Consider the following 46,734-nt stretch of genomic DNA (forward strand, 5'->3'; position numbering starts at 1 on the left):
GGGGGGGGAGGAGGAGCCGCGGCTTCCCGACGACCTTGAGGCCGCAGGGATCATCATCCTCACCGAGGAGATACGCCCCGACGCCGCCGAGACCCTCGCCTACTTCCGCCAGCAGGGCGTCGACGCCAAGGTCATCTCTGGTGACAGCCCCGAGACCGTGGCCGCGGTCGCCCGCCAGGCCGGAGTCACCGCTTCTGACGGCGGCGAGCTCGTCGCCCTGGACGCACGTACCCTGCCTGCCGGGGCGGGCAGCGGGCAGGAGACGGAGGAGGACCTGGAGCGCCTGGCCGACGCCGTTGAGGGCGCCAGCGTCCTGGGACGGGTCACTCCCGAGCAGAAACGGGCACTGGTGCGGGCACTGAAGTCCCGAGGGCACGTCGTCGCGATGACCGGGGACGGCGTCAATGACGCCCTGGCGCTCAAGGACGCCGACCTCGGCATCGCCATGGGCAATGGAGCGCCGGCCACGAAGGCGGTGGCGCGCCTGGTGCTGCTCAAAGGAGAGTTCTCGGCCCTGCCTGGGGTCGTGGCCCAGGGGCGCCGCGTCATGGCCAACACCGAGCGCATCGCCTCCCTGTTCCTGGCCAAGACCATCTACGCCTCGCTCATCGCCGTCGTCGTGTCAGCCCTGGCGGTCGCCTACCCGTTCCTACCCCGTCAGTTCACGGTCGTCTCCTCTCTGACGATCGGAATCCCCGCCTTCGTCCTGGCCCTGGCCCCCAGTGACCAGCGCTACCGGGAGGGGTTCCTCAGACGAGTGCTCAGTCTGTGCGTACCGGCGGGACTCATGGCGGGCACCGTGACCCTGACCACGTACCTCTGGCTGACACTCACCCACGCCCCGCGCGCCCAGGTGACCACGGCGACAACCCTGGTGCTCATCACCTGCGGTCTGTGGCTGCTTACACTCACCGCCAGACCGTTGACGAGCTGGCGGTTGGGGCTGGTGGTCCTCATGGGGGCGATCGCGGTCCTCGGCGTCGTCGCCCCGCCGGTGCGCGCCTTCTTCCTTCTGGCCTGGCCCACCCCCGGCGTGTGGTGGGTGATCGCGCTCATGGCGGGCCTGGCCGTTGGCGGCATCGAGCTGGTCCACCTGGTGCGACGCCGGATCGTGCGTGACCGTTAGGGACCGCACCCTGAGGCGTGAAGGCACATCGCCGCTGAGCGTGAAGACCGGTGCCTCAGTCCGGGTCAGGCCGGCTCAGGCCAGGACCCCGATGACCGGGTTCCACTCGCGCGCGATACGCTCTGAGATGAAGCCTGCCTGCTGGAAGGGGTCCTCCTCGAGCAGGGCCAGCGCGCCGGCCTCGTCGTCGGCCCGCACGACGATGAGGGCGTCATGGGTGCCCACGTAGGGGCCTGCGGCCAGCAGCCGGCCCTCATCGGCCAGCCGGCCGTTGAAGGCGCGGTGCGAGGGCCGAACAGCGGCCATCTCCTCGTCCTTGTCAGTGACGTAGCGGTACTCGACGGCGTAGATCTTGCTCATGACCTCAGCATAAGGGCGGCAGCGCCAGCCGTGGAGAGAACCCAGGAGCGCAGGCATTCTTCCGCCGTCCCGACCATGAGACACGTCGAACACATGTGCGATGCGCGGGACGCGCAGTCACCCCTTAGACTCGAATCCCGTGAACGACTCTCTCATCATCCGTGGGGCCCGCGAGCACAATCTCAAGGGCGTCGACCTGGACCTGCCGCGCGACACGATGATCGTCTTCACCGGACTGTCGGGCTCGGGCAAGTCCTCCCTCGCCTTCGACACGATCTTCGCCGAGGGGCAGCGCCGCTACGTGGAGTCCCTGTCCTCCTACGCCCGCCAGTTCCTCGGCCAGATGGACAAGCCCGACGTCGAACTCATCGAGGGCCTGAGCCCGGCTGTCTCCATCGACCAGAAGTCCACCTCGCGCAACCCCCGCTCAACAGTGGGCACCGTGACGGAGATCTACGACTACCTGCGTCTGCTCTACTCGCGCGCCGGTATCCAGCACTGCCCGGTCTGCGACGCCGTCATCTCCTCCCAAACCCCGCAGCAGATCGTCGACCAGGTCCGCTCCCTGCCCGAAGGCACACGCTTCCAGGTTCTCGCCCCCGTGGTGCGCGGACGCAAGGGCGAGTACTCCGAGCTCTTCGGCGAGCTGCGCGGACGCGGCTTCAACCGGGTGCGCGTCGACGGTGCCGCCGAGCGCCTCGACAACCCCCCGACCCTCAACAAGCGCCTCAAGCACGACATCGAGGTCATCGTCGACCGGCTCGTCGTCCGCGAGGGTATCCGCCAGCGCCTCACCGACTCGGTGGAGACAGCGCTCGGCCTGGCGGAGGGCCTGGTCATCATCGAGCAGGTCGACCTGCCCGAGGACGACCCTGACCGGGAGCGACGCTACTCCGAGAAGCGCGCCTGCCCCAACGAGCACCCCCTGGCCCTGGACGAGATGGAGCCGCGCACCTTCTCCTTCAACGCCCCCTACGGCGCCTGCCCCGCTTGCACCGGGATCGGCACCCGGCTCGAAGTCGACCCCGAGCTCGTTGTCCCCGACGAGGAGCTCACCCTGGCCGAGGGTGCCGTCGCCCCCTGGTCGAGCCACCAGAAGTACTTCACCCGCCAGCTCGAGGCCCTGGGCAAAGAGCTCTCCTTCGACGTCGACACCCCCTGGCGCGCCCTTCCGGCGCGTGCGCGGGAGGCGATCCTGCGCGGCAAGGACTACGAGGTCAAGGTCACCTACCGCAACCGTTGGGGGCGCGAACGCATCTACTCCACCGGCTTCGAGGGCGTCCTCGACTACGTCATGCGCAAGCATGACGAGACCGAGTCCGACTGGTCCCGGGAGCGTTACCAGGCCTACATGCGTGAGATCCCCTGTCCCGTCTGCGGCGGAGCCCGGCTCAAGCCGGAGGTGCTGGCCGTGCGCGTGGGCGAGCTGTCCATCGCTCAGCTGTGCGAGCTGCCGATCGGTGAGGCCCGAGACTTCCTGGCCGGGCTCAACCTCACCGGCCAGGCCGCCCAGATCGCCGGCAGCGTCCTGACCGAGATCAACGCGCGCCTGGGCTTCCTCGTGGACGTGGGCCTGGACTACCTCAGCCTGGCCCGCGGCGCGGCCACACTCTCCGGGGGTGAGGCCCAACGCATCCGCCTGGCCACCCAGATAGGCTCGGGCCTGGTGGGCGTCCTCTACGTTCTGGACGAGCCCAGTATCGGCCTGCACCAGCGTGACAACTCCCGACTCATCGAGACCCTCCAGCGACTGCGGGACCTGGGTAACACGCTCATCGTCGTCGAGCACGACGAGGACACCATCCGCTCGGCCGACTGGATCGTTGACATCGGGCCGGGAGCCGGCGAGCTGGGCGGTGAGGTCGTCTACTCCGGTGACGTCGCGGGCCTGGCCGGAGCCGAGGGCTCCATCACCGGCGACTACCTGGCCAGGCGGCGTCAGATCAAGATCCCCGCCACTCGACGCAAGCGGGACAAGAACCGTGAGGTCACCGTCGTCGGCGCCCGCGAGAACAACCTCAAGGACGTCACCGTCTCCTTCCCGCTCGGCGTGCTCACCGCCGTCACGGGTGTATCCGGCTCGGGGAAGTCCTCCCTGGTCAACTCCATCCTCTACCAGGTGCTCGCCAACAGGCTCAACCGGGCCCGCGGCGTACCCGGCAGGCACAAGACGGTGCGGGGAGTGGAGCACCTGGACAAGGTGGTCCACGTCGACCAGTCACCGATCGGGCGCACGCCCCGGTCCAACCCCGCCACCTACACCGGCGTGTGGGACCACATCCGCAAGATTTTCGCGGCCGTGCCCGACTCGAAGGTGCGCGGCTACGGACCCGGGCGCTTCTCCTTCAACGTCAAGGGCGGACGCTGCGAGTCCTGCAAGGGTGACGGCACCCTCAAGATCGAGATGAACTTCCTGCCCGACGTCTACGTCCCCTGCGAGGTCTGCCACGGCGCCCGCTACAACCGGGAGACCCTGGAGATCCGCTACAAGGACAAGACGGTCGCCGACGTCCTGGACATGACCATCCACCAGGCGGCCGACTTCTTCTCCGCCTCTTCGGTCATCTCCCGCCACCTCAACACCCTGGTCGAGGTGGGACTGGGGTACGTGCGCCTGGGACAGTCGGCCACCACTCTCTCCGGCGGTGAGGCCCAGCGCGTCAAGCTCGCCACCGAGCTGCAGCGCCGCTCCACCGGCCGGACCATCTACGTCCTGGATGAACCGACCACCGGGCTGCACTTCGAGGACATCCGCAAGCTGCTCGGGGTGCTTCAGGGGCTGGTGGACAAGGGCAACTCCGTGGTCGTCATCGAGCACAACCTCGACGTCATCGCCAACGCCGACTGGGTCATCGACATGGGCCCCGAGGGCGGCAAGGGCGGGGGAACCGTCGTCGTGGCTGGGACCCCGGAGAAGGTCGCCGCCACCGAGGCGTCCTATACCGGCCAGTTCCTGGCCCCGGTGCTTGAGGCCGCCCGCGGCTGACGCCCGTGCCCGCTCCGGTCCGGCTCAGCTGGACGGTTCGACGGCGGATCCTCGCCGCGCTCAGATGCTCCCGGGGCCCATGGGGACCTGGTCGTGCTCGCGACGCTGCTCCTGCGCGAAGCGGTTGTAGAGCAGTGAGAGGACGAAGCAGACGACACCTGCGGCCGCCAGCGAGATGACTCGAATGATCGAGTTCTGCGAGGCCACGTCCATAACGGCGAGCTTGAGCACGGACAGAAGCACCAGGGTCAGTCCGTAGTGGCGCAGGATCGTCAAACGCGCGCCGAAGCCCAAGACGATGCAGGCTCCGCCCGTCAGCAGGACCAGCACCGATATGAGGACCGAGCCCGGTCCCACCTCGGTGGCCACCATGACTGCGAACCACATGAGCAGCGAGTTGCCGATCGCAAGGCTCAGACACACCTCCGCACTCCGCCGCCAGGGAAGCAGGAGCCACGTGGCGCTCGCGCCCAGCCCCAGGGCGACGGCGACCAGTAGCAGCATCCAGACAGACGAGGACGCGGCATCAGCCCACGACAGCGTCGCCAGCGCCAGCATGGCCACCATCCCCGAGACGATCCAGGACGGTGCCGGCGCTCCCGTCTGCCTCCCTGATGGGTCGGGCAGGGCCGCGCCGTGGGGGCCCACCTGGTAACGGGCTCCTCGGCACTGCCCACTGAGCACTCGCAGGGGTGTGGCGCCACCAGAGACCGCACCCAGCGCGATGAGTGCGATCGTCACCAGGCCCGGGACCATGCGCAGGGCCGCCCAGGTGCCCTGGGAGTCCTCCACGAGGCCGGATCCCAGGAACGGAGCGAGGACGGTGAGATTGAAAGCCACTGCCGCCAGAGCCGCCCGCAGGGCCAGCACCCGTGGCTGAGTGCGTGAAGGTGCGGCATACGGAGCCTGGGGTGGGGAGCTGCGTGCGACTCGGTCGCCGAGCCCCTCGGCCACGCACACCATAAGCGCAGAGATCACCACGGAGATGATGAGCGACCACGAGTCGCTGCGGGAGTAAGCAGTGCCCGCAGGCACGAGAATCGGCGCCGTCCCGAGAAGGGCCAGGATCGGGGCCGGCTCCACTCTTGCGTTCATGATGGCCGGGAGAAGGCACAGCATCGCAGCGACGACGACGAAGAGATGGACCCGGGGGGCGTCAATGACCACCATGCCGGCCAGTGCGAGGGGGAAGAACGCGGCCTCGTGCCCGATCGCCATGGCGCGGCGCCAGTGATCGGGGCAGTAGCCCGGGAGAGTCGCGAGCGCCGCCGCGGCCAGCAGGAGAAGCTCGAGGAGATAGGTGATGACGACGACGGTGTGCGCCAGGTGCAGAGTCATCTGCCCCATCAACAGGTTGATGAACCCCACCATGAGCACCGCCGCAGTCAGGCCCCAGTCCCAGCCTGAGGTCTTGACACCAATGCTCCACAGCCGTGTGCTCGCGTGCATCGTCTGAGACACCAGCAGCACGCACAGGATGAGACTGATGCTGGTGCCGCCGACGGTGGAGACGCGCAGCATCGGCTGGATCGGTGCGGCGATGAGGGCTGTCGCCGTCGCCACCATCGATGTCACCGGATACCAGGCGGCCGACCTCATCCGTCCGGTGTTGCGCGACAGGACGGTGCAGGTCAGCGCCAGCACCGTGACATAGATACTGACCATCAGCCACGTGACGAGCGCGGCCTGTGGCTGGCGCGCCACGTGACTGACTGCGAACCCGATGGTCACCAGAGCGCCGATAGTGGAGACGACCGCGGTGAACAGCACCCGTGTCATGTGCGACACGGCCAGAAGCACGATGCCCCAGCAGGCCATGAGGATCAGCGCGGGCTCCGGGCGGAGCATCCCGCCGAGAAGGACGGCTCCCACGACGGCGACAAAACCCAGCCCCCCGCCAGTTCCCGTGATCGTCGCTGCGGCGACACGGTGATGGGGATGACGGAGCCCCAGTCGAGCTCCGGAGGCCGTCATCGTGACCGCGATGAGTGCCAGCCCCAGGATCTTGACGGGGTTGGGAATGGAGCCCCAGACGAGAGCCAGCAGACTGACCCCGGCAGACAGCACGAGCACCGCTGCGGCGCCGGAGAGCAGATAGCGCCCGAGGTTGCCCTCCCGCATCGCTCGCTGGACCCAGCCCGGGACTGCCTCGGCCTCAGCGCCGCCTGCCTGGCCGATCCCGGTCGGTCCCACCTGGTTCGTCCCTTGCGTATGAGGGGCGTTGCCCGCCACGGGGGCAGGCTGCATCGGAGCCGGGCTCGCCTGGGGCGCGAAGGATCGCGCGGGCTCCACGGGGGCGGGAGGCTGGAAGCGTTGGTCCTGCGGCGCCTCAGTCTGGGAGGCTTGGGGACCGTCAGCGGCCGGGGCCGTCGCGGGGCGGGCGTTCCTGTCCTCCGGGAGGGACTCGTTGACCGGGGCCTGAACGGGGGGTTCGTTGGGACGCTGCCAGGAGTGCTCCGAGGCGGCCCTCGTCTGCGGGGGAATCGCAGGCGGAGTCGTCTCCGGATGGGAGGGGCTGTCGCTCCTCGCCGTGGCGGGGGAGTCGCTGCTCTCCTGCGTCGGGGCGGCGGAGGAGTAGGTCAGCCAGGTGACGCGCTCCGCGAGCCAGTCGATCTTCCTCTCGATGAGGTCCAGTCGCTGCAGGACCAGGGCGACATTCGGCCCGACAGTGGGCGGTATGGACATGACGGTTCTCCTCGTCACTCGGTGCTCGGCGGTGAGCACGTGTCACTCAACCGGATCATCTGAGAGTAAAGGGGAGTCGTCGATGTCGTGAAGGGGGTACAAGTGCCCTGTGGATAACTCGAGAACCGGGAGAGGTCCGATCCTTCAAGAACGAACAGAACCGAACAAAGTGACACAAGAACGGTCAGGCTGAGATAGGCTGCGCGTCATGAGCGAGAACGGACTCACTTCAGCCCAGCACAAGATGCGCGACGCCGGCGTCGCAGAGCAGGCCATCACGGTCTTCACCCACTACTACCAGGCCCTGGAGGCCGGAGCCACAGGACTCATCCCCGAGGAGACCATCGAGCCCCTCACTCAGATCGACTCCCTGGCTGACGTCGAGGTCAGCGAGGAGGAGGCCCGCGAGGCGCTGAGCAAGACGGTCCTCATCCGGCTCAATGGGGGCCTGGGCACCTCGATGGGCCTGGATCGCGCCAAGTCCCTTCTGCCGGTGCGTGACGGCAAGACCTTCCTGGACCTGCTGGTCGATCAGGTCCTGGCGGCGCGTCGACGTTACGGCGTGAGCCTGCCGCTGATCCTCATGAACTCCTTCCGCACTCGCGAGGACTCCCTCGAGGTGCTGGCCGGGCACCCCGAGATCCAGATCGACGGCCTGCCCCTGGACTTCCTGCAGAACCGCGAGCCCAAGCTGCGCGCTGACGATCTGACTCCCGTGGAGTGGGAGGCCGACCCCGAGCTCGAGTGGTGTCCTCCGGGCCACGGCGACATCTACACCGCCCTGCTCGCCTCCGGGCTGCTGGACGCCCTCCTGGACAAGGGCTACCGGTACGCCATGACCGCCAACTCCGACAACCTCGGTGCGGCCCCGTCGGCCAGGATTGCCGGCTGGTTCGCGGCCTCCGGTGCGCCCTATGCCCCAGAGATGTGCCGCCGCACTCCGGCCGACGTCAAGGGCGGGCACCTGGCCGTGCGCAAGAGCGACGGGCGCATCATCCTGCGTGACACGGCACAGACCCCCGACGACCAGATGCACTTCTTCACCGACCAGTTCCGCCACCCCTTCTTCCATACGAACAACCTCTGGTTCGATCTCAAGGTGCTGCGCGACACCCTGGTCGAGCGGGGAGGGATCCTCGGGCTTCCGCTCATCAGGAACAGCAAGACGGTGGACCCCGCCGACTCCTCCTCGACGCCAGTCATCCAGCTCGAGACGGCCATGGGAGCCGCTGTGGAGGCCTTCGAGGGGGCGACTGCCATCGAGGTGCCCCGCTCCCGCTTCCTGCCGGTCAAGACCACCAACGATCTGCTGCTGGTGCGCTCGGACGTCTACAAGGTCGACGACGACGGTCTGCTGCAGATGGTTCCGGAGCAGGCCTGCACCGTGAGTCTCGACCCACGCTTCTACAAGAAGATCCAGGACTTCGAGGCCCGGTTCCCCGACGGCGTCCCCTCCATCAAGGAGGCGCAGTCGCTGACCGTGGATGGCGACTGGACCTTTGGCGCCGACGTCGTCGCCACCAGTGAGGCGCACGTGGAGGCGGAGGGCTCGCCCGGAAGGATCGCCGACGGCACCCGGATCTGAGTAAGCCGTTGGTCGCGACCTTGCCGGTCGCTACTGGCCGTTACTGGCCGTTACTGGCCGTTACACGGTGGCGCCGGACTCTCAGTCATGAGGTCCGGCGCCACCGCGCTGAGCAGGAATGAAAAAACGCTTGCCCTCCAAAGAGAGGGCAAGCGTAGGGAAAGTAAAGTGCTGTCCGGTGGGCGATACTGGAATCGAACCAGTGACCTCCTCGGTGTGAACGAGGCGCTCTAACCCCTGAGCCAATCGCCCGGTGCGGCGCTAACCATAGCCAGGCCGGTGCCCCCGGAGCAAACGGCTGCCCGGTGAGGTGAATCACCGCGATGCTGTTTGCCTGTCACTGCGATCGTGATGCTATGGTTTTCCAGCACCGAGCGGTTCGGTCGGACCGTGAGGAGTCATGCGGATGTGGCTCAGTTGGTAGAGCATCACCTTGCCAAGGTGAGGGTCGCGGGTTCGAGTCCCGTCATCCGCTCCGAGGAGCCGGGAGCGCCCAGCCCCAGCATCTCATGGTGGGTTGGCCGAGAGGTTAGGCACCGGCCTGCAAAGCCGTTTACACCGGTTCGAATCCGGTACCCACCTCGGGCGATTGGCGCAGCGGGAGCGCGCTTCCCTGACACGGAAGAGGTCACTGGTTCGATCCCAGTATCGCCCACCACCATGATGAAGGTCCGGTCCATACTGGCTCGGACCCTCCATTATGTCGGATTCCTGTGGGGCCTGGCGGCCGGCTGCAGGGCGGCGTGTCGTGAACGAGGATGATGGGCGTCTACCCTTGCGGGCATGGCCGACCCCTCGACGTACCGTCCTGCCCCGGGCGAGATCCCCACATCCCCGGGGGTCTACCGCTTCCTGGACGGGCAGGGGCGCGTCATCTACGTCGGCAAGGCCAAGAACCTGCGTCAGCGCCTGTCCAGCTACTTCCAGGACCTTGCCGCCCTGCACCCGCGCACCCAGAAGATGGTCACCACCGCATGCGCGGTGGAGTGGACAGTCGTGTCCACCGAGGTGGAGTCCCTGGCCCTGGAGTACTCCTGGATCAAGGAGTTCAACCCCCGTTTCAATGTCATGTACAAGGACGACAAGTCCTACCCCTACCTGGCGGTGACGATGGGGGAGACCTACCCCCGCGTGCAGGTGGTCCGCGGGGCCCGCAAACCGGGAACCCGCTACTTCGGTCCCTTCGTCCAGGCCTGGTCCATCCGCGAGACCGTTGACCAGCTGCTGCGGGTGTTCCCGGTGCGCTCCTGCTCCGCCGGGGTCTTTCGCCGTGCCCAGGCCTCGGGGCGTCCCTGCCTGCTGGGCTACATCGATAAGTGCTCCGCCCCCTGCGTGGGCCGCATCAGCCCACAGGACCATCGGGCGCTGGCCGAGGACTTCTGCGCCTTCATGGCCGGGCGCACCGGTCCCTACCTGCGTCAGGTCGAGGCGGAGATGAAGGCCGCTGCCGCCGCCCTCGACTTCGAGAAGGCCGCCCGCCTGCGTGACGACGCCGCCGCACTGCGCAAGGTCATCGAGGGCAACGCCGTCGTTCTGCCCGACGCCACCGACGCCGACGTCTTCGCCCTGGTCCGCGACGAGCTCGAGGCCGCCGTTCAGGTCTTCCACGTCCGCGGCGGCCGCGTGCGCGGGCAGCGCGGCTGGGTCGTCGACCTCATCGACGATGCCGGGGACGCCGAGCTCATCGAACGCCTCCTGGAGCAGGTCTACGCCTCCCTCATCGATCCGGCTGACGCCGGCGCCGTCCACCACAGCGGCGCCCCCACCTCCTCGGGTACCACCACCTCCGTCGGGGTGGGGGAGCGCGCCCCGTCCAGCCCCCTGCCCCGCAGCGGTCCCAACGGTGACGCCTCCCGGCGCAACGGGGAGTCAGCGGCCACGAGCGTCGACGACGTCGCCCACACGGCCACCACGGCGGTGCCCAAGGAGATCCTGGTCCCCGAGATGCCCAGCAACGCCGCCACCGTACGTGCCTGGTTGGTCGGCCTGCGCGGGGCGAAGGTCGACCTGCGCGTCCCGCAGCGCGGTGACAAGGCCGCCCTCATGGATACGGTGCGCAAGAACGCGGAAGAGGCCCTGCGGCTGCACAAGACCCGGCGGGCGGGAGACCTCACCCAGCGCACCCTCGCCCTCGACGAGCTCGCCGAGGCCCTCGACCTGCCCGAGGCGCCCCTGCGCGTCGAGTGCTACGACATCTCCCACACCCAGGGCACCTACCAGGTCGGCTCCATGGTCGTCTTCGAGGACGGCGCCCCCCGCAAGTCCGACTACCGGCGCTTCACCGTTCGCGGCCAGGACGGCAGCGGCGCCGCCGACGACACCGCCGCCATGCACGAGGTCCTCACTCGGAGGTTCAAGCGGCTCATCGCCGAGCAGGGGCGCGGTGAGGCCGCCGCCCGAGCGGCTGAGGAGATCGAGGACGTCGAGGGCATTGCCGTCGCCTCCGGGCCCATTGATCCGGAGACCGGCAAGGCTCGGCGCTTCTCCTACGCGCCCGGGCTGGTCGTCGTCGACGGCGGGCTGCCGCAGGTCAATGCCGCGCGCACCGTGCTCGACGAGCTCGGCATCGACGTGCCGCTCATCGGCCTGGCCAAGCGTCTGGAGGAGGTGTGGGTGCCGGGGGAGGAGTTCCCAGTCATCCTGCCGCGTACCTCGCCCGCCCTCTACCTGCTCCAGCACCTGCGGGACGAGTCCCACCGCTTCGCCATCACCCACCACCGCAAGAAGCGCTCGGCCGGCATGACCCGCTCCGTCCTGGACGGTGTCCCCGGCCTGGGACCGGCGCGTCAGGCCGCCCTCCTGCGGGAATTCGGCTCGGTCAAACGCATCCGGCAAGCCGACGTGGAGGACATCACCCGAGTCAAGGGCATCGGACCTGGTTTGGCAGGTACTATCTTGGCTCACCTCAACAGTCCGGATACCAAGCGTTAGCGTGATCTCACGGTGTGCTGGACTGGCGTCAACTCGAAAGGAAACCCCGTATGAGGATCTCCGCCCGCAACCAGCTTCCCGGCACCGTCGTCTCCATCGAGAAGGGCGCCGTCAACGGCGTCGTCAAGATCGAGGTCGCCCCCGGTGTCATCATCACCTCCTCCATCACCAACGCGGCCATCGAGGAGCTCGAGCTGGCAGAGGGCAAGAAGGCGGTCGCCGTCGTCAAGGCCTCCTCCGTCATGGTGGGCCTTCAGGACTGAGGCGGTCTCAGCAGCGGCATCAGGGCTGTCTCGGGGCATCCCCCCCGTCTCGTGCTCGTGGCCGCTCGCCCTTCGCCATTCGAGGGTGAGCGGCTCATGGCACAATCGGTTCGTGGAGATACTGCGGGTGCTCAACAACAACGTCGTGCTGGCGCGCGACGAGATTGGGCGTGAGGCGATCCTGACCGGCCGGGGCCTCGGTTTTCAGCGCAAGCGCGGCCAGAGTGTCGACGCCTCCCTCATCTCCCGTCGCTTCATCCCGGCTGACAACGCCCAGTCGGTGGCGGAGGTCATCGCCGGGATCCCGCTGGAGCGCCTGGTGCTCATTGAGCGGGTCTTCCGCAAGGCGGCCAAGGGGCTGAACGCGGATGTTCCGTCCTCGACCCTGATCGCCGTCGTTGACCACATCAACCAGGCCATGGAGCGGGTCCGCCAAGGGCTGGTCATGGACTATCCGCTGCGCGCCGAGGTCGCCCACCTGCATCCCGAGGAACTGCGGCTGGCCGAGGTCATGGTCGAGGAGATCAACGCCGCTCAAGAGGTCAAGCTGCCGGAAGGTGAGGCTGTCGCACTGGCCCTCCACCTCTTCACCGCTGCCATCGGCGCTCCCTCGGCCCAGGCCGCCAGTGAGCAGTCGCGACTCATTGGGCAGGTCATGGGGCTGCTGGGCAAGTCCTTTGGCGAGGCCTTCGATGCGGACTCCGTCGACGCTGCTCGGTTCGCGGTCCACCTGCGCTACTTCCTGGTGCGCGCACGCACCGCGGTACAGATCGAGGACGGCACCGCTTCCCAGGTGGCCCAGGCTCTACGCAGCTCCGCCCCTGACTCCTACCGGGTGGCTCTGCGCATCCGGAACCTGATGGAGATCCGTCTGGGCGTCGCCGTCACCGAGGACGAGACTGCCTACCTCGCCCTGCATGTTGCCCGGCTGAGTTCCTCCTTGCAGCAGACACATGCATAGTGACGTGTAGCACAGACTGACATCTTGTTTGCTGATCAATTTGTTCATATCATTCGCAGTGAATTCCGTTGAGGGATTCACAGGATTGTGACCCGCCAGGGGCAAGACCCGAGACACGTCAGCGTTCCCACGCTGGCATTGTCTCGGGTCTTTTTTGTTCCCCGGAAGCGGTCACTCGCTCAGGAGGACATCAATGGCGAAGGTCGACTACGCGGCGCTGGCGCCGCAGCTGCTGAACAATATCGGAGGCGAGAAGAACGTCTCCTCCATGACCCACTGCGCAACCCGCATGCGATTCGTCCTCAAGGACGAGTCCAAGGCCGCAACCGAGGCCGTCAAGGCACTCGACGGCGTTGTCACCGTGGTGCAGGCCGGAGGTCAGTACCAGGTGGTCATCGGTAACGACGTGCCGTTGCTCTACGAGGAACTGGGCAGGCTCACCGACCTGACTGGTAGCGACGATGAGACGACCGGCAACGGCGGCAGCCTGTTCGACCGGTTCATCAAGATGGTCTCGGCCCTCATCAACCCGGTGGTGTGGACGCTCGCAGGAGCAGGCCTGATCAAGGCCTTCCTCACCCTGACAACCACGCTGGGGTGGTTGAAGGAGGACTCCACCACCCACACGATCCTCAATGCCGCAGGCGATTCGGCCCTGTTCTTCCTGCCGATCCTGCTGGCCATCACCTCAGCGCGTTATTTCAAGGCCAACGAAATGACGGCCGTCGCCCTGGCCGGAGCCCTGGTGTATCCCGATATCGTCGCGCTCAACGATGCCGGCGGAGCGGTCACCTTCTTCGGCATTCCGGTGGTCATGGCGTCCTACACCTCCTCACTCGTTCCGATCATTGTGGCTGTATGGTTCCAGTCCCATCTGCAGCGCTGGCTGACCAAGATCCTTCCCTCATCCATCCGCAACTTCTCAGTTCCGTTGCTCGTGCTGCTCATCATGGTCCCCCTGACCCTCATCACTGTCGGCCCGGTGACGACGGCGGCGTCGAACGGCATCGCCTCATTGATGAACGCGCTTTTCGAACACGCACCCTGGGTGGCGGGAGCCGTCATGGGAGCCTTCTGGCAGGTCTTCGTCATGTTCGGTGTGCACTGGGGCCTGGTACCGGTCATGATCGCCCAGTACAACGACCCGGGCTTCTCCCTCATGGCGGGACCGATCTTCCCTGCCGTTCTGGCCCAGGCAGCCGCGACCCTCGGCGTTATGATCCGCACGCGCAGCAAGAAGATGCGGGAGCTGGCCGGACCAGCATCGCTGTCCGGTTTCCTGGCCGGCATTACCGAGCCCGCGATCTACGGTGTCAATCTGCCTCTCAAACGTCCCTTCCTCTACGGCTGCATCGGCGGTGCTGCGGGTGGCGTCATTGTCGCAGCAGGAAACGGGGCGACCACCTCCTTCGTCTTCCCCTCCTTCATCGGTATTCCCGCGCTGATCAACCACGGAAACCTCGTCCTGGTCTTCATCGGTATGGCCGTCGCCGTCGTCGTCTCCCTGGCCCTCACCCTCGTCGTCGGGTTTAAGGACCCGGCCGAGGAGGAACCCTCCCCGACCGTCGCCGCGCAGGGCGACGCCGAGCCCACCACCGCGCTCACGGCACCGATGAACGGCTCCGCCATGCCGCTGGAGAATGTCGCCGACCCGGTCTTCTCACCCGGGGCCCTGGGCAACGGAGTCGGCATCGTCCCCTCCGACGGTCACGTCGTCGCACCGGCATCTGGGACTGTCGTCACCGCCATGGACTCCGGTCACGCCTACGGCATTAAGACCGACGACGGCGTTGAGGTCCTCATCCATGTCGGCCTGGACACCGTCAATCTCAAGGGCGAGGGATTCACCCCCAAAGTGAGTGCCGGTGAGCGAGTCGTGCGCGGCGAGCCTCTGGTCGACGTGGATCTCAAGGCCGTTCGTGATGCAGGCTACGACCCCACCACGATCCTCGTCGTCACCAACACCGCCTCACTGGGCGCCGTCGTCCCGATCGTTGACGGCGAGGTGACGACCAGCAGCACCGTGGTTGAGATCGACCACTGAACCAATCACCCACCCGAACACCACTCTTTCCCAACGACTACCAGCCGAGCGAACACACAGGAGATCACCCATGACCGCCACGCCCACTACTCCCGAGAGCTCTCTGCGCTTCCCCGATGGCTTCCTGTGGGGCGGTGCCACTGCCGCCAACCAGATCGAGGGTGCCTACAACGAGGACGGCAAGGGCCTGTCCGTCCAGGACGTCATGCCCCGGGGCATCCTGGCCCCGCCCACCCAGGCTCCCACGCCGGACAACCTCAAGCTCGAGGCCATTGACTTCTACCACCGCTACGCCGAGGACATCGCCCTGCTGGCGGAGATGGGATTCAAGGTCTTCCGCTTCTCCATCGCCTGGAGCCGCATCTTCCCACTCGGAGACGAGACCGAACCCAACGAGGAGGGACTCGCCTTCTACGACCGGGTCCTTGACGAGCTCGAGAAGCACGGCATCGAGCCACTGGTCACCATCAGCCACTACGAGACCCCGCTGCACCTGGCGCGCACCTACGACGGCTGGACCGACCGTCGCCTCATCGGCTTCTTCGAGCGCTACGCCCGCACCCTGTTCGAGCGCTATGGCAGCCGGGTCAGGTACTGGCTCACCTTCAACGAGATCAACTCCGTGCTCCACGAGCCCTTCCTGTCCGGCGGCATCGCCACCCCCAAGGACAGGCTCAGCGAGCAGGACCTCTACCAGGCCATCCACCACGAGCTCGTCGCCTCCGCGGCCGCCACCAGGATCGCCCACGAGACCAACCCCGACATCCAGGTCGGCTGCATGATCCTGGCCGTACCCACCTACCCGCTCACCCCCGACCCCCGTGACGTGTGGGCCGCCAAGCAGGCCGAGCGTGCCAACTACGCCTTCGGGGACCTCCACGTGCGTGGCGAGTACCCCGGCTACCTGCTGCGAATCCTGAGAGACAAGGGCATCGAGCTGGAGATCACCGAGGAGGACCGCGCGCTGCTGCGGGAGCACACCGTCGACTTCGTGTCCTTCTCCTACTACATGTCCGTGTGCGAGACCGTCACCCGGTCGGCCGAGGCAGGCCAGGGCAACCTCATGGGCGGGGTGCCCAACCCCACCCTCGAGGCCTCCGAGTGGGGCTGGCAGATCGACCCGGCGGGCCTGCGCACCATCCTCAACGACTACTGGGACCGCTGGGGCAAGCCCCTGTTCATCGTTGAGAACGGCCTGGGGGCCAAGGATGTTCTCGTTGACGGCCCCAACGGCCCCACGGTCGAGGACGACTACCGCATCGCCTACATGAACGACCACCTGGTCCAGGTCGCCCAGGCCATCGCCGACGGCGTCCAGGTCCTGGGCTACACCTCCTGGGGCTGCATCGACCTGGTCTCGGCCTCCACCGCCCAGATGTCCAAGCGCTACGGGTTCATCTACGTGGACCGCGACGACGACGGCAACGGCACCCTGGCCCGCTACCGCAAGAAGTCCTTCGACTGGTACCGCGACGTCATCGCCTCCAACGGCGCCTGCCTCGTGCCCCCGTCGCAGGAACCGCCGCGGGCGTAGCCACTGCGATTCCGGGCTCGGGCGGCCGGCTCAGACGCTGGGACGGATCGACCCGGCGGCGGACCGCGCCCTGTCTCGGGCGACCTGTACGTCGTCGGCGCTGGCCACGATGACGCCCAGGCGCCGCCCCGGGTGGGCCTCAGGCTTACCGAAGAGCCGCAGGTCCACGCCCTCCTGCGCGAGCGCCTCGTCAAGTCCCGCGAAGCGCACGCCCTCGCCCGGCGCGGACTCCCCCGTCGCCTTGACGGTCACCGAGGCGCTGGGGGAGCGCAGCGTCGTGTCCACGGGCAGGCCCAGCAGGGCGCGGGCGTGCAACTCGAACTCGCTCAGGCGCTGGCTCGCCAGCGTCACCAGGCCGGTGTCATGGGGGCGCGGGGAGACCTCGGAGAAGAGGACGTCGCGCCCGCAGATGAACAGCTCCACCCCGAACAGGCCCCAGCCGCCCAGCGCCGCGGTCACGCACTCGGCCACCTGGTGGGCCCGCTCCAGGGCCACCGGGCTCAGGTGCTGCGGCTGCCAGGACTCCACATAGTCCCCGTCGACCTGCCGGTGCCCGATCGGCTCGCAGAAGCTCGTCACCGTCTCTCCGGTACCCGGGTCGCGCCAGCGCACCGTGAGCAGGGTGATCTCGGTGTCGAAACGCACGAAACCCTCCACGATGACCCGGCCCCGGTCGACCCGCCCGTCGGCCGCCGCGTAGCGCCAGGCCGCCTCCAGGTCCTGCGGCCCGCGCACCACCGACTGGCCGTGGCCCGACGAGGACATGACCGGCTTGACCAGGCAAGGGAAACCCACCTGCTGGGCGCCCGCTGCCAGCTCCTCCTGGCTGGAGGCGAAGGCGTAGGGACTGGTTGCCAGCCCCAGCTCCTCGGCGGCCAGGCGTCGGATGCCCTCGCGGTTCATCGTCAGCTGTACCGCACGGGCGGTCGGCACCACCCGCACCTCACCGGCCTCCTCCAGGCCCGCCAGGGCATCGGTGGCCAGCGCCTCGATCTCGGGGACGACGATGGCGGCGCCGCTGGCGCGGATGGCGGCCGTCAGAGCCTTGGGGTCGCTCATGTCCACCGTCAGGGTGTTGTGCGCCACCTGCTGGGCCGGAGCCCCCTCATAGCGGTCGATCGCCGTGACCTCCACCCCCAGACGGGTCAGAGCGATCGCCACCTCCTTGCCGATCTCACCGGCACCCAGCAAGGCCACCTTCGTCGCGCTGCTGGTCCAGGGTGTACCCAGCACCGGAGCTGCGGGTCGGTGCATCGCAGTCTCCTGGGGCGCGCACTGGGGCGAATGGGCGTGGTCGGACATGGGGGAGGAGCTCATGGGGCCTCCTGGTATCTGGCGCCGAGAACCGGCGGCAGTGAGTACTGGCAACGATGAAACGCTACCGGTAAACCGACGTCGGCGACGGGCGGAGCGAGCTGGACATGCGATGCTTGGGACATGCATGACGAGCGCCGCCCTCAGTCCTCCTCCGGCAAGCGCCAGCGGCTTCAGGACACGGTTCCCATTGAGATCCCCGCCCTCGATGAGGCGACTCCTCCGGTTCCCCCGGCAGAACGCCCCGAGATGATCATTGTCACGGGCATGTCCGGGGCGGGGCGCTCGCGCGCGGCCAACGCGCTGGAGGACCTCGACTGGTACGTCGTGGACAACCTGCCGCCCCAGCTGCTGCCGGCCCTGTCGGGAATGATGACGACAGTCGGCGCCGGGGTACACCGGCTGGCCGCGGTGGTAGACGTGCGCAGTCGCGAGTTCTTCTCCCACTTCATGGACTATCTGCGCAAGGTCCGCGACAATGGCACCGACGTGAGGCTCATCTTCCTGGACGCCTCCGACGCCGTCCTGGTCCGACGCTTCGAGTCCTCCCGCCGACCCCACCCGTTGCAGGGCAGTGGCTCCGTCCTCGACGGGATCGAGCACGAGCGCACTCTCCTGGGGGGCTTGCGTGGCGTGGCCGACAGCGTCATCGACACCTCCAACTACTCCGTCCACGACCTCGCCCGGCGCGTGCGCGAGCTCGTGGCGCACGAGTCCGACCTGGCCCTGCGCATCAACGTCATGTCCTTCGGGTTCAAGTACGGCATCCCCCTGGACGCCGACCACGTCCTGGACGTGCGCTTCATCCCCAACCCCTACTGGGTCTCCGAGCTGCGCCACCTCACCGGACGCGACGCACCGGTGGCCGACTACGTCTTCGCCCAGAAGGGGGCGGCGGCCTTCGTCGACGGGTACGCCGACCTGCTCATCCCCGCGCTCCCGCAGTACGTTGATGAGCTCAAGCCTCACGTCACCCTGGCTGTGGGCTGCACCGGTGGCAAGCACCGTTCCGTGGCCTCGGCGGAGAGGCTCGGGGCCAGGTTGAGGCGGGCGGGTTTCGAGGTCGTTGTCCAGCACCGCGATCTGGGACGGGAGTAGGCAGTGGGAACAACGATCGATGCGGCGGGCTGGCCCCGTCGCGGTGAGGAAGGACCGGCCGTCGTCGCCCTGGGAGGTGGGCACGGGCTGTCCGCCACGCTGCGGGCGCTGCGCCACGTCACCCACCGGCTGACCGCCGTCGTCACTGTCGCCGACGACGGAGGCTCCTCGGGACGCCTGCGCCGGGAGTTCGACTGCCTGCCGCCAGGAGACCTGAGAATGGCGTTGGCGTCGCTGTGCGAGGACTCCGAGTGGGGACTCACCTGGCGGGATGTGCTTCAGCACCGTTTCGAGGGGCAGGGAGAGCTCGACAATCACGCCCTGGGGAACCTGCTCATCCTGGCGCTGTGGCAGCTGCTGGGGGACGAGGTCGCCGGGCTCGACTGGGTGGGGCGCCTGCTGACGATTCACGGCCGCGTCGTGCCCATGTCCTCCTCACCCCTGGTTATTGAGGCTGACATCGTCTCCGGGGGGAACCGGCGCCGGGTCAGTGGGCAGGTGGCAGTGGCCTCGGCCCGCGGGCGTCTGGAGAACGTGGTGATGGTTCCCGAGGACGCCGACGCCCACCCCGAGGCGCTGCGCGCCATCGATGAGGCGGACTGGGTGGTCCTAGGGCCCGGCTCCTGGTACACCTCAGTGCTCCCGCACCTCATCCTGCCGTCCATGCGTCGCGCGCTGGTGAACACCTCGGCCCGTAAGGTCGTGGTCCTCAACCTCTCCGCTCAGCAGGGCGAGACCGACGGGATGACCATCGCCGATCATCTACGGGTCCTGAACCAGTACGCGCCCGACCTGCGCCTGGACGTGGTGCTGGCCGACCCCTCCACCGTTGAGGACGTCTCCGACCTTGAAGCCGTTGCCGCAACCATGGGGGCCACGGTCGTCCTGCGGCAGGTGCGCACCGGCGAGGCCCTGTGCCACCACGACCCGCTGCGCCTGGCAGCCGCCTTCCGGGACGCCTTCGAGGGAGCACTGGGAGACGTCACCGATCTCAGCGAACGTGATGACATGTGATGCTGGACTCATTGACGAGTCCTGCTGCCCGTGATCGTCCATAATTCTCCGCGGCCGCTTTCAGCCGGCTGCCGGGTGCTGCGGCTAGAAATTCTGCATTGATACGCCTCGGGCGCCGTTTGACAGCGCTTTGACGTCTCAGCCGCTTGGCCCGCTCCGTTCGAGCAGCGCCTCGCCTGCACCTAGGACGCCCTGGCAACGGCAGCGGCCTCCACCATGCCCCTAGACCCGAATCACGAACCCCGACCACGAGGAGCCCGCCCATGTCACTGACGGTCACCGTCAAGGATGAGCTTGCGCTCGTCGCCACCGAGAACGCCGCCCAACGACGGGCCGAGGTCTCCGCGATGCTGCGCTTCGCCGGAGGGCTCCATATCGTCTCCGGGCGCATCGTCGTCGAGGCCGAGCTCGATCACGGGGGAGCCGTGCGCCGGCTGCACCAGCACCTCAAGGAGCTCTACGGGATGGAGCCCGAGGTGATGGTGGTCCAGGGTGGTTCCCTGCACCGAGGATCTCGCTACGTGCTGCGCGTGACCAAGCGTGGTAAGGACCTGGCCCGGCTGTCCGGGCTGGTCGACGACCGGGGCCGGCCGGTACGGGGCATGCCGGTGGCCGTCATTCAAGGAGGGCGCAACGCTGCCGCCGCCGCATGGCGCGGAGCCTTCCTGGCCCGCGGATCCCTGACCGAGCCCGGCCGGTCCTCCTCCTTGGAGGTCACCTGTCCCGGCTCTGAGGCCGCACTTGCCCTGGTCGGGGCCGCGCGGCGCTTCGACATCTCCGCCAAGGCCCGTGAGGTGCGTGGGGCCGACCGCGTCGTCGTTCGCGACGGTGAGGCCATCGGCGTCCTCCTGGAGCGGATGGGTGCGCCGGAGGCCTTCAAGGTCTGGGCCGAGCGCCGATCCCGGCGCGAGTCGCGGGGCACCGCCAATCGGCTGGCCAACTTCGACGACGCCAACCTGCGCCGTTCGGCCCGCGCCGCCGTCGCCTCGGGGGCCCGCGTCGAGCGCGCCTTCGAGATCCTGGGGGACGACGTCCCCGCCCACCTGCTTCAGGCCGGCCGCCTGCGGGTCGCCCACAAGCAGGCCTCCTTGGAGGAGCTCGGGCAGCTCTCGGACCCGCAGCTGACCAAGGATGCCGTGGCCGGGCGTATCCGGCGCCTCCTGGCCATGGCGGACAAGCAGGCCCACGAGCTGGGCATCCCCGACACTGAGTCGGTTCTCACCCAGGAGATGCTCGAACCCTGAGCCCAGATAGGACCTCGGTCCTTGCCTCGGGGTGCCCGATGGTCTTTAGTCCCCCTCGGACTGGCTTGTGCATCACAGTGTTCGCCCGTGGCGTGGTCGGCGACTCCCAGCGCCCGCCCAGTGTGACTAGACTCGGCCGTGCCGGAGCCGATTCGGATATGAGCTGAAGAAGTTCCGGCAGCACACGCCATGTGTGAGAAGAGCCCAGCAACCGTGCGCCGCCAACCGGCGCACTAGGAGGACACAAAGTGACCACCCGCGTTGGTATTAACGGCTTCGGCCGGATCGGCCGCAACTTCTTCCGTGCCGCCCTCGAGCAGGGCGCCGACATCGAGGTTGTCGCCGTCAACGACCTGACGGACAACAAGACCCTGGCCCACCTGCTCAAGTACGACTCGATCCTCGGTCGTTTCGACGGCGAGGTCTCCTACGACGAGGATGGCATCACCGTCAACGGCAAGCACATCAAGGTGCTCGCTCAGCGCAACCCCGCCGACCTGCCCTGGGGCGACCTGGGCGTCGAGGTCGTCGTGGAGTCCACCGGCTTCTTCACCGACGGCGAGAAGGCCAAGGCCCACATTGACGGTGGTGCCAAGAAGGTTGTCATCTCCGCCCCCGCCAAGAACGTCGACGGCACCTTCGTCATGGGTGTCAACGAGGGCGACTACGACAACGCCACGATGAACATCGTGTCCAACGCCTCGTGCACCACCAACTGCCTCGCCCCCCTGGCCAAGGTTCTCCACGAGAACTTCGGCATCGAGCGCGGCATCATGACCACCATCCACTCCTACACGGGTGACCAGCGCGTCCTCGACGCCCCGCACAAGGACCTCCGCCGTGCTCGCGCCGCCGCCCTGAACATGATCCCCACCAAGACCGGTGCCGCCCAGGCCGTGGCCCTCGTCCTGCCCGCGCTCAAGGGCAAGTTCGACGGTCTGGCCGTGCGCGTCCCCACCCCGACCGGCTCGCTGACCGACCTGACCTTCGTCGCCGAGAAGGAGGTCTCCGTCGACGCCGTCAAGGCCGCCGTCAAGGCCGCCGCCGAGGGTGAGCTCAAGGGCGTTCTCGAGTACACCGAGGACCCGATCGTCTCCACCGACATCGTGGGCAACCCGCACACCTCGATCTTCGACGCCACCGAGACCAAGGTCATCGGCAACCTCGTCAAGGTCCTGTCCTGGTACGACAACGAGTGGGGCTACTCCAACGCCCTGGTCCGCCTGACCGCCCTGGTCGGCTCCAAGCTCGCCTGAGACCAGACCGAGAGCATGACTCTCTAGGAGACGGCGCCCGCGCCACGCTATGCGTGCGCGGGCGCCGTCCGTCCCACACCCACACCATCACCCACAACCGATGAGAGGCTTTATGAAGACCATCGAGTCCCTGGGCGACCTCAAGGGCAAGCGAGTCCTGGTCCGCTCCGACTTCAACGTGCCGCTGGACGCCGACAAGAACATCACTGACGACGGTCGTATCCAGGCTGCTCTGCCCACCCTGCGTACCCTGCTCGACGCCGGTGCCAAGGTGATCATCGCCGCCCACCTGGGACGCCCCAAGGGGCAGGTCAACCCCGACTACTCCCTGGCCCCTGTCGCCAAGCGCCTCGCCGAGGTCACCGGCGTCAAGGTCACCCTCGCCAAGGACACCGTGGGCGAGTCCGCCAAGGCCGCCGTCGCCGCAGCCGGTGACGGTGAGATCGTCCTGCTGGAGAACGTGCGCTTCAACGCCGCTGAGACCTCCAAGGACGACGCCGAGCGCGAGGCCTTCGCCGCCGAGCTCGCCGCCCTGGCCGACGTCTTCGTCTCCGACGGCTTCGGCGTCGTGCACCGCAAGCAGGCCTCCGTCTACGACGTGGCCAAGCTGCTGCCCGCCGCAGCCGGCCTGCTCGTCGTCAAGGAGATCGAGTCCCTGGGGCGCGCCGTCAACAACCCCGAGCGCCCCTACACCGTGGTGCTCGGCGGCTCCAAGGTCTCTGACAAGCTCGGCGTCATCTCCAACCTGCTGGGCAAGGCCGACCGTCTCCTCATCGGCGGCGGCATGGCCTACACCTTCCTGGCCGCTCAGGGCCACGAGGTGGGCACCTCCCTGCTGGAGAAGGACCAGATCGACACCGTCAAGGGCTATCTGGAGACCGCCAAGGCCAACGGCGTCGAGCTGCTGCTGCCCGTCGACACCGTCGTGGCCCCGACCTTCGCCGCGGACGCCCCCGCTACCGTGGTGCCTGCCGACGAGCTGCCCGCCGACCAGATGGGGCTGGACATCGGTCCTAAGACGCGACAGCTCTTCGCCGACGCCATCGCCACCTCCAAGACCGTGGTGTGGAACGGCCCCATGGGTGTCTTCGAGTTCCCTGCCTTCGCCGAGGGCACCAAGGCCGTGGCCAAGGCGATCTCCGAGTCCGACGCCTTCTCCGTCATCGGCGGTGGCGACTCCGCCGCGGCCGTGCGCACGCTCGGCTTCGATGAGGCCACGTTCTCCCACATCTCCACCGGCGGCGGCGCCTCCCTCGAGCTCCTCGAGGGCAAGACCCTGCCCGGTATCGCAGTGCTCAACGACTGAAGGAAGGCAACCCAGATGAGTAACCGCACCCCGCTCATGGCGGGAAACTGGAAGATGAACCTCGACCACCTCGAGGCCAATCACCTCGTCCAGGGCCTGGCGATGGAGCTCAGGGACCACGACCACGACTACACCAAGTGCGAGGTCCTTGTGATCCCGCCCTTCACGGACATCCGTACCGTTCAGACCATCGTCGAGGCCGACTCCCTGAACATCAAGTACGGCGCCCAGGACGTCTCCATCCACGACAACGGTGCCTACACCGGTGAGATCTCCACCGAGATGCTCACCAAGCTCGGCGTCAGCTACGTGGTCATGGGGCACTCCGAGCGTCGCGAGTACCACGGCGAGTCCGACGCCCTCGTGGGTGCCAAGGCCCGCAAGGTGCTCGACGCCGGGATGACCCCCATCCTGTGCTGCGGTGAGGCCCTCGAGATCCGCAAGGCCGGCACCCACGTCGACTTCGTCCTGGGGCAGATCCGCGCCGCCCTGGAGGGATGGAGCGGCGAGGACGTCGCCAAGATCGTCATCGCCTACGAGCCCATCTGGGCCATCGGCACCGGCGAGACCGCCACCGCCGAGGACGCCCAGGAGGTGTGCGGAGCGATCCGTGAGGCCCTGCGCGCCGACTACGGTGACGCTACGGCCGACGCCACCCGCATCCTCTACGGCGGCTCCGCCAAGCCCGGCAACATCAAGGAGCTCATGGCCCAGCCCGACGTCGACGGCGCACTCGTCGGCGGAGCCTCCCTCAAGGCGGACTCCTTCGCCGCCATGGCAGGCTTCTACGCCTGAGCGACCCGAGCCGCGACGAAGGAGCCGAGTGATCGTCTCCCCGTAGCGTCTCACCACTCACTGACAGGGTCCCGGACACCTCACACCTCGAGGTGTCCGGGACCCTGTGCGTTGCAGGTAGACTGCCACGCGGACAGGTGGGGGCGCGGACCCTGTCGGGAGTCGCGCCGGACCCAGCCGGAGCGTGAGGCCCCCGCAGCAAGACTGAACCAACAACGAAGGGAACGTGACGTGAACGTAGTGCGTATCGTCCTTCAGGTGCTGCTCGTCCTCTCGAGCTTCTTCCTCATCATGTCGATCCTCCTGCACAAGGGCAAGGGCGGCGGTCTGTCGGACATGTTCGGAGGCGGTATCTCCTCCTCGGCCGGGTCCTCCGGCGTGGCCGAGCGCAACCTCGACCGCATCACGGTGACGGTGGCCGTCATCTGGACGATCACGATCGTCGGGCTCGGCCTGGTCGCCAAGCTCGGCTGAGCATCGGCGGATCCGACGAGCACTGCGCACACGACGGAGCCGACCGTCGATACCACCCCCGATCCGCGTGGCGACGTCCTGGACCGGGGGCTGCGCGGTTACCTCGCCCACCTGCGTGTTGAGCGAGGGCTGAGCCCCCACACCCTGAGCGCATACGAGCGCGACCTCGGCCGCTACCTGCGTTATCTGAGAAGCGCAGGCATCTCATCCCCGCAGGAGGTCAGCCGCAACGACGTCGCCGGCTTCCTGGAGGTCCTGCGCTCCGGCTCCGACGGAGCCCGCCCACTGGCGTCGTCGTCGGCATCCAGAACCGTCACGGCCGTGCGCGGTTGGCACAAGTTCCTCCTGGCCGAGGGCACCACCACCGAGGACCCCTCGGCCACCGTGCGCCCGCCCCAGCCCGGAAGACGCCTGCCCAAGGCCTTAGGGATCGATGAGGTCCGCCGCCTCCTGGAGGCCGCAGGCGTTGACGACTCCCCGGTGAGCCTGCGCGACCGGGCGCTGCTGGAGGTCCTCTACGCCACCGGCGCCCGCATCTCCGAGGCGGTGGGGCTCGTCGTCGACGATCTCGACACCGGCTCCCGGCTGCTGAGGCTGTTCGGCAAGGGACGCAAGGAACGCGTGGTCCCCATGGGGACCTACGCCTGGGAGGCGCTGGACGCCTACCTGGTACGAGGCCGGCCGATCCTGGCTGAGAAGGGCAGGGGAGTGCCGCAGGTCTTTCTCAACACCCTGGGCAGGCCCCTGAGTCGGCAGAGCGCCTGGGCCGTCCTGCAACAGGCCGCTGAACGGGCCGGGCTCATCGGGACGGACTGCGCCGACGAGCGACGCATCTCCCCCCACACCCTGCGCCACTCCTTCGCCACGCATCTGCTGGCGGGAGGGGCGGACGTGCGTGTCGTCCAGGAGATGCTCGGACACGCCTCGGTCACCACCACCCAGATCTACACGAAGGTCACCGTCGACCACCTGCGGGAGGTCTACGCCACCAGTCACCCGCGGGCTCTGGCGTGATCGCTGAGCCCATTGCCGCAGGCCGTGCTCCCGGTCCAAACCTGAGTGCGCACCCGGTCGCGCCTGAAAGCAGGATCCTGTCAGGGCTGTTCTCTGGCGTGTCCCGTCTGAACTGGGCGATGTCGGTCGGCTTTCGACTAGGCTGGGCGACGTGAATGACTCCATCCAGCCAGGCCTGATCGACAACCCCGGCACCGACGAGAGCGAGGAGAAGGACTTCCCCGTTCCCGCGCCGCTGGAGTCGCACGGACCCGCTCGGGTCATCTCCATGTGCAACCAGAAGGGCGGCGTCGGAAAGACCACGACGACGATCAACCTCGGCGCGGCGCTGGCCGAGCTGGGGCGCAAGGTCCTCATCGTCGACTTCGACCCCCAGGGAGCGGCCTCGGCCGGCCTGGGCATCAACGCTCACGAGCTCGACTCCACCATCTATGACCTGCTCGTCGCCAGCCGTCCGGACATCCGCACGGTCATCCACGAGACCACAGTGGAGGGACTGGACATCGTCCCGGCCAACATTGACCTGTCTGCAGCTGAGGTCCAGCTCGTCAACGAGGTTGCCCGCGAGCAGGCCCTCAAGCGGGTGCTGCGTCCGGTTCTCGACGAGTACGACGTGATCCTTGTGGACTGTCAGCCCTCGCTCGGACTGCTGACCATCAACGCCCTGACCGCCTCCCACGGCGTCATCATCCCGCTGGAGACCGAGTTCTTCGCCCTGCGCGGAGTGGCGCTCCTGGTCGAGACCGTCGAGCGCGTCAAGGACCGTCTCAACGCCACCCTGGAGATTGACGGCATCCTCGCCACCATGGTGGACTCCCGCACCCTGCACTCACGAGAGGTGCTCGAGCGCCTGGAGCAGGCCTTCGGCGAGCAGCTCTTCGACACGCGCATCCGGCGCACGATCAAGTTCCCGGACGCTTCCGTGGCCAATGAGCCGATCACCAGCTACGCGCCCTCCCACCCCGGCGCGGACGCCTACCGCCGGCTGGCCCGTGAGGTCATCGCCCGCGGCGATGTCGCCTGAGCCGGAGGAGCAGGCGCCGCCCCGGCTGCCCGGATTCAGTGTCACGCTGCCCCAGTTCGAGGGGCCCTTCGACCTGCTTCTGAGCCTTATTGCCCGCAAGCGGCTCGACGTTACCGAGCTGGCGCTGGCCGAGGTGACCGACGACTTCATCGCCCACATGCGCTCGGACTGGGACCTGGGGCGCGCATCGGAGTTCATCGTCGTGGCTTCCACCCTCCTGGCTCTCAAGGCCCATCGCCTTCTGCCCCACGACGAGGACGAGGAGGAGCCCGACCTCGAGCTGCTCGAAGCCCGTGACCTGCTCTTCGCCCGGCTCCTGCAGTACCGGGCCTTCAAGGAGGCCGCCGCGGCCTTCCGCCACCAGGCGGAGACCTCCGCACGCAGCCACCCCCGCATCGTCACCCTGGAACCGCATCTGGCGGCGCTACTGCCCAGGCTCGTGGCCACCATCACCCCCGAGGAGCTGACCCGGATGGCGGTGGGTGCCTTCACTCGGCCCACGGATCCGGGCGTCCAGACCGTCCACCTGCACGAGCGAGTACCGGTCGGTCAGCAGCTGAGCCTCATCGCCGGCAGGCTGCGCAGCCACGGAACCCTGACCTTCGCCCAGATCATTGAGGACGCCGAGCGCACCGCCGTCGTGGTGGCCCGGTTCCTCGCGCTGCTCATTCTCCACCGGCAGGGCAGCGCCGAGCTGGAGCAGATCGAGGCCATGGGCGAGATCACCGTGACCTGGTGCGGCGGCCAGGACGACCTGACCGGCATGATGACCTCTGAGAACCTCACTGAGCTCGAGGAGGAATTCGCATGAGCGAGGCCGCCGGGTCTCAGCTGCGCAGTGCTGCTGAGGCCATCCTCATCGTTGCCGACGAACCGGTGACCACCTCTGCGATCGCCGAGGCCCTCGGCATTGACGAGAGCGCCTGCGAGGAGCTGCTCGAGGAGCTGGCCGCCGAGTACCGCGGAGAGGTGCCCGGCGGCCGTGCTCACGGATTCCTCCTGCGACGGGCAGCAGGCGGGTGGCGCTTCGCCTCCGTGCCCGAGCATGCCGACCTCGTCGAGCAGTTCATCATCGGCGGCGCCACCGCACGCCTGAGCCAGGCCGCGCTGGAGACCCTGGCAGTCGTCGCCTACCGGCAGCCGGTCACCCGGGGACGCGTCGCCCAGATCCGCGGGGTCAATGTCGACGGCGTCATGCGCACCCTCCATGCCCGCGGTCTCATCGAGGAGGCCGGTGCCGAGACCTCCGGTGCGATCCTGTACCGGACCACGGGAGACTTCCTGGAGTACCTGGGAATCGACTCCCTGGACGAGCTGCCACCCCTGGCTCCCTACCTCCCCCGCGTCGAGGCGCTGGGGGAGATCGTCGAACAGGCCGATGAGATGGCCGGTAGGAGGACCCCATGACCCTGAGGAACCGCCACATCCGAACCGAGTCCGTGCCCCACAGCGACTTCGGGGCGCAGGAGTTCTACGACGAGGACGACCTCGAAGAGCTCGACGAGCAGGCTGACGCCGCCGATCTGGCCGCCTTCGACGCCCAGGCCATCGGTGAGGACGAGGAGTCCCGTCTGCTTCAGATGCGTGAGCGCGCCACCAAGGGCGGTCAGGACGACCCGCACGTCGCCTCCGGACAGCGGCTGCAGAAGGTCCTGGCCCACGCCGGGGTCGCCTCGCGCCGTGCCTGCGAGCAGCTCATCGCCGACGGCCGCGTCAGCGTCGACGGCATCACCGTCACCGAACCGGGCGTCAGGGTGGACCCGCTGGCCCAGGAAATCCGCCTCGACGGCAGCCGAATCCTCACCAACCCCGAGCTCATCACCCTCATGCTCCACAAGCCGGCCGGGGTGGTCACCACCATGGAGGACCCCGAGGGCAGACCGACCGTGGCCCAGTACGGACGCGACTACCTGGCCGAGCACCCCGAGCTGCCCGACTCGCTGCGCTTGGTGCACGTCGGCCGCCTCGACACCGAGACCGAGGGGCTGCTCCTGCTGTCCAACGACGGCGAGCTCTCCCACCGGCTCATGCACCCCAGCTTCGAGATCGCCAAGACCTATGTCGCCATCGTCGAGGGACAGGTCGAACCCTGGGTCCCGCGCAAGCTGCGCCGTGGCATCGAGCTGGAGGACGGTGAGGCCAAGGCGGACCGGGTCACCGTCAAGGACTCCGGGCCACGCGGTTCCATCGTCGAGATCACCCTCCACTCCGGCAAGAACCGCATCGTACGACGCATGCTGGACGCCGTCGGCCACCCGGTGACGCGCCTGGCGCGCACCAGACTCGGACCGCTGCGGCTGGGCAACCTGCACCCCGGCCAGACCCGCCTCCTCAGCGGTGAGGAGATCGCCGCGCTGCAGCAGGAGGTCGGGCTGTGAGCGCCCCCGAGCCGCGGGCGTCGGTGTCCACGCGCGGCCCGGTGCTCATCGTCGGTACGGGGCTGCTGGGCACCTCGCTCGCCCTGGCGCTGCGGGCGGCGGGTGTCGAGGTCCAGCTCGCCGACACCTCGCCCACCTCCCTGGCCCTGGCCCGAGACATGGGCGCGGGAGCGCTTCATGGCGAGGACAGCCCCGAGCCACAGGTCGTCGTCGTGGCCACGCCGCCCGACGTGACCGCCGACATCGTCGTCGCACAGCTGAGCGCCCACCCCAGTGCCGTGGTCACTGACGTCGCCTCCATCAAGGAACACGTCGTCAACGAAGTCCGGTCCCGGGCGGGTGCCGAGGCGCGCAGGTACGTCGGCTCCCACCCGATGGCAGGCCGGGAGCGTTCGGGCGCCGGTGCCGCCGACTCCGACCTCTTCGCCGGGCGCCCCTGGGTGGTTGTCGCTCAGGACTCCGATCCGCAGGCGGAGCTGGTCATCAGGAACCTGGCGGTCGATGTGGGCGCCACCCCGGTGCGCATGGGTGCGGCGGAGCACGATGCCGCCGTCGCCGCCGTCTCCCACGTGCCCCAGCTCGTCTCCTCACTCGTGGCCGCCCGGCTGGAGGAGCTGGGGGAGGGGGCCCTGGCCCTGTCGGGACAGGGACTCCGCGACGTCACGCGGATCGCGGCCTCCGACCCCCGGCTGTGGTCGGCCATCATCGTGGGCAATGCCGGGCCCGTGGTCGGCCTGCTGCGCCGGATCAGTGATGACCTGGGTGCACTGATCACGGGGATCGAAGCCGCCGTCTGCGATCCGGATCGCCCAGAGCACACAGCCCCAGGAGCGGCACGTGTGGTCGCTCCCGGGGCCGTCGGCGCGATCACCGACGTCATGACTCGGGGAAACATCGGTCGAGCACGCATCCCCGGCAAGCACGGCGGGGCGCCGCGCCGCTACACCGAGGTCCAGGTCCTGGTACCCGACGCCGCCGGCGAGCTGGGCAGGCTCTTCTCCGACGTCGGTGCCGCCGGTGTCAACATCGAGGACTTCTCCCTGGAGCACTCGGCCGGGCAGAGCGCCGGCATCGCCCTCATCTCCGTCCTCCCTGCGGCCGCCCTACGGCTGGAGGAGGCCCTGGACGCCCAGGGCTGGCGCGTCGTCGCGGGCTGAAACCGGTTCAATGTGCCGCGCAGGCCCGCCTGTGTCAGTACTCATGGGGGCTGATCCGCAGTACCGCGCCGAAGTATGGGACGCTTGGCCCAGTTCATGACCGTCAATCGGACCCTGATGGAGGGCACCATGGGAATCGTCGTTGCGATCGACGGACCAAGCGGATCGGGCAAGTCCACCGTCTCGCGGCGCGTCGCCGCCGAGCTGGGACTGGCCTACCTGGACACCGGTGCCATGTACCGGGCCGCCGCCTGGTGGTGCGAGCACGAGGGGATCGACCTGGACGACGGGGCCGCCGTCGCCGAGGCCGTCGCCGCAATGCCCCTGCACATGGGCCTGGATCCCGAGCACCCCACCTTCACCGTGGACGGCACAGACGTATCGACTGCGATCCGTGACCCGCACATCGCCACCGTCGTCTCGAAGGTCGCCACCAACCTCGAGGTGCGCGCCGAGCTGGCGCGCCGCCAGCGCGAGATCATCCGCTTCGAGGCGACCGGGCACACCGGGTCCTTCTCCGGCGGTGCCGGCATCGTGGCCGAGGGACGTGACATCACCACCGTCATCGCGCCCGACGCCGACGCCCGCCTGCTGGTGACCGCTTCCGAGGAGGCCCGCCTGGCGCGCCGCGCCGGGGACTTGGAGGCCGCCGGCAAGCAGGTCGACGCCGCCGCCCTGCGCGACCAGGTGGTGCGCCGAGACCGCGACGACGCCACGGTCTCCCAGTTCCTCACCGCACCCGAGGGCGTCACCCTGGTGGACACCTCGGAGCTGAGCCTGGAGCAGTCCGTCGAGCGGGTCCTGGACCTCATCGAAGAGGCCGCCGACGCCGCCGCCCAGCGGGACGCCGAGGAGGACCTGCGGGCCCAGGCCATGCGCGCGGGCCTGGCCGACTACGAGCTCGATGAGGAGGACCTCGCCCTCCTGGAGGCCGACGGAGGCCTGCCCACCGGCGACAGCATCGAGCCCGGGCTGCCGGTCCTGGCCGTCGTCGGCCGGCCCAACGTGGGCAAGTCGACTCTGGTCAACCGGGTCCTGGGCCGCCGCGAGGCCGTCGTCCAAGACACCCCCGGCGTCACCCGCGACCGGGTCTCCTACCCCGCGGAGTGGGCCGGGCGCCGCTTCACCATCGTCGACACCGGAGGCTGGGAGGTGGACGTGGCCGGTCTCGACGCCGCCGTGGCCACGCAGGCCGAGGTCGCCGTCGAGATGGCTGACGCCGTCCTGCTGGTCGTCGACGCCCAGGTCGGCATCACCGAGACCGATGCCCGCGTGGTACGGATGCTGCGCCGCAGCGGCAAGCCGGTGGTCCTGGCTGCCAACAAGGTCGACTCCCCGGCCCAGGAGGGGGACGCCGCCACCCTGTGGAACCTGGGGCTGGGCGAGCCCTTCCCGGTCTCGGCCCTGCACGGCCGGGGCAGTGGTGAGGTCCTCGACGCCGTCATGGAGGTCCTCCCGGAGGTGTCCTCCGTGGCGACCGCCGCGCCCGAGGGGGACCTGCACCGGGTCGCCCTCGTGGGGCGGCCCAATGTCGGCAAGTCCTCTCTGTTGAACTCCATCGCGGGCAGGGAACGCGTCGTCGTCAACGAGACCGCCGGCACCACCCGGGACCCGGTCGACGAGATCATTGAGCTTGACGGGCGCCAGTGGGTCTTCGTCGATACCGCCGGGATCCGCCGGCGCGTCAAGCAGTCGCGGGGCGCTGACTACTACGCGGTCCTGCGTACGCAGGGCGCCATCGACAAGGCCGAGGTCGCCGTCGTCCTCCTGGACGCCTCCGAGCCGATCAGCGAGCAGGACGTGCGCGTCGTCCAGCAGGTCGTCGATGCAGGCCGCGCCCTGGTCCTGGTCAACAACAAGTGGGACCTGGTGGACGAGGAGCGTCAGAAGATGCTGCTGTGGGAGGTCGAGCACGACCTGGCCCACGTCTCCTGGGCCCCCCACATCAACTTGGCCGCCCGGACCGGCTGGCACACCAACCGGCTCGTACGCGCCCTCGACGCCGCCCTGGAGGGCTGGACCACGCGCGTCCCCACGGGCCGGCTCAACGGCTTCCTGGGCCAGCTGCAGTCGGCCACCCCGCACCCGGTGCGCGGCGGCAAGCAGCCCCGTATCCTCTTCGCCACCCAGGTCCAGGTGGCCCCGCCCCGGATCGTCATCTTCACCACCGGCTTCCTCGACGCCGGCTACCGGCGCTTCATCGAGCGCCGCCTGCGTGAGGAGTTCGGCTTCACCGGCACCCCCATCCAGATCGGAGTGCGCGTGCGCGAGAAGCGCCAGCGGCGCTGAGGCGTCTTTTCGAGCGACAACGGAGTGACCAGTGCCTAACCACGTACCGAGTACGTGAGGAGAATCGTGACTGCACAGAGACCCGCCGAGCGTCAAGGGATCGGATCGCTGCTGCCACACCGGTCTGTGGACCCGGTGATGCTCTTCTTCGACCTGGTTTACGTCTTCCTCATCACCGAGCTCAATGGTGTCATCCGGGAGGAATCCGGGTGGAGAGGGCTGGCACACGCCGGAGTCCTGCTGGTCCTCATCTACTGGCAGTGGCTGCTGGTGACAATCCAGTCCAGCCTGCGCGACGCGTCGACGAATCGCCACCGCCTCACCATCATGACCCTCATGGTGATCGTCATGGTCAGCGCGGTCGTCGTGCCTCGCGCCTTCGAGGAACGGGCGCTGATATTCGCGACGTCGTGCTGGCTCTCGCGCCTGGTCATCACCTTCCACCTGGCGCGCCACGAGAACTCCAACGCCTTCCGCATGGACCTGGTCTCCAGCCTCATCCAGGGGCCCCTTCTGCTCGGCGGAGCCATCATGGGCGGCAACGGCCAACTGGCACTGTGGGCCCTGGCGGCGCTGTGGGAGATCACCGGCCCCCTGCGGCACAGCCGGGCCATGAGCACCCAGCGCTACGACGTCGGCAACGTCGTGGAGCGCTTCAGCCTCCTCATCATTGTGGCTCTTGGCGAGACCATCGTGTCGATCGCGACTCCTCAGACTGAGCTCGAGCATCTGACCTGGGCCGACCTGGGCGGTCTCGTCGCCGCCTTCATCATCGTGGGCGGGCTGTGGTGGGCCTACTTCCATCACAGCCTTGGTCTCATGGAGCACTACATCAACCGGGCACGCGTTCCCTTCCGTGCCGTGCGCAGCCTCCTCGCCTACGGTCATCTCGCACTGGTGGCCGGGCTGATCGCCCTGGCCGCAGGCCTCCACCACGTGATGGAGGAGCCACGTGACCACGTCCCGATGGAGACATCGGCGCTCCTGTGCAGCGGCGTCATCGTCTTCCTCGCCATGTTCGCCGTCATCAGACTGCGCAACGCACATAGGATCTATCGATCCCGTATCGTGGCCTGTGCTCTGTGCCTCGCTCTCATCCCTGCAGGCCCTCACATGAGTGGGATGCTCCTGGTCAGTCTCCTTGCCCTCGTCACCGTGGCAGAGTGCCTCTGGGAGACACTGGCTCCGGCCGCTGCGGGCGTTCCCGATCTCGATGAACTCGCTGAGCGTGCGGCCCAGGCCTAGCACCGGCCGTTCCACTCCTGTCCGCACGCCTGTTCCTTGGCCCACGCGTCAACACGCGCTGCTCTCCTCCTCGGACGGGTCCTCGCCCCGGGGCATGACCGCCCATCGCACGCCGACGGGAACGCTGATGGAGACGAACCGGTTCCGGGAAACGAAGGCGACAATCGGTTCCAGAAGAGCCGCGCCGGACAGTGGCGCGCGGCCGCAACACCCATAGACTGTAGCCATGCTGAATCCGGTTGATCCCACCACCACGCCCGCCTGGAAGCGCCTCACCGAGCTCCACGACACCATGACCCCAGACCTGCGCGCCTGGTTCGCCGACGACCCCGAGCGCGCCAAGCGTTTCTCCTACGAGCTGGGAGACCTCTACGTCGACCTGTCCAAGAACCTGCTGACCGACGACGTCCGCGACGCCCTGGTCGAGCTCGCCGAGCAGGTAGACGTCCCGGGCCGCCGCGACGCCATGTACGCCGGCGAGCACATCAACATCACCGAGGACCGGGCCGTCCTCCACACGGCTCTGCGCCGCCCGGCCACCGACTCCCTGACCGTGGACGGTCAGGACGTCGTCGCCGACGTCCACGAGGTCCTGGAGAAGATCTACGCCTTCGCCCGTCGCGTGCGCTCGGGGGAGTGGACCGGCATCACCGGCAAGCCCATCAAGACAGTGGTCAACATCGGCATCGGAGGCTCCGACCTCGGCCCCGTCATGGTCTACGAGGCCCTCAAGCCCTATGTGCAGAAGGGCCTTGAGTGCCGCTTCATCTCCAACATCGACCCCACCGATTGCGCCGAGAAGGTCGCGGACCTCGACCCGGAGACGACCCTGTTCATCATCGCCTCCAAGACCTTCACCACCCTGGAGACCCTCACCAACGCCCGCATGGCCCGTGACTGGTTCCTGGCCGCCCTCCAGGCCAAGGGCATTGAGACCGACGGCGCCATCGCCAGGCACTTCGTGGCCGTGTCCACCGCCCTGGACAAGGTCGCCGAGTTCGGCATCGACCCGGCCAACGCCTTCGGGTTCTGGAACTGGGTGGGTGGACGCTACTCGGTGGACTCCGCCGTCGGTACGATCCTGGCCGTGGCCATCGGCCCGGAGAACTTCGCCGACTTCCTCTCCGGCTTCCACACCGTTGACGAGCACTTCGCCACCAAGGCTCCGGCTGAGAACGTCCCCATGCTCATGGGCCTGCTCAACGTCTGGTACGTCAATTTCTTCAAGGCCGGATCCCACGCCATCCTGCCCTACGCCCAGTACCTGCACCGTTTCCCCGCCTACCTCCAGCAGCTCACCATGGAGTCCAACGGCAAGTCCGTGCGCTGGGACGGCAGCCCCGTGACCACGGAGACCGGTGAGGTCTTCTGGGGCGAGCCGGGCACCAACGGCCAGCACGCCTTCTACCAGCTCATCCACCAGGGCACCCAGCTCATCCCCGCGGACTTCATCGCCGTGGCCAATCCCGCTCACCCCACCAAGGACGGAGGAGTGGACGTCCACGAGCTGTTCCTGTCCAACTACCTGGCACAGACCGCGGCGCTCGCCTTCGGCAAGACCGCCGACGAGGTGCGTGCCGAAGGCACCGCCGAGGAGATCGTCCCGGCCCGCGTCTTCGCCGGCAACAAGCCGACCACCTCGATCCTCGCCCCGGCGCTGACGCCCGCGGTCGTCGGAGAGCTCATCGCCCTCTACGAGCACATCACCTTCACCCAGGGCATCGTGTGGGGTATCGACTCCTTCGACCAGTGGGGGGTCGAACTGGGCAAGAAGCTGGCCCTTGAGATCGCCCCCGCCGTCCAGGGTGACGAGGAGGCCCTCGCAGGGCAGGACGCCTCCACCCGCGGCCTCATCACCCGCTACCGCAGTCTGCGTCACTAGCCCGACCAGACCAGCCGGATGCTCTGTTGTGTCAGCGACTGATAACCCGTTGAGGAGGACGTGATGAAGGAAGTGGGCGTCGATGAGCTGCGTCGCCGGCTCGAGGCCGGGGAGGACCTGGTTGTCCTTGACGTGCGTGAGCCCGACGAGGTCGAGCGCGCGGCGATCCCCGGCTCGGTCAACATCCCGCTGGGTGAGGTGGTCCACCGGATGGGAGAGCTCGATGCGGCCCGCCCCACCGCGGTCATCTGCGCCGGCGGAGTGCGTTCCGTCAAGGCGGTCAAGGCTCTGACTGCTGCCGGCTACACCGGTGAGCTGGTCAACGTCAGCGGCGGCATGAAGGCGTGGCTGGGCCAGTAAACCGGCGGGCGACTTCTCGGGACGGCCTCGGACTGACCGGTTCGGGGCCGTCCCGCGTGCCTCAGCCCTGCCTTTGTGAGCGCCTGAGCAGCTCCTCGACTGTACGCAGGACGCCGTCCTCGGTGTTGGCGGGTGCCGTGTACGCCGCTGCGGCATGGATGCCGGGGTGGGCGTTGCGCATGGCGAAGCCCAGGTCCGCGTGGTTGTAGAGATCCAGGTCGTTGAGGTAGTCCCCGAAGACGGCAGTCTGCTCCGGGAGGACCCCGAGCCTGGCCTGAAGCGCCGCCAAGGCCCGCCCCTTCGAGACCCGAGCCGACATCATGTCCGTCCAGTGCAGCCCGGAGACAACGGTCTGCACGTGGGGAACCGCCGCGGTCAGCGCCTGGGAGCTTCCGTTCTCAACATCGTCGAAGTCGAAGACCGCGACCTTGAGCGCCTCATCCAGAGGAATGGCAGTGAGGTCCTCGACGATCTCCAGTGCCTCGTAGTACAACTTGGCCTGTTCCAGGAAGGCCGCATCGGAGCGCTCGATATAGGCGCAGTACTTGCAGGCAACAACCGCGCCGACGTCGTACCCGGAGGTGACCAGGTGACGGGTCGTGACAATGGCGGCCTCGGCGGCCTGGGCGCTGATGGTGTCGGAATGGACCTCCTCACCTGCGTGGACGACGAAGGAACCGTTCTCAGCGATCAGTGGTGAGTCCTCAACGGCGGGGCCCAGGACCGCACGCAGGTTGGCCAGCTGCCTGCCCGAGGCGGGGGCGAAGACGATGCCGGCGTCTCGCATCTCCGCCACCGCATCCATCAACCCGGCGGGAACGCACCCTTGGCCATCAAGGAGAGTTCCATCCATATCGGTGACAACAAGACGGAGATCGATCTGCGCCGGCAACGCTGCGAGGAGCTCGGGCTCCAGGGGAAGATGCTTCACGGCGTTATCCTCTCAAGGATGACACCTCCACGTCACCACGGCGCGAGGAGCACGAAGACGGGCGCCTGCTGGTCCACACCGATCAGTGGGACAAGCAGGCGCCCGTCAGAGGAACGGCTCGCGCTCTGAGAGCCTTTCAGCTCAGTCAGCTGGCCTGACGGCGACGCATGACGAGGACAGCGCCGGAGCCGAGCAGGCCGGCGGCGACGACGGCGACGGCGATGCTCGGACCGGTGGTGGCCAGCGCGGGCTTCGTCGGGGTGGTGCGAGGAGCCGTAACGACAGGAGTTGCGGACGGCTTGGCCGGGGTGCCGGTCTCAGTGGTCACCGTGGTGGCCGGAGCGGACGGCGTCGGCGTGGCCGCAGGGGTGGTGGTCTCCGCGGTCGGGGTAGCAACCGGAGCCGGAGGAGTCGTCGAGGTGGACGGCGTCGACGGAGTGGTCTCCGGGGTCGGCGTCGGGGAGGGGACGGTGCTGCCCGTCGGCGGGGTGTTGGTCGTCGACGGCGGGGTGTTGCTCTTCGTCGTCGTGGTTGACGGGGTCAGCGTCGAGTTGCTGACGTTGTAGGCGGCGAAGTTCTGGGTGGCGTACCACTTGCCGTCCGAGTTCTGGGCGAATCCGATGCCGATGGAGTTGACGTCCGGGTCAGTCATGTTCTTGTAGTGGCCGGGGGAGTTGAGCCACTGGTCGAAGATCAGCGCGCCGGTGTCGCCACCCGCGGTACGCCAGGCCACGTTCTCAGAGCCGGTGGTCCAGCCACTAGGGTAGGCCGACGTGAAGTCGGGGCGGTGCCTCATGCTGTTGGCGGTGGCCTGCTGCTCGGACCAGTCCTGTGCGACGGCGTCGAGCTCCTGGTACCGGGTCACGGGCTGAAGGCCCTTGCTGCTGCGCAGCTCGTTGACCTTGTTCAGGACGGTGTCGGCGTACTGGGCCCCCTCCGAGGTCACCTGGGCGGGAATCGCAGCGGCGGCTGCCGGTGCACCCTCAGGGGCGGCCGGAGCGGCCAGTGCGGCCGAGGAGGCGGTCAGCGGCACGACGGTGAGCGCAGCTGCGGCGATGACGCGCTTGATGTTCATGTGTCGTTCTCTCTGATCGGGAATATGAGAACACAGTCTGATCTGCACAACCGGCTATGAGCCGATGTGCGGGATGCTGTGAGACACCCTTGATGTCGGTGTTCACTCAACCACAGTCGCGCCGGCCATGCATGTTATTCGGTTGTGACTTTCCTGACCGAATTCGTCACATGACCGAATCGCGTGGCGGACCGTGAGGGGTAGTCCTTTCGTCTTGAGACACTGATGAAAGGTGGGTGCGGGTGTTGGGGTCGCCGGGGAAGCGGCGTCGTCGCAGCGTTTACTGGATCGTGATTAAGTGTCGCTGGATTGCCGTAGAGGTTGGAAACTTAAATAAACTCAATGGTTGTTATGTGGGATGCAAATGTGACTAGTGTTGATGAGGGTGGTATCAGAATAATGCGAGGATCTACCGCCGAGTTCTTTAAAAAGAAATCCGCACTCTGTGAAAGAGTGCGGATCCTCATACTGGTCGGGCTGGCGGGATTTGAACCCACGACCCCTTGACCCCCAGTCAAGTGCGCTACCAAACTGCGCCACAGCCCGTTGACTCGCGGCACCGGGCCGCTTGCAACGAGCAGAACCTTAACCCATGGAACGGCTCCTTCAGAAATCTGCTGGCGGTGAGGCCGCTCACCCCGAGATGTCAGGCGCGGTCGTCCTGATGGCGCCCGCCTCCCATGAGGGCGTCGAGCTGACGGCGTTCCTTCTTCGTGGGCCGTCCTGCCCCGCGATCTCGGATGATGGCGGCCGGCGCATCCAGAGGCGACGGGCGAGGGGGAGAGGAGTCGATGTACGCGGTGCGGGCGATAGGAGCACCCACCCGCTTGGTGAGGATCCGAGTGACGGTCAGCAGCCGGTCGAACCCGTCGACGCGGTAGCGGACCTCATCTCCCACCGAGACGTGCTGGGCGGGCTTGGCGGTCTCTCCGTTGATACGCACATGCCCCGCCTTGCAGGCGCTCGTCGCCGCCGAGCGGGACTTGATCTGTCGCACGCTCCACAGCCAGACGTCGATACGGGCCGATGCCGGGGCATCAGGGGCGCTGTTGCCACTGGGTGCGGAACGAGGGTGAACTGCCATGGTGGCATCCTAAGCAAGTGGCTCAGCGGCGAGGCATGGAACGGCTTCGGCGCCGTGAGGCTGCGCGCCCGCGGCGCTGCCCCCGAACCATGAGTCCCCATCCCAGAACCAGGGCGCCGACGGCCGCCAGCGCGGCGTACCCGGGACTGCGCCACATAACGGAGCCGACCTCCTTCGCGGTACGAGCGGCTCGTTCCGGGAGCGACGCGGTCCCGTTCCCACCGGCGAGGCAGCTGTTCAAGGCGGAGCGCAGCGCCTCCCTGTCGGCCTGGGGCAGGCCGAGCCGGTAGGCGGCTGCCACTGAGACGAATCGACGCGCGTAAGTGCAGCGGTAGGAGGTGTTCTCCGGCCACCAGCCCCCCGGACCGGTCGGTCGCCAGCTGCCGGTCTCGGTGGAACCAACGGGACAGCTCGCCGGGCCGCAGGCGCCCTTGGCCTGGTTGGCCTCGCCTTCAACAGCGACGAGATTCAGCGGGTCGTTGGCTGCCAGCAGTCGGGTGCGCTCATCCCACTGCCAGGCTCCGTGGGCGTAGAGGTAGTTCAGCGGTACCACATGGTCGATCTGGACGGCTTCCGAGGTCCCCTGACCACGCGTGAAGGTGATCCTATTCCCGGTGTACGGATCCTGAAGGACACCCGCCCAGACGGTGGCGTCCGGGCACACACCCGCACCCTGGCCACGTCCCTCCTCACGGGACTGAACGCCGTCGGCACGCGAGAAGTCGGCGTCCGTCAGGTCCCGGGCCAGGATCTCGTTACGAGTGTCACAACCGTCGCCGTCGACGTCGGTCCACGCCTCACCGAACCAGCCGGTGCGGGAACCTCCCTCCGCCCAGGAGTGGGCGGCCGGAGCGTCCTCGGGCAGCTCCGAAAGCGCCTCGAGAGAGGCCTTCGGGGACAGGATGAAGTCTCCTCTCCGGTCCCAGGGTGCCTCGTGGAGAGCGGTGAGCTCAGTGGCCGCGGAGTTCTGGGCGGGCACCGGCGAGGCGTCATCGGCATGGACGGGAAGGGCGGCTGCCATCCCCGACGCACTGAGTGCACCGAGCACCGTGAGGCGCGCCAGAAGCCAGCCGGTAGCGTTCATAGGGCTACGGTAGCCTGACCCGCCGACACGAAAATCGTGGGCTCGTCGCCCGCAGCGCGCCAGCAGGGCGACCGGATCGGACTCAAGCAGGCATCAGAGCGTTGGCCGGCTCATCCAGGTACCAGGTGGTCTGATCCCCCCGGCAGCACGAGGCCGGTGCCTTGAGCACATCGGGGGCTCCTAGACCCAGGCGTACCGCCTCGGCCTTGCCTCCGCCGCCGGCCACCACCATGACCCGGCCGGCATGCTGCAGGGCCTCGAAGGTCAAGGAGTAGCGCTCGGGAGGGGGCTTGGGCGAGTTGCGCACGGCCACGGCGGGCACTCCTACCGCGAGTGCGGCCGGGTGCCCGGGGAAGAGGGAGCAGATGTGTGCGTCAGGTCCCAGCCCTACGTGGACCACATCGAAACCGCCGTGGGTCAGACCTGCCGACTTAAGCTCGTGGACCATACGCGCGGTCGCCTCATCCAGACCGCTGACCTCGTTCGGAGCGGCCAGCCGGTGCGTCTGAGACTCCCTGATGCCTGCGGCGATGAGCGGCGCAGCCAGCAGATCGTTGCGCTGCGGGTCCCCGGCGGGCACGAAGCGCTCGTCACCGAACCACAGGTGGATGGCGCGACGCACCGGTTCGGGCTGAGCGGCGATGAGCGGCGCGAGGGCTTCAGCCAGCGCCATCCCCCCGGAACCGCCTGTCAGCGCCAAGTGGGCGACTCCCCGGTCCGTCACCACCGTGGACAGGATCCGCATGGTGTCCTGGCAGGCCCTGAGCGCGGCGTCGTTCAGTGTGGGAACCACGGTGACGTCCGGCGCAGCAGCCGCAGAGGCGGCCGCCTGGATCTCGGCGATCGACTGGGCGTCGGGCGTGCAGTCAGCCATTGAGGGGCTCCTCGAGCAGTGAGGCCAGGACCTCTTGGTAGACGAGGTCGGGGGTGAGTCGGCGCAGCTCCTCGTCGAGGGTGCTGATCGGCTCGCGTCGGGCCATCGTGACCACCTGAGGCTCGGGGGAGCCGGGGCGCGTGATCGTGACCCGCTCCAGGTCGTGGCGGGCGATGATGATCTCGCCGTCGTCGGTTCTGGCGGTGATGGAGGAGATGCCCTTGAAACCCTCTTCATCGACTCGCGTGACCGGCACATCCAGCCGCAGCCGCAGCCAGGTGATCATGAGGCAGAGCGAGGAGTTCCTTGGTTCGCCGGCCACCACCACCTCCCGCAGCCCGCCCGCGCGCAGCAGCGGATCCAGAGTAGAGGCCACCATGGCGCGCCACAGGGTGATGCGGGTCCAGGCCAGATCGATGTCGCCGCGCACGCTCACCGGTGCCAGCTTCCGCAGCGCCCTGGCCGGGAAGTCCTGTGCGGGGGTGTTGGTGATGCGAGTCGAGCCCAGGCGGCCCAAGGGGTCCTGCGAGGGGATCTCAGGGACGGTCGTTGGCCACCACACGACCACCGGGGCGTCGGGCAGGAGGAAGGGCACCACCAGCGTGTCGGTGTGCAGAGCCGCCTCGTCCCAGGGCCTCAGGACCAGCGTCTCGCCGGCGCCGGCGTCGTGACCGACTCGGATCTCGGCGTCCAGGTGTCCACCGGCCTGAGCTGAGACGTGTCCGTCACGACTGCGCGGAGTCACGCGGCCGATGTCCTCCTCAGGCGGCTTGACGACGGCGATGATTCGGCTGGGATGATCCCGGCTGGCACCGTGCGCGGCGCACAGCGCATCCTCCAGGCCCTTCTCGTCGGTGGAGATCACGAGCGTCAGCACCCGGGAGGAGCCGGAGGCCCCCTCGTGCTCCACCAGCCGGGAGACGATCCGGGAGGTGGTCGTCGCGGTCAGTGTGGTAATCATGAGCGCCTCCAGGTGCGGCCGTCGCGGGCAAGGAGTTCGTGGGCACTGGCCGGCCCCCAGGAGCCGGGGCGATAGCCCTCGGGGCTCCCGCCGGCGCTCCAGTGCTCGATGACAGGATCCAGGATGCGCCAGGACAGGTCGACCTCGCGCTGGTGGGGGAAGAGCGGGGCGTCACCCAGAAGCGCATCGAGGATGAGGCGCTCGTAGGCCTCCGGGGACTCCTCGTTGAAGGTGGCTCCGTAGCCGAAGTCCATGGAGACGTCGCGCAGCTCCATCTGGGTTCCGGGTACCTTGGAGGCCAGCCGCAGCGTGATGCCCTCATCGGGCTGGATCCGCAGCACGATGGTGTTGGCTCCCACGGCCGTGGTGGCCGCTGACTCGAAGGGCAGGAACGGCGGCTGCTTGAAGACGACGGCGACCTCAGTGACCCGGCGAGTCAGGCGCTTGCCGGCGCGCAGGTAGAACGGCACGCCGGCCCAGCGGCGGTTGGCGATCTCCAGACGCAGGGCGGCAAAGGTCTCGGTTCGGGAGTCGGTGGCGACGCCGTCCTCCTCCAGGTAGCCCCGCACCGGCAGCCCTCCCTGGAAGCCGGCGTCGTAACGGCCCCGGGCTGTGGTGAGGTCCAGGTCCAGCACCCCGTTGCGCTCTAGGTTCACGCAGTTGAGCACCTTCTCCTTCTCCAGGCGCACCGCGGCCGCCTCCATGCTGGTGGGCTCCTCCATCGCGGTCAGCGCCAGGAGCTGGAGCAGGTGGTTCTGGATGACGTCGCGAGCCGAGCCGATGGTGTCGTAGTAGCCGGCCCGGGTGCCGATACCGATGTCCTCGGCCATGGTGATCTGGACATGGTCGACGTAGCGCTGGTTCCACAGCGGCTCGAACATCGTGTTGGCGAACCGCAGCGCCAGGATGTTCTGCACCGTCTCCTTACCCAGGTAGTGGTCGACCCGGAAGACGTCGTCGGGACGCACGATGCGTCCCACGAGGTCATCGAGCTCTCGGGCGCTGGAGCGGTTGTGCCCGAAGGGCTTCTCGATGACGACGCGCCGCCAGGCGTCAGCCGACTCCTCCACGAGCCCGGAGCGGGCGATCCGCTCAGTCACGGCCGGGAACCATCCCGGGGGGATCGACAGGTAGAAGGCGCGGTTGCCGCGTGTGCCCCGGGTGGCATCCAGGTCATCCACCACGGCCGTGAGCCGGTCGTAGGCGGCGTCATCCTCGAAGGAGGCGAACTCCACGAAGCGCATCCCCGCTGCCAGCTGCTCCCAGATGGCGGGACGCCAGGGGGTGCGGGCACCCGCCCGAGCCGATTCCTCCACGTAGGCGCGCAGGTCGTCGTCGGACCAGGAGCGCCGGCCGACCCCCACCAGGGAGAAGCTGGGGGAGAGCAGGCCGCGGTTGGCCAGGTCGTAGATTGCGGGCAGGAGCTTGTGGCGGGCCAGATCACCAGTGATGCCGAACATCACCAGGACGCAGGGGTCCGCGATACGCGGAAGGCGAAGGTCACGGGCGTCGAGAAGCGGGTTGACCGCCCGCGCGGGTCTCGACGACGGAAACGGAGTCGCAGAGTCGGAGCTGGACACGTCGGCCTTTCTGAGATTCGACGAACGGCGGACCAGGCGCCACCAACGGGTCGTCGGTGCGCAGCGGCACTCTGAGCGGAGGCCCGGCCAGGGCCACTGCAGGGCCACTGCACCGCCCCGAGGAACTTGTGCTCGCCGCACACGTCACTGTAGCGCCCCCGGAGGCGTCTCACCCGGAAGGGACAGGCCTGCCGTGAGCCGTTACACGCCGTTGCGGACACGTCTGAACCACGGACGCTCCTCGTGCGCGAGGACTGGACGCGGTAGGGTCCTGGCAGAGCGCAACCAGTATCGTCCACCACCAAGGCTTGGAATCGCAGCGCCGTCATCAGGGCTGCGGCACAGGAAAGGACTTCCATGAGCAGCTTCACCCCCGCACCGGCCACAGCCGATCTCGGTGTCTTCGGGCTGGGGGTGATGGGGGCGAACCTGGCCCGCAACCTGGCTCGTCACGGTCACGCGGTCGCCGTCTTCAACCGCACGCTGGCCCGTACCGAGAGGCTCATCGAACGATACGGCTCCGAGGGCGACTTCGTGCCCGCGGCCGACCTGAAGGACTTCGTGGCCTCGCTGCGCACGCCGCGTGTGGCCATCATCATGGTCCAGGCCGGAGCGGCCACGGAGGCGGTGATCGAGGAGCTCGCTGCCCTCATGGAGCCCGGTGACATCATCGTCGACGCCGGCAACACGCTCTACACCGACACCCGGCGCCGTGAGGTCTCCCTGCGTGAGCGCGGCCTGCACTTCGTGGGCATGGGGGTCTCCGGCGGCGAGGAGGGGGCGCTCAACGGCCCCTCGATCATGCCTGGCGGCACTGCCGAGTCCTATGACCGCCTGGGGCCGATGCTGGAGTCCATCTCGGCCCACGTCTACGGTACGCCGTGCTGCACCCACGTCGGTCCCGACGGCGCCGGCCACTTCGTCAAGATGGTCCACAACGGCATTGAGTACGCCGACATGCAGCTCATCGCCGAGGCCTACGACCTGCTGCGCCACGTCGGCGGGTTCACCGTGGAGGAGATCGCCGAGGTCTTCCGCTCCTGGAAGGACTCCGAGCTCGACTCCTACCTCATCGACATCACCACCGAGGTCCTGTCCCACACCGACGCGGCCACCGGAGAGGCCTTCGTCGACGTCGTCGTCGACGCGGCCGGCCAGAAGGGCACCGGCGTGTGGACCACCCAGACGGCCCTCGAGCTGGGAGTGGCTGTGCCCGCCATCGCCGAGGCCACCTTCGCGCGCGCGGTCTCCTCCTCCAGCGCGGCGCGGGCCGCGGTCCAGGCCGCCGACATCGCTGCAGGAACCACGCAGACGGCACTGACCGACCCCGAGGAGCGACGCGCCTTCGTCGACGCCGTCAAGCAGGCCCTCTACGGTTCCAAGATCGCCGCCTACGCCCAGGGTTTCGACGAGATCGCCACCGCCTCCAAGCAGTTCGACTGGAACATCGACCTGGGTGCCATGGCCCGCATCTGGCGAGGCGGCTGCATCATCCGCGCCCGCTTCCTGGACGACATCACCCGCGCCTACGACGAGAACCCGGCTCTGGCCAGTCTGCTCACGGCGCCGGTCTTCGCCTCCTCCCTGGCGAAGGTCCTGCCCGCCTGGCGCCAGGTCGTGGCCACCTCCGCCACCACCGGTGTCCCCGCCCCTGCCTTCGCCTCCTCCCTGGCCTACGTCGACCAGCTGCGCTCACGGCGTCTGCCGGCCGCCCTCATCCAGGGGCAGCGAGATTTCTTCGGCTCGCACACCTACCACCGCACCGACGACGTCGAGGGCGTCTACCACACCCTGTGGGCCACGCCCGAGCGCACCGAGGAGAAGTGGGACTGAGACCCCCGATGAGGCCTCGCACCCGTCTCGTGGAGGCCTCAGTCGCGACCACATAGCGCTAGATTCTGGCGCATGACGACCACCGCGCCCGCCCGCTCAGACAGCCCCACGAACCTGCGTCACGAGGAGGCCTCCTGGCGATCCTCCGTGTGCCAGGTGCCCTCCACCCACGTGGCCGTCGACATCACCGGGGCCGCCGCCCGTCACGAGCCCGCCTTCAGCGTGCGTTGCCTGATGCGCCTGGACATCAGGCAACGCGTCGAAGGCCTCTGGGTGGATTTCGTGGGGCAGGCGGTCGACTCCCTCAGCATCGACGGACAACCCGTCCCGGTGAGCTGGGACGGGGCCCGTATCGAGCTGCCCGTTCTCGACCCGGGCGAGCACACGGTGGAGATCACGGCGCGCGGCCTCTACTCCAACTCGGGCCAGGGGCTGCACCGCTTCCACGACCCGGTCGACGGCGCCACCTACCTCTACACCCATTTCGAGCCCTCCGACGCGCGCCGGGCCTGGCCGATCATGGAGCAGCCGGACATCAAGACCCGCTTCTCGCTGGAGGTCACTCACCCACGCGGCTGGACGGTCATGTCCAACACCCGACCGCAAGCAGGCGGATCGAGCCGTCAGTCCCCGACCGGCACCGGCTCCGGCTGTGAGACGACATCCTTCGCCGCCTCCAGACCCCTGCCCAGCTACCTCACCGCACTGGCCGCAGGCCCCTGGCACCGAGTGACCGGGCAATGGACGTCCCCGAGCCGTCCGGGCCTGACGATCCCACTGTCCTGGTCCTGCCGCGCCAGCCTGGCCGAGCACCTCGATGCCGCCGAGCTCCTCGACCTGACCCGCGTCGGCCTGGACCTCTACGACCGTGCCTACGCCTACGGCTTCCCCTGGGACTCCTACGACAGCGTGCTCGTCCCGGAGTACAACCTCGGAGCCATGGAGAATCCGGGCTGCGTCACCTTCAACGAGGAGCTCTACCTCTTC

General features: G+C 68.1%; 37 protein-coding genes and 5 tRNA genes. 30 read left to right on the plus strand and 12 right to left on the minus strand.

Annotated features, from left to right (window positions below; translation table 11 throughout):
• Nucleotides 1–1,126, plus strand: a 1,126-nt coding sequence (locus HMPREF2883_RS03085) for an HAD-IC family P-type ATPase (protein ID WP_141759014.1), incomplete at its 5' end; no start/stop codon positions are given.
• Nucleotides 1,127–1,201: 75 nt separating this feature from the next.
• Here the strand turns inward: HMPREF2883_RS03085 and HMPREF2883_RS03090 are convergent.
• On the minus strand, nucleotides 1,202–1,486 hold the full coding sequence (locus tag HMPREF2883_RS03090) for a YciI family protein (RefSeq protein ID WP_070658929.1): 285 nt from the start codon (nucleotides 1,484–1,486) through the stop codon (nucleotides 1,202–1,204).
• Between the two features lie 139 nt (nucleotides 1,487–1,625).
• On the opposite strand from HMPREF2883_RS03090, the gene uvrA reads away from it, so the two are divergent.
• A complete protein-coding gene (gene uvrA / locus HMPREF2883_RS03095) occupies nucleotides 1,626–4,472 on the plus strand; it encodes an excinuclease ABC subunit UvrA (RefSeq protein ID WP_070658930.1) in 2,847 nt (948 codons plus the stop codon).
• Between the two features lie 60 nt (nucleotides 4,473–4,532).
• On the opposite strand, the gene HMPREF2883_RS03100 is transcribed toward uvrA, so the two are convergent.
• Nucleotides 4,533–7,157 carry a DUF2339 domain-containing protein gene (locus HMPREF2883_RS03100; RefSeq protein ID WP_070658931.1) on the minus strand — a complete coding sequence of 875 codons (2,625 nt, stop codon included), beginning with the start codon at nucleotides 7,155–7,157 and terminating at the stop codon, nucleotides 4,533–4,535.
• A 208-nt stretch (nucleotides 7,158–7,365) separates the two neighbouring features.
• Between HMPREF2883_RS03100 and HMPREF2883_RS03105 the strand changes: the two genes are divergently transcribed.
• Nucleotides 7,366–8,742 (plus strand): UTP--glucose-1-phosphate uridylyltransferase, encoded by a 1,377-nt coding sequence (locus HMPREF2883_RS03105; RefSeq protein WP_070658932.1) that lies wholly within the window; start codon nucleotides 7,366–7,368, stop codon nucleotides 8,740–8,742.
• 179 nt (nucleotides 8,743–8,921) lie between these two features.
• Here HMPREF2883_RS03105 and HMPREF2883_RS03110 read toward each other — a convergent pair.
• Nucleotides 8,922–8,994 (minus strand) — tRNA-Val (locus HMPREF2883_RS03110).
• A gap of 150 nt (nucleotides 8,995–9,144) precedes the next feature.
• On the opposite strand from HMPREF2883_RS03110, the gene HMPREF2883_RS03115 reads away from it, so the two are divergent.
• The 8 genes from HMPREF2883_RS03115 (at nucleotide 9,145) to HMPREF2883_RS03150 (ending at nucleotide 16,475) form a co-directional block, all read left to right on the plus strand.
• Nucleotides 9,145–9,217: transfer RNA gene (locus HMPREF2883_RS03115), tRNA-Gly, on the plus strand.
• A gap of 36 nt (nucleotides 9,218–9,253) precedes the next feature.
• Nucleotides 9,254–9,324: transfer RNA gene (locus tag HMPREF2883_RS03120), tRNA-Cys, on the plus strand.
• A 1-nt stretch (nucleotide 9,325) separates the two neighbouring features.
• A tRNA-Val gene (locus HMPREF2883_RS03125) sits at nucleotides 9,326–9,400 on the plus strand.
• A gap of 125 nt (nucleotides 9,401–9,525) precedes the next feature.
• A complete protein-coding gene (gene uvrC, locus HMPREF2883_RS03130) occupies nucleotides 9,526–11,673 on the plus strand; it encodes an excinuclease ABC subunit UvrC (protein ID WP_070658933.1) in 2,148 nt (715 codons plus the stop codon).
• Between the two features lie 50 nt (nucleotides 11,674–11,723).
• Nucleotides 11,724–11,936, plus strand: coding sequence for a TOBE domain-containing protein (locus HMPREF2883_RS03135; protein ID WP_003780741.1), 213 nt, complete (start codon nucleotides 11,724–11,726; stop codon nucleotides 11,934–11,936).
• Between the two features lie 112 nt (nucleotides 11,937–12,048).
• A complete protein-coding gene (locus HMPREF2883_RS03140) occupies nucleotides 12,049–12,897 on the plus strand; it encodes a PRD domain-containing protein (protein ID WP_070658934.1) in 849 nt (282 codons plus the stop codon).
• 193 nt (nucleotides 12,898–13,090) lie between these two features.
• On the plus strand, nucleotides 13,091–14,941 hold the full coding sequence (locus HMPREF2883_RS03145) for a beta-glucoside-specific PTS transporter subunit IIABC (RefSeq protein WP_070658935.1): 1,851 nt from the start codon (nucleotides 13,091–13,093) through the stop codon (nucleotides 14,939–14,941).
• Nucleotides 14,942–15,011: 70 nt separating this feature from the next.
• On the plus strand, nucleotides 15,012–16,475 hold the full coding sequence (locus tag HMPREF2883_RS03150; RefSeq protein ID WP_070658936.1) for a glycoside hydrolase family 1 protein: 1,464 nt from the start codon (nucleotides 15,012–15,014) through the stop codon (nucleotides 16,473–16,475).
• A 30-nt stretch (nucleotides 16,476–16,505) separates the two neighbouring features.
• Here HMPREF2883_RS03150 and purT read toward each other — a convergent pair whose 3' ends face one another.
• A complete protein-coding gene (gene purT, locus HMPREF2883_RS03155) occupies nucleotides 16,506–17,792 on the minus strand; it encodes a formate-dependent phosphoribosylglycinamide formyltransferase (protein WP_070658937.1) in 1,287 nt (428 codons plus the stop codon).
• A gap of 120 nt (nucleotides 17,793–17,912) precedes the next feature.
• Here purT and rapZ point away from each other — a divergent pair, with 120 nt between their 5' ends.
• The 17 genes from rapZ to HMPREF2883_RS03240 all read left to right on the plus strand — a co-directional run bounded on the left by rapZ (nucleotide 17,913) and on the right by HMPREF2883_RS03240 (nucleotide 36,325).
• Nucleotides 17,913–18,887 (plus strand): RNase adapter RapZ, encoded by a 975-nt coding sequence (rapZ, locus tag HMPREF2883_RS03160; RefSeq protein ID WP_070658938.1) that lies wholly within the window; start codon nucleotides 17,913–17,915, stop codon nucleotides 18,885–18,887.
• Between the two features lie 3 nt (nucleotides 18,888–18,890).
• A complete protein-coding gene (gene yvcK / locus HMPREF2883_RS03165) occupies nucleotides 18,891–19,901 on the plus strand; it encodes a gluconeogenesis factor YvcK family protein (RefSeq protein WP_070658939.1) in 1,011 nt (336 codons plus the stop codon).
• Nucleotides 19,902–20,164: 263 nt separating this feature from the next.
• Nucleotides 20,165–21,145 (plus strand): DNA-binding protein WhiA, encoded by a 981-nt coding sequence (gene whiA / locus HMPREF2883_RS03170; RefSeq protein WP_070658940.1) that lies wholly within the window; start codon nucleotides 20,165–20,167, stop codon nucleotides 21,143–21,145.
• 248 nt (nucleotides 21,146–21,393) lie between these two features.
• A complete protein-coding gene (gene gap, locus HMPREF2883_RS03175; RefSeq protein WP_070658941.1) occupies nucleotides 21,394–22,401 on the plus strand; it encodes a type I glyceraldehyde-3-phosphate dehydrogenase in 1,008 nt (335 codons plus the stop codon).
• A gap of 112 nt (nucleotides 22,402–22,513) precedes the next feature.
• A complete protein-coding gene (gene pgk / locus HMPREF2883_RS03180; protein WP_070658942.1) occupies nucleotides 22,514–23,707 on the plus strand; it encodes a phosphoglycerate kinase in 1,194 nt (397 codons plus the stop codon).
• 15 nt (nucleotides 23,708–23,722) lie between these two features.
• Entirely contained in the window at nucleotides 23,723–24,502 is a 780-nt protein-coding gene (gene tpiA / locus HMPREF2883_RS03185; RefSeq protein WP_070658943.1) for a triose-phosphate isomerase, read from the plus strand.
• A 231-nt stretch (nucleotides 24,503–24,733) separates the two neighbouring features.
• Nucleotides 24,734–24,976 carry a preprotein translocase subunit SecG gene (secG, locus tag HMPREF2883_RS03190; protein ID WP_070658944.1) on the plus strand — a complete coding sequence of 81 codons (243 nt, stop codon included), beginning with the start codon at nucleotides 24,734–24,736 and terminating at the stop codon, nucleotides 24,974–24,976.
• A 90-nt stretch (nucleotides 24,977–25,066) separates the two neighbouring features.
• Complete coding sequence (locus HMPREF2883_RS03195; protein WP_070658945.1) at nucleotides 25,067–25,990, plus strand: site-specific tyrosine recombinase XerD; 924 nt, start codon at nucleotides 25,067–25,069, stop codon at nucleotides 25,988–25,990.
• A gap of 151 nt (nucleotides 25,991–26,141) precedes the next feature.
• The gene (locus tag HMPREF2883_RS03200; protein WP_009406376.1) at nucleotides 26,142–27,014 is read left to right on the plus strand and encodes a ParA family protein; all 873 of its coding nucleotides are present in this window, start codon (nucleotides 26,142–26,144) and stop codon (nucleotides 27,012–27,014) included.
• Nucleotides 27,004–27,825 carry a segregation and condensation protein A gene (locus HMPREF2883_RS03205; RefSeq protein ID WP_070658946.1) on the plus strand — a complete coding sequence of 274 codons (822 nt, stop codon included), beginning with the start codon at nucleotides 27,004–27,006 and terminating at the stop codon, nucleotides 27,823–27,825. Before HMPREF2883_RS03200 ends, HMPREF2883_RS03205 begins: the two co-directional genes overlap by 11 nt.
• Nucleotides 27,822–28,421, plus strand: a complete 600-nt coding sequence (gene scpB / locus HMPREF2883_RS03210; protein WP_070658947.1) for an SMC-Scp complex subunit ScpB — start codon at nucleotides 27,822–27,824, stop codon at nucleotides 28,419–28,421. The genes HMPREF2883_RS03205 and scpB overlap by 4 nt, the downstream gene beginning before the upstream one ends.
• Nucleotides 28,418–29,392, plus strand: coding sequence for a pseudouridine synthase (locus HMPREF2883_RS03215; protein ID WP_070658948.1), 975 nt, complete (start codon nucleotides 28,418–28,420; stop codon nucleotides 29,390–29,392). Before scpB ends, HMPREF2883_RS03215 begins: the two co-directional genes overlap by 4 nt.
• Nucleotides 29,389–30,549 (plus strand): prephenate dehydrogenase, encoded by a 1,161-nt coding sequence (locus HMPREF2883_RS03220; RefSeq protein ID WP_070658949.1) that lies wholly within the window; start codon nucleotides 29,389–29,391, stop codon nucleotides 30,547–30,549. The genes HMPREF2883_RS03215 and HMPREF2883_RS03220 overlap by 4 nt, the downstream gene beginning before the upstream one ends.
• Nucleotides 30,550–30,678: 129 nt before the next feature.
• Complete coding sequence (gene der / locus HMPREF2883_RS03225) at nucleotides 30,679–32,838, plus strand: bifunctional cytidylate kinase/GTPase Der (protein WP_070658990.1); 2,160 nt, start codon at nucleotides 30,679–30,681, stop codon at nucleotides 32,836–32,838.
• 66 nt (nucleotides 32,839–32,904) lie between these two features.
• Complete coding sequence (locus HMPREF2883_RS03230) at nucleotides 32,905–34,083, plus strand: low temperature requirement protein A (RefSeq protein ID WP_256277307.1); 1,179 nt, start codon at nucleotides 32,905–32,907, stop codon at nucleotides 34,081–34,083.
• 226 nt (nucleotides 34,084–34,309) lie between these two features.
• On the plus strand, nucleotides 34,310–35,965 hold the full coding sequence (gene pgi, locus HMPREF2883_RS03235) for a glucose-6-phosphate isomerase (RefSeq protein ID WP_070658951.1): 1,656 nt from the start codon (nucleotides 34,310–34,312) through the stop codon (nucleotides 35,963–35,965).
• 63 nt (nucleotides 35,966–36,028) lie between these two features.
• Complete coding sequence (locus HMPREF2883_RS03240) at nucleotides 36,029–36,325, plus strand: rhodanese-like domain-containing protein (RefSeq protein WP_070658952.1); 297 nt, start codon at nucleotides 36,029–36,031, stop codon at nucleotides 36,323–36,325.
• A 61-nt stretch (nucleotides 36,326–36,386) separates the two neighbouring features.
• On the opposite strand, the gene HMPREF2883_RS03245 is transcribed toward HMPREF2883_RS03240, so the two are convergent.
• The 8 genes from HMPREF2883_RS03245 to zwf form a co-directional block, all read right to left on the minus strand.
• Nucleotides 36,387–37,256 carry an HAD family hydrolase gene (locus HMPREF2883_RS03245; RefSeq protein WP_070658953.1) on the minus strand — a complete coding sequence of 290 codons (870 nt, stop codon included), beginning with the start codon at nucleotides 37,254–37,256 and terminating at the stop codon, nucleotides 36,387–36,389.
• Between the two features lie 145 nt (nucleotides 37,257–37,401).
• Nucleotides 37,402–38,331 carry a CAP domain-containing protein gene (locus tag HMPREF2883_RS03250; RefSeq protein WP_070658954.1) on the minus strand — a complete coding sequence of 310 codons (930 nt, stop codon included), beginning with the start codon at nucleotides 38,329–38,331 and terminating at the stop codon, nucleotides 37,402–37,404.
• A 469-nt stretch (nucleotides 38,332–38,800) separates the two neighbouring features.
• A tRNA-Pro gene (locus HMPREF2883_RS03255) sits at nucleotides 38,801–38,877 on the minus strand.
• Nucleotides 38,878–38,977: 100 nt separating this feature from the next.
• The gene (locus tag HMPREF2883_RS03260; RefSeq protein WP_070658955.1) at nucleotides 38,978–39,415 is read right to left on the minus strand and encodes an RNA-binding S4 domain-containing protein; all 438 of its coding nucleotides are present in this window, start codon (nucleotides 39,413–39,415) and stop codon (nucleotides 38,978–38,980) included.
• Between the two features lie 22 nt (nucleotides 39,416–39,437).
• A complete protein-coding gene (locus HMPREF2883_RS03265; RefSeq protein WP_070658956.1) occupies nucleotides 39,438–40,499 on the minus strand; it encodes an HNH endonuclease family protein in 1,062 nt (353 codons plus the stop codon).
• An 82-nt stretch (nucleotides 40,500–40,581) separates the two neighbouring features.
• Nucleotides 40,582–41,373 carry a 6-phosphogluconolactonase gene (pgl, locus tag HMPREF2883_RS03270; RefSeq protein WP_070658957.1) on the minus strand — a complete coding sequence of 264 codons (792 nt, stop codon included), beginning with the start codon at nucleotides 41,371–41,373 and terminating at the stop codon, nucleotides 40,582–40,584.
• Nucleotides 41,366–42,334 (minus strand): glucose-6-phosphate dehydrogenase assembly protein OpcA, encoded by a 969-nt coding sequence (locus HMPREF2883_RS03275; protein WP_070658958.1) that lies wholly within the window; start codon nucleotides 42,332–42,334, stop codon nucleotides 41,366–41,368. The genes pgl and HMPREF2883_RS03275 overlap by 8 nt, the downstream gene beginning before the upstream one ends.
• A complete protein-coding gene (gene zwf / locus HMPREF2883_RS03280; protein WP_070658959.1) occupies nucleotides 42,331–43,914 on the minus strand; it encodes a glucose-6-phosphate dehydrogenase in 1,584 nt (527 codons plus the stop codon). The genes HMPREF2883_RS03275 and zwf overlap by 4 nt, the downstream gene beginning before the upstream one ends.
• Nucleotides 43,915–44,271: 357 nt before the next feature.
• On the opposite strand from zwf, the gene gndA reads away from it, so the two are divergent.
• Nucleotides 44,272–45,747, plus strand: a complete 1,476-nt coding sequence (gene gndA / locus HMPREF2883_RS03285) for an NADP-dependent phosphogluconate dehydrogenase (RefSeq protein ID WP_070658960.1) — start codon at nucleotides 44,272–44,274, stop codon at nucleotides 45,745–45,747.
• Nucleotides 45,748–45,819: 72 nt separating this feature from the next.
• On the plus strand, nucleotides 45,820–46,734 hold a 915-nt coding region (locus HMPREF2883_RS03290), incomplete at its 3' end, for a M1 family aminopeptidase (protein ID WP_305366969.1).

This window comes from Actinomyces sp. HMSC075C01, from assembly GCF_001812965.1.
Lineage (GTDB): Bacteria > Actinomycetota > Actinomycetes > Actinomycetales > Actinomycetaceae > Actinomyces > Actinomyces acetigenes.

Coding starts and splice junctions, on each gene's coding strand:
- whiA (WP_070658940.1), top strand. CDS start 20,165: ATGTCACTGACGGTCACCGTCAAGGATGAGCTTGCGCTCGTCGCCACC.
- HMPREF2883_RS03205 (WP_070658946.1), top strand. CDS start 27,004: ATGTCGCCTGAGCCGGAGGAGCAGGCGCCGCCCCGGCTGCCCGGATTC.
- HMPREF2883_RS03100 (WP_070658931.1), bottom strand. CDS start 7,157: ATGTCCATACCGCCCACTGTCGGGCCGAATGTCGCCCTGGTCCTGCAG.
- gndA (WP_070658960.1), top strand. CDS start 44,272: ATGAGCAGCTTCACCCCCGCACCGGCCACAGCCGATCTCGGTGTCTTC.
- der (WP_070658990.1), top strand. CDS start 30,679: ATGGGAATCGTCGTTGCGATCGACGGACCAAGCGGATCGGGCAAGTCC.
- HMPREF2883_RS03260 (WP_070658955.1), bottom strand. CDS start 39,415: ATGGCAGTTCACCCTCGTTCCGCACCCAGTGGCAACAGCGCCCCTGAT.
- HMPREF2883_RS03150 (WP_070658936.1), top strand. CDS start 15,012: ATGACCGCCACGCCCACTACTCCCGAGAGCTCTCTGCGCTTCCCCGAT.
- tpiA (WP_070658943.1), top strand. CDS start 23,723: ATGAGTAACCGCACCCCGCTCATGGCGGGAAACTGGAAGATGAACCTC.
- HMPREF2883_RS03240 (WP_070658952.1), top strand. CDS start 36,029: ATGAAGGAAGTGGGCGTCGATGAGCTGCGTCGCCGGCTCGAGGCCGGG.
- purT (WP_070658937.1), bottom strand. CDS start 17,792: ATGAGCTCCTCCCCCATGTCCGACCACGCCCATTCGCCCCAGTGCGCG.
- pgk (WP_070658942.1), top strand. CDS start 22,514: ATGAAGACCATCGAGTCCCTGGGCGACCTCAAGGGCAAGCGAGTCCTG.
- pgl (WP_070658957.1), bottom strand. CDS start 41,373: ATGGCTGACTGCACGCCCGACGCCCAGTCGATCGCCGAGATCCAGGCG.
- HMPREF2883_RS03265 (WP_070658956.1), bottom strand. CDS start 40,499: ATGAACGCTACCGGCTGGCTTCTGGCGCGCCTCACGGTGCTCGGTGCA.
- HMPREF2883_RS03275 (WP_070658958.1), bottom strand. CDS start 42,334: ATGATTACCACACTGACCGCGACGACCACCTCCCGGATCGTCTCCCGG.
- HMPREF2883_RS03145 (WP_070658935.1), top strand. CDS start 13,091: ATGGCGAAGGTCGACTACGCGGCGCTGGCGCCGCAGCTGCTGAACAAT.
- scpB (WP_070658947.1), top strand. CDS start 27,822: ATGAGCGAGGCCGCCGGGTCTCAGCTGCGCAGTGCTGCTGAGGCCATC.
- uvrC (WP_070658933.1), top strand. CDS start 9,526: ATGGCCGACCCCTCGACGTACCGTCCTGCCCCGGGCGAGATCCCCACA.
- HMPREF2883_RS03250 (WP_070658954.1), bottom strand. CDS start 38,331: ATGAACATCAAGCGCGTCATCGCCGCAGCTGCGCTCACCGTCGTGCCG.
- pgi (WP_070658951.1), top strand. CDS start 34,310: ATGCTGAATCCGGTTGATCCCACCACCACGCCCGCCTGGAAGCGCCTC.
- rapZ (WP_070658938.1), top strand. CDS start 17,913: ATGCATGACGAGCGCCGCCCTCAGTCCTCCTCCGGCAAGCGCCAGCGG.
- HMPREF2883_RS03105 (WP_070658932.1), top strand. CDS start 7,366: ATGAGCGAGAACGGACTCACTTCAGCCCAGCACAAGATGCGCGACGCC.
- HMPREF2883_RS03215 (WP_070658948.1), top strand. CDS start 28,418: ATGACCCTGAGGAACCGCCACATCCGAACCGAGTCCGTGCCCCACAGC.
- HMPREF2883_RS03090 (WP_070658929.1), bottom strand. CDS start 1,486: ATGAGCAAGATCTACGCCGTCGAGTACCGCTACGTCACTGACAAGGAC.
- HMPREF2883_RS03135 (WP_003780741.1), top strand. CDS start 11,724: ATGAGGATCTCCGCCCGCAACCAGCTTCCCGGCACCGTCGTCTCCATC.